Here is a 57,671-nt window from a genome sequence, read left to right on the forward strand (position 1 = left end):
CGGAAGTTAAGCCCTCCAGCGCCGATGGTACTGCAGGGGCCACCCTGTGGGAGAGTAGGACACCGCCGGACACCACACACAAGAAGAGGGCCACCCACCAGGGCGGCCCTCTTCTTGCGTCCTGAGGTATGTACGGTGTTCGGCAGTGTCGCAGGCTTGGAGGAACGAACGGAATGGGTGAGCGGTCGCGACGCGATGGCAGCGGCGATGATGGCCGTGACGATCGACAGCGCAAGCGGCCGGACCGGAAGCGCGGTAAACCGGAGGATCGCCGCTCTGCGAAGGGACGGCCGTCCAAGGACAGCCGGTCTTCCGACCGGGGGCACCCTAGGCGGCCGTCGGGCTCCGGGCGTACAGAGCGGACAGATAAGCCCGCTGAGGGCGGCGGGGCGGCTCCGCGGCGGGCCCGGGAAGGCTGGGGTCGGTCGAGGACTGGCGAACCTTCGGGTCGCTCATCCCGGTCCGGTGACGATCGCCGCGGGCAGGGTCGTTCGCAGGGAAGTCCGGGTCGTTCGCAGGGAGCGCCGGAGCGTTCCGGCGGCGGGACCATGCGGGGTTCTCGGGCGGGAAAGCCGGGCGGAGATCGCCGAGAGCAACGGTCGGGCAAGGCGGGCGGCCCCAGCAAACGGCCAGCAGAGCGGCGAACCGGGCGAACGGGGGGTGGCGCACCTGCACGGCCAGCTCCCGATCCTGGTCCGACGGTGCCGGATGGCATCACCGGTCTGGAGCTTGACTCCGCGGTACGCAGCGAGCTAGGCACCCTGACCCGACCAGCTGCGGAACGGGTCGCACGGCACCTCGTCGCCGCGGGCCAACTGCTTGATGACGACCCTGAAACCGCTCTGGCGCATGCGATGGCCGCTCGGCGGGAGGGCTACCGACTGGGCGTCGTTCGAGAGGCCTGTGGGTATGCCGCCTACGCGGCTGGACACTTCGAGCAAGCGCTGGCCGAGCTACGAGCGGCACGCCGGATGACGGGGAGCGAGCACTACGCGCCCGTCATGGCGGACAGCGAACGCGGACTGGGCCGGCCCGAACGCGCCTTGGAGCTTGCCGCAAGTGTCGAGCGGGCCTGCCTCGATCACGCGACGAGAGTCGAGCTTCTGATCGTGGAGGCAGGGGCGCGACGCGATCTCGGCCAGCCAGGTGCCGCCTTGGGTCTGCTCGACGTACCGGATCTGCACAGCCAGGCGATCGGCACCTCTGTAGCGAGGCTTCGTTATGCGTATGCGGATGTCCTGCAGGAACTGGACCGCCGCGAGGAGGCCGCCGAGTGGTTCGCGCGAGCTGCGGCCGCAGACGTCGACACCGAGACCGACGCTGACGAACGTCGAACGGCGCTCCAGTAGCGGGTGCACTCGTTGCGCTACCCGTGGGACGGAGTGCACTTTCTGTCCACAGCAACAGAATCGGCGAGGTTCTCCACAGGCGGCCTGAGAGTTCCGGGATCCTTGCCACGTAGGTACGAGAGTGGGATCACCTTGAATTCTTGACGGAGGTGAGCCCATTGACGCTGGAAGATCGGTCACTCACTGCGCACCGTAACGAGGTGCTCCTGGTGGGCAGGGTGTCCATGTGCGCCACCCGGCGTGAACTTCCCACTGGGGACATCGTGAGCGGCGTACGCATCGTTGTGGAGCGTGATCCGGAATCGCTGCACGGCCGCACTGCGAGGATCGACGCCATCGACTGTGTGGCGTGGTCCGAGCAGTGGCATGACGAGATGCGACGGTGGGAGCTCGGCGATGTCGTCGAGGTCGTCGGCGCGTTGCGGCGCCGGTTCCGGCGGACGGAGGCTGGGACCGTCAGTCGTTACGAGGTGGAGGTCCAGCGTGCACGGCTGATCTGCGCGACGGCCGACGGTGCGCGACCACCTGCCGAAAGCCGCAATGTCGATGGTCAGGACGGTGGTGCGCGCCAGGTCGTCTAACCCTCATCGAAACTCCGCATGACGAAGCCGGTCCGTGGCTTCGGCCCGAACGACGTCGACTTTCGCGGCATGCGCCCGCCGTGGCGGGCGACCTGCTGGACCCGGGTGAGATCCACGGGATTGAGCAAGACCGCCACCGTGTCCTCGTCAGCTCGGGCCGCCTGAATCGCGGAACCGGCGTCGTGCACGTATCTGATCCGGTCCTCCGGAATGCGCAGGAGGTGGCCGAGGATGAGTTCGTGCAGGATCTCGGTGTCGAGCGCCGGAGGGGTAGCTGACGTGGGCTCGCTGCGGAGGGGAACACGCAGGAGCATCCAGGCGCTCCCGTCGGTCAGCAGGAATCCGTGTGCCGCGGCCCGGCAGCCTGCGAGCGCCTCCCGAGCTGCCGAGCTGTCGCCGCCGTACGCGAGGACCTCAACCTGAGGTGCCACGCGGTCGGCCACCTCCTGCATAGTGAGTCCGGTGACCAGACGGTGGATGGCGCGAAGTTCGAGCGGATGCGTGCGGTGGTCGACCAGGAGTGCCAGGCCGTTGTCCCATGGCCCTTCACCTGCGCCGCCGGCGTGGCGTTCGGCCTGGAGACGTAGGTAGGCGGCGTACCTGTGATGGCCGTCGGCGATCAGCGCCTGCCGCGGAGCGAGGTCGGCCGCGATCGCGGCGAGGTGGGCGGGGTCGTCCAGCCGCCAGATCCGATGGCCGGTGCCATCCGGGGCCAGGGCATCGACCAACGGCTCTGCCGTCGTGGCGGCGTCGACGAGTGCCGACGCCTGACCGTCCCCGTCGTACGCGAGGAGGATTGGCTCGAAGTTCGCCGCACAGACGCGCATCAGAGCGAGCCGGTCGCCGACAGGTCCGGGGAGCACATCCTCGTGAGGAAGGATCACCTGCTCGTCATAGGCCCGCAGGGCAACGGCGCCGAGCAGGCCGCGCAGGACGACTCGTCGCTGCGTTCGGTCCGATGGGGAACGCCGGCGCGAAGTGGCCTCCTGCACATGGGCCGAGGGCTCCTGGAGAGGAACCGTGAGATCGAGATCCTGTTCGTAGACATACAGCGCCGGTGTGTCGTCAGGGACCACCACTCCCTCGCGGCGCCACTGGATGAAGAGGTCACGCGCATGGTCGTAGCGACCCTCGTCGGCCCGTACGTCCGGAAAGGCCTGGTTTCGGGGAGTCGCGGCGGGCCGCTGGGCGGCGCCGACATCGGTCGGCGCGCCGCTGTGCGCAGGGTGTTTGCTGGGGCGTGGAAGGATGATTCGGACGATGTTGTAGGGCTCTGCCGCCTCGAGGGCGGCGATCGCGTCGTCGTCGAGAGTGTCGTACGGCGGTGAGGTGACCGACGCGAGGTCCGACACAAGAGCAGGCGAGTATCGCAGGCCGCGGAAGGCTTTGAGCACGAGCGGGCGGCGTCCGGGGGCGGCATCAGTCACGCTGGGCATGGTAGGAGGCCGAGCCCTGTTCGCGTACCCGATGGGGATACGCGCGGAGCGGCCGTCGGCCGGCTGCCTTAGGTGCACGCGGCAGGAGAAGCCGTGGATGGGGAGGACATTGTGGATGACAGCGACACGACGTCGGGTCACGTCGAGAGTCCGGCGGGCCGGCCGACTGGTGGCGTCTACGACTGGTATCGCCGGGGCCTCGACCTGCTCGGATCCGGAGATGTGGCTGCCGCGGCACAGATTCTGTCCCATGCGCATGAGGCCGAACCCACCTCGAAGTCCATTCGCGAGGCTCTGGCACGGGCCCAGTTCAACTCCCGGCGCTACTCGGACTCGGCCGAGATGTTCGCCGCGCTCGTCGAGCAGGATCCTTCCGATGACTACGCACAGTTCGGGCTGGGACTCGCGCTCAGCCGACTCGGCGATCACCATGCGGCCGCGCCTCACCTCGCGATGGCCGCGGCGATGCAACCAAGTGCTCGGCACTACGCCCAGGCACTCCGCCAGGTGCGGGCGACGTTGCAGGCCCGTGGAGGTCAGGCGTGAGCAGGTCGGCATCGAGTTCCGCTCCGCCCCCGCTGTCCGCGGCAGGTGAGGCGCTGGTTCAGGGTCATGACGTAGGTCTGTTTGATCTCGACGGCGTCGTCTACGTCGGTGACGAGCCGGTGGCGGGGGCGCCGGAGGCACTGGGCAGGGTCCGTAAGCTCGGCATGAAGGTCAGATTCGTCACGAACAACGCATCCCGTACGCCTGATGCCGTGAGCGAACATCTCCAGCGGGTGGGGGTTCCCGCCACCGCGGCCGACGTCGTGACGTCAGCACAAGCCGCGGCTCACCTGGTCGCCGACCGGGTACCCGCCGGTTCGCGGGTCCTCGTCGTCGGTGGAGAGGGTCTGTCAGTCGCGTTGTCCGAGCGTGGCCTTGTTCCGGTGTTCTCCGCCACGGACGCTCCGGCCGCGGTCGTGCAGGGCTTCCACCCAGATGTCGGATGGCGCCAGCTCGCGGAAGGGGCCTACGCCCTCGCATCCGATCTGCCCTGGATCGCCTCGAACGTCGACCGCACGCTCCCGACCGACGATGGTCTCGCCCCCGGCAATGGGGCATTGGTCGAGGTGATCCGGATAGCGACCGGCAGGAGTCCCGTCGTCGCCGGCAAGCCGGAGCCGCCGCTGTTCCTCGAGGCGGTCGTGAGTTCCGGCGCTGACCGGCCGCTTGTCATCGGTGACCGGCTCGACACCGACATCGAAGGGGCGCATAAAGCCGGGCTGCCCAGCCTGCTGGTGCTCACCGGCGTGACCAGCTTGGTGGACTTGGAGACGGCACCGCCGCATCGGCGGCCGACCTACATCTCCCGGGATCTCGATGGCATGTTCGTCCCACACCCGTCTCCCGTGGTCGGACCTGATGGGACGACCTGCGGGGGCTGGCGGGTCGAACTCGTGCGTCAAGGTGCTGACACCCTCCACCCGCGGCTCACCGGCGACGGCGATCCCCTCGACGCCGCGCGCGCGGTCCTGGCGGCCGTGTGGGCCAGCGGCGATCCGGCGCGGGTCGACGCGGCCGAGGTCCTCGAAGGTCTGGAAAAGGACGCGAAGCGATGAGTTAGTGTCCGTGGCGTGGGCTCGCCGTCGATGCATGGTCGCCTGTGAGGGGCGCCACCCATCAGCCCGTCAGAGAGACGGGAGCCCCAGGGTGGGCACGCAGGTCAACACTCGTACGCAGATCGAAGGGGAGAAGCGGGCCAGGTGGAACACCAGGAGTTCGGCCAGGTAGGACCAGAGACCGATGCGGAAGTCGAGCGGTTTGGCGCACTCGCTGACCCGAGCGACGATTCGTTCAGCGTGGAGAGTGGTCGCGCGGTCGTGGAGTCGGTGGTCGACCATCCGGCGGAGAGCGAGGAACGCGCGGCTGAACACGGCGCTGAACCTGAACACGGCGCTGAACCTCAAGCCGCGGCGCACGGTGACGACGAGACCTTTCCTGGCTACATGCCGACCGGCAGGGACGACGTCGACGCCGTCCTCGACCGGCTCAGTGAACTCGACGGCCTGCCACCGGGCGAGCACGTCCACATCTACGAAGACGCGCACCGCAGGCTGCACGAGACCCTCGTGGCGGCCGGAGAAGGTCATGAGGATCCGGCCGGAACCTCCTGACCCACCCGCCGGCGACCCGCGCGACATCACCGTCGACGAGACAGTCGGATGCGGCACCGTCGTACGCACGAAGGGACCACGACCGTGAGCGGAGGCAACCCCCGCCGCGTGCTGCTCGTCGCTCACACCGGACGCCCGGAGGCGATCGAGGTTGCACGGGATGCCGCCGGCCGCCTGCGCCGGGCGGGGATCGAGGTGCGGGTCCTGGCGCCGGATGCCGCCGACCTCGGGATTCCGGACGCGGAGGTCACCGACGTCTCGGCCGATGCCGCCGAGGGTTGCGAGATCGTGATGGTGCTCGGCGGCGACGGAACGATCCTGCGCGGGGCCGAGGTCGCCCGGGCCTCCCGTACCCCTGTGTTGGGCGTCAACCTCGGCCACGTGGGGTTCCTGGCCGAGTCCGAGCGTGACGACCTCGACGTCACCATCGACCACGTGGTCCATCGAAGGTACGCCGTGGAAGAACGGATGACCCTGGACGTGACGGTGACCCAGGACGGCATCGTCATCGCCCAGGACTGGGCGCTCAACGACGCCAGCGTGGAGAAGTCGGCGCGAGAACGGATGCTCGAACTCGTCGTCGAGGTCGACGGGCGTCCGCTGTCGCGTTGGGGCGGCGACGGCATCGTCGCGGCGACGCCGACCGGTTCCACCGCCTATGCGTTCTCGGCGGGTGGGCCGATCGTGTGGCCTGAGGTGGAAGCGCTGCTGGTGGTCCCCCTGAGTGCGCATGCCCTGTTCGCGAGGCCGCTCGTGGTGTCGCCACGCTCGGTGATCGCGGTGGAGTTGCTCCCACGCAACACCGTGCCGGCGGTGCTGTGGTGTGACGGCAGGCGTACGGAGGAGATCCGCCCTGGTGCGCGGATCGAGGTACGCCGGGGTGAGCACTCCGTTCGACTGGCCAGGCTCCATCACGGCCCGTTCACCGACCGGTTGGTCGCGAAGTTCGACCTACCGGTGCACGGATGGCGAGGACGGAGCTGGCGAACCCATCCCGACGAGGAAGTGGCGAGAACCCGCACCGCGAAGCAGGACAGCCATGACGTCGGTCCCACGGCGTAGAGTGCCGACGATGCTGGAGGAGATCCGGATACAGGGACTCGGCGTCATCGAAGACGCCGAGCTCGAACTCGACGCCGGGTTCACCGTCGTCACCGGCGAGACCGGCGCCGGCAAGACGATGGTTGTCAGTGGCTTGTCCCTGCTGCTCGGCGGGCGGGCGGACGCCGGCCTGGTTCGCCCCGGTGGAAAGCGCGCCGTCGTCGAGGGACGAGTCCGATGTCCCGGCGGGTCCGCGGTGGCGCAACGTGCGACCGACGCCGGCGCCGAGCTCGACGACGACACTCTCATCATCATGCGGACCGTCTCCCGTGACGGCCGCTCCCGTGCCTATGCCGGCGGTGCCGGGGTCCCGGCCGGACTGCTGGCCGAACTCGCCGAAGATCTCGTGGCATTACATGGTCAGTCCGACCAGATGCGCCTGCTGCGGCCGGCCCGGCAGCGGGAGATCCTCGACCGCTACGCCGGTTCTGATGTCGAGAAGCCGCTTGCGGTCTATCGCGAGCGCTACCAACGCTTGGCAGCCGTGTCGGCCGAGCTCGACGACCTCGTGAAACGGGCGCGCGATCGGGCGCAGGAGGCCGACCGTCTGCGCTTCGGGCTCGAGGAGGTCGAGGCCGCCGATCCGCAGCCGGGCGAGGACGAGGCGTTGGCTGCCGAGGAGAGTCGGCTCGCGCACGCCGACGCGCTCCGCGGCGCGGCCGAGGAAGCCCACACCGCGCTGGTCGGTGGTGACGATCCGGCCGCCGAACCGGTCGACGCGTCATCGCAGATCGCACGAGCCCGCAAGGTGCTCGACGGCGCCGGCGTGCACGATCCCGACCTCGCTGCCGTGTCGACCCGACTCGCCGAGGCGGTCGCCCTCGTGGTCGACGCCGGGGCCGATCTCGCTTCGTACGCCACGAGCATCGACACCGACCCGGCCCGCCTCCAGGCAGTCAGCGAACGACGGGCGGCGCTGATCGCGCTGACCCGCAAGTACGGCGATACGGTCGATGACGTCCTCGACTGGGCCCGCACCGCCGCCGAACGACTCGCCGAGCTCGACGGGTCCGACGACCGGATCGACGCGCTCCGGCAGGAGCGGGACCAGCTGCTCGGAGAGTTGGCCGACCTGGCTGGGAGGATCAGCGCGGCGCGCATGGCAGCCGGCGAGCGCCTCGGCACTGCCGTGACGGCTGAGCTCAGCGCCTTGGCGATGCCACACGCCGTGGTCACCGCCGAGGTCACCCAGACCGAGATCGCCGAAGTCGACTCCAGCGAATCAGACCGGCCCGGTTCGGGGCGACCGGGTCTGGTGGTGGAAGGACGGCACGTCGCCTACGGCCCGCACGGTGTCGACGATGTGGAGCTCCGGCTGAGCCCTCACCCTGGTGCGCCAGCCCGTCCTGTCCAGCGTGGCGCGTCGGGCGGCGAGCTCTCGCGGGTGATGCTGGCCGTCGAGGTGGTGTTCGCCGGAGTCGGAGGCGTACCGACGTTCGTCTTCGACGAGGTGGACGCCGGCGTCGGCGGTCGGGCCGCAGTGGAGATCGGCCGCCGCCTGGCGATGCTCGCCCGCACCTCCCAGGTCATCGTGGTGACGCACCTTCCGCAGGTGGCAGCATTCGCGGACCGGCACTATGTCGTACGCAAAGCCAGCGACGGATCGGTCACCCGCAGCGGACTCACCGACCTCGACGCATCGGGTCGGGTCGAGGAGCTGGCCAGGATGTTGGCAGGCCTGGACGACTCCGCGAGCGCCCGCGCCCATGCCGAAGAACTTCTCGCCACGGCGGCGGCCGATCGGGCGGCGGCCGCCTCGAGCTGAGGCGGGTGTCCCGGTGTGTCCCGGAGCGAGGTGGAACTGCGGGTGGACCTGCCGGTGGTGGCTGCGGTGATGTAGTTCGGCGCCGAGCTGCCGACTCCCGGTTGGCCAACCGATACGGCTGGTTGGCCAACCGGCACGCGAGCGAGTCCACAGAAGATGAGACTTTGCGTAGTAATGCAGACACAAAGAGCGATCGGGTGGCAACATCTCGACGCCATGAGACTCCCCACTTTGCGTCGCACCCGACCTGTTCGACTCCCTGGTGTCAGTGGCCCAGCCAGGCTCGACAGTCGCGTCGACCAGCTCCTTAAACGGCTCAGGCCCGGCGACGTCGCCGTGCTCCGTCATGTCGACCTCGACCGGGTGGCCGCTGAGGCCATGGTCGCCGCTGGTGTAGCCGCGGTGGTCAACGCCGCCCCGTCGATCAGCGGTCGCTATCCCAATCTCGGCCCCGGTGTCCTCGTCGCGGCCGGGATTCCACTCGTCGACGGCGCCGGCATGGGCGTGTTCGGCCGGGTCTCCGACGGGGACATGGTGCGCCTGGACGGTCCGGCCCTGTTCCACGGCGACCTGCAGGTCGCGTTCGGCGTCGAGCAGACCGCCAGCTCGATCGAGAAGGCGACTGCCGCCGCACGGACCGGTCTGGTCGCCCAGCTCGAGGCGTTCACCGCGGACACGATCGAACACCTGCGGCGAAACCACGACCTGCTGCTCGAGAGCGTCGGGGTCCCCGACATCGACACCCGGCTGGCGGGCAGGCATGTCCTCATCGCCGTCCGTGGTGCTGAGATCAGCGAGGACCTCGCCAGACTGCGGGCGTACATCCGCGAGTACCGGCCAGTCCTCATCGGCGTGGACGGTGGCGCGGACTCGCTGCTGGCGGCAGGGCACACGCCAGACATCATCGTCGGCGACATGGAGTTGGTACCCGACGGTGCTCTGCGGTGCGGGGCTGAGCTCGTGGTGCAGGGCGACCGTGACGGCAGTACCGCTGGTACCGACCGGCTGGAACGCATCGGCCTGGACTCGCGCGTATTCGACGCCCCTGGAGCGAGCGAGGACCTCGCGGTGTTGCTGGCCGACGCCAAGGGCGCCCGCCTCATCGTCGTCGCTGGCACGAGTGCGTCACTGCTCGACCTGCTCGATCGCGGTCGTTCGGGTGCGCCCAGCACTTTGCTCACCAGACTTCGGGCCGGCGCGAAACTCGTCGACGCCAAGGCCGCCGGCGAGCTGTGTCAGAGCCGCGTCCAGACCTGGCACATCGTCCTTCTCGTGATCGCCGGATTGCTCGCCCTGCTGGTGGCGTTGGCGGCGACACCCATGGCCCAGGACTGGCTCGCTTCCGGCTGGGCATGGTCGACCGCAGGCTGGGAACGGATGCGCGGGTGATCGACTTCCGCTACTTCCTGGTGTCGATGACCGGGGTGTTTCTCGCCCTCGCGGTCGGCGTCGCCCTGGGTGCGGGACCGTTTCGGGGTGACCTTGACCAGGAGTTGCGTTCGGACCTGCGCCAGGTGGGCCGCGAGAAGGACGACCTCCGCGGGAGGATCAGCCAGCTCCAACAGGTCGACAGGTACCGCGACACCTTCGCCAAGGACCTGGCCCCGAACCTGGTGCGCGGGCAGCTCACCGGGCAGGACGTCGTGCTCGTCGCGTTGCCGGGCGCGGACACCGCGGTGGTGAAGGATGTCGAGGGCATCGTGGCCGCGGCCGGTGGCGGCGTGACCGGCACTGTGCAGGTGCGGCCGAAGTGGGCGGATCCGAGCGAGCGACAGTTCCTCGAGGACCTCGCGGGCCGCCTTGCCACCGGTCGGGTGGCGCCGGCGACCGCCGCCGGTTCGGCGTACGAACAGGCAGGCAGCGTGCTCGCACGGGCCCTGGTCACCGACGACGACGGAGCCCCCGGCCGCGGAGATGCCGCCACCGCGACGGTCGTAGGTGCGTTCGGGGAGGGTGGGCTCGTCGATGCCCCGGCGAGCCTGGCGCGGGCGAGCTTCGCCGTCGTCGTCGCCCCGCCAGCGACCGCCGGTGCCAGCCCTAGGGTGCGCGACGCCGTGGTGAACGAGGCGGCAATGGCCGATACGCCGGCGAATGCGGCTTGGGTCGCGCTGGCCCGCTCGCTCGACGACGCCGGTCAGGGGGTGGTGATGGCCGGTGAGACGTCGGCCGCCGAAGGCGAGCAGGGCGTGCTCGCCAGCCTTCGCGAGGACAGCCGCGCCAGTGCTGATGTGTCGTCGGTCGATGTGGCCGATCTCCCGAGCGGCCAGGTCGCGATCGTGTGGGCGCTGGTCGAGCAACGGCGGGGCGGTGCCGGCCACTACGGAGCGGTCGGAACGACCGACGGCGCGCTCCCGAAGGCGCCCGAGGGCTCTGGTGCCTGAGCTGGCCATGAGCGTCGTTACCCCAGCTCGTGGCCGGTAGGACGGTCGTTGTTGGCCTTCCGGAGGGCTCGCCCGTCTTCCGGCGTTCGCCGCAAACACCCACAATGTCGGTGTTCGGCGGCTGATCAGCTCCGTTGCTTCGTCGTGCTTCGGGAGAGGAACGGTCCGGGAGGCCCGCATGGATGTTCGCCGTTTCGCCCCGACCCGCCGGTCCCGTGCCCTCGCACGGCTGGGTCTCGGCATGGTGTCTACCTTCGTCCTGCTCGTCGCGTTCGCCGTCCCTGCCGGGGCGGTGCCGCAGGAGGTGCGCCTCGGGGTGCTCGCCAGTTGGACCCAACCGACGGCGGACAGCCGCCTGAGCTGGTCGGTGGCGAACGCCGATCAGGGTGCCTGGGTCGAGTACGCCTTCGACTGGTCGACCGACCTGTGCACGTTCAGCCCGGACAACCCGTTCGGTTTCGGCTTCGAGTCGTCGTGTGCTCGCCATGACTTCGGCTACCGCAACTTCAGGCTCGAGGGGATCTTCGCCGAGAACAAGGACCGGGTGGACGAGGCGTTCTATGCCGATATGTCTGCGGTCTGCGCGGGCGAGTCATGGTGGGCACAGCCTGCCTGTTACAGCCTGGCATGGACCTACTACCAGGCGGTACGGGAGTTCGGTTCCCTCGACGCGGTGAAGCAGAGTGACCTCGACCGGGCGCGGGCGATGCTCGCCAAGGGCCGGGCGATGGCGGCGGCCGCGGGGTAGCGCGGCGGGGAGGGGCCCATACGGTCGGACTGTGGGCTCGATGTGGTAGCCGCCCGGCGTGGTGTGTCGTCTCCTGGACGGTCGTTGATAGGCTGAAAGCCCGTGGAGCTAGTCGGATTCCGCCCGGGTCTCCGGCTCGATCAGACCACGGGGAGTTTGCTTTGGCAGCCTCATCGCCGACCAGGCACGTGTTCGTCACCGGAGGCGTCGCCTCCTCCCTCGGCAAGGGCCTCACCGCTTCGAGCCTGGGCAACCTGCTCAAGGCTCGCGGTCTGCGGGTGACGATGCAGAAGCTCGACCCCTACCTCAACGTCGACCCCGGAACGATGAACCCGTTCCAGCATGGGGAGGTCTTCGTCACCGGTGACGGTGCCGAGACCGATCTCGACATCGGCCACTACGAACGTTTCCTCGACGTCGACCTCGGTCGCAGCGCCAATGTCACGACCGGACAGGTCTACTCGAGCGTCATCGCGAAGGAACGCCGCGGCGACTACCTCGGCGACACCGTGCAGGTGATCCCGCACATCACCAACGAGATCAAGGCCCGGATCCGCGCGATGGCGGGCCCTGACGTCGACGTGGTGATCACCGAGATCGGGGGCACGGTCGGTGACATCGAGTCGTTGCCCTTCCTCGAAGCGGCTCGCCAGGTACGTCATGACGTCGGCCGCGACAACGTCTTCTTCCTGCACGTCTCTCTCGTTCCCTACCTCGGTCCGTCGGGCGAGTTGAAGACCAAACCCACCCAACACTCGGTCGCCGCACTGCGAAGCATCGGCATCCAGCCAGACGCGATCGTCTGCCGCTGCAATCGTGAGCTCCCGTCGAGCGTGAAGCGCAAGATCTCGCTGATGTGCGACGTCGACGAGGAAGCGGTCATCGAGAATCCGGATGTACCGAGCATCTACGACCTGCCCAAGGTGCTGCACGCCGAAGGCTTGGATGCCTACATGATCCGCCGGCTCAACCTGCCGTTCCGGGACGTGGACTGGACCCGCTGGGACCAGCTGCTGCGCCGGGTCCACCATCCCGCGGACGAGGTGACGGTGGCCCTGGTCGGCAAGTACATCGACCTGCCAGATGCGTACCTCTCCGTCACGGAGGCGCTGCGCGCCGGCGGTTTCCACCACGACACCCGGGTCGAGATCCGTTGGGTGCCCTCCGACGAGTGCACCTCGCAGGAGGGCGCGGCGAAGCATCTCGCGGACGTGGATGCGGTGTGCATTCCCGGTGGGTTCGGTGTGCGGGGCGTGGAGGGCAAGATCGGCGCCATCACCTACGCCAGGGAACACCACCTGCCGGTCCTCGGTCTCTGCCTGGGCCTGCAGTGCATGGTGGTGGAGTTCGCCCGCAACGTTGCCGGCCTCGACGACGCCAACTCCACCGAGTTCGACGCGAGCTGCTCCCATCCGGTCGTCGCGACCATGGAGGAGCAGCGCGAGATCGTGGCCGGCGCCGGCGATCTCGGCGGCACCATGCGCCTCGGGCTCTATCCGGCCAAGCTCACCGAAGGGACGCTGACCCGGCGGGCCTATTCCGAGCCGTACGTCGAGGAGCGCCACCGCCACCGTTACGAGGTCAACAACGCCTACCGCGGGCAGCTCGAGGACGCGGGCATGGTCATCTCGGGAACATCTCCGGACGGCCGGCTGGTGGAGTTCGTCGAGTTGCGTTCGGACCTGCATCCGTACTTCGTGGCGACCCAGGCCCATCCGGAGCTGCGGTCCCGCCCCACCCGCCCGCATCCCCTGTTCGCCGGTCTGATCGAGGCGGCGCTGGTCCGGCAGCGCGAGATGCAGCTCCCGGTCGGCGACGTGCAGGTCGCCTACGCCCCTGACGGCAGGCTGGGGAATCGGGTCGCCGAGGTGGATGGCCCAGGCGTGGAGGAGGCAGGCGTGGAGGGCGCAGGCGTGGACGGTGAACGCGACGCGCGCGAACGCGCCCGGGTCGCTGCGAGCGCCGGGTGGATCCAGGCCGGTGCCCGCCGGTGAGTGACGAGGCCGTTCCGGACGGGTTGCGGGACGTACCCGAGCAGTGGCAGGTCGCCTCGTCGACGTACTCCCTGCGTACGCATCGGGTGGTCGATGTACGCCGGGACGACGTCGTGGGTGCCGGACCCGCGGACACCAGCCAACACTTCACCCGCGACGTCGTGGTCCATCCGGGCGCGGTCGGCATCATCGCGCTGGACGACGAGGAGCGGGTGCTGCTCGTCCGGCAGTACCGCCACCCGGTCGGGCACCGCCTCTACGAACCTCCGGCCGGCCTGCTCGACGTCCGCGGTGAGGACTACCTTGCGGCAGCACAGCGGGAGCTGTACGAGGAGGGGCATGTCCGGGCCCGGGACTGGCGGGTGCTGGTCGACGTGTTCACCTCGCCCGGCATGACGACCGAGGCGCTGCGGATGTACCTCGCGCGCGGCCTGGACGATGTGCCGGCGGGGGACCGGTTCAACGGCGTCCATGAAGAAGCCGACATGCCGGTGTCCTGGGCTCCGTTGGCGGAGATCGTCGCCGGCATCATGGCAGGCGACCTGCAAAGCCCGACCCTCGTGATGGGAGCGCTCGCCGCTTGGGCGGCGCGGCAGGGAGCCGGCTACGACGCGCTGCGACCGGCCGGTGCCCCATGGCCGGCGCGTGACCAGCTCGCGGCGGCCATCCATCCGTCACTCTGAGGCGTGTCGCTCGCCGACTCCCCAGGGACGCCTCACACGTCGACGGTGCCGCCGATGCGCCAGTAGATGCCGTACTCCCGGGCGAGGAACCCTTCGTCGACGAGAGCCCTGCGCAGTTCGGCGTAGTCGTCGTAGACCTGGTGCAGGATCAGGTTGACGCGCGACTCGGGATACCGGACGCCGGGTTCGAACAGTTGGGCCACGTGGTCGAGGAGCTGCCGGCGACGGGCGTACTTCGCCGGCATCGCGTGGATCCGGCCGTCGTGCACGAACGCCCGGAACAGCTTCTGGGTGGGCTGGTCGGCGTCAGCTGGCGGCACCAGCGTGCGCTCGATGGCATCGACATCCACCGCTGTGCGCTCCCTTCACCTACTGCGACGCTGCCCCCGCGAAACAGCTGTCACGTCCCAGTTTGGCAGCGTTCAGTGCGTTCATGCTCGACTTTTCCGGCCGCCGCCCGACCACGTACCCGTCACGGGGTGGCGCCGCGCGGTGACCGTCCGGACCCTACTGCGGCCGGCGCAGGTCGACTAGCCTCCGGCCATGGCGGTCCGGTCGTTCGTCGAGCTGCTCTACGAGCAGGCTCCACCCGAGGCGTTCGAGGAGCAGCTGCGGTACGCCCAGACCGATGGCGCCGGTCCGGAGGAGATGCAGCGACTCCGGCAGGAGCTCGGAATCGCGCTGCGGGTGCGCGCGCAGATGGCTCGCCAGCGCCAGCGCGAGGCGGAGCTCTCCGCGTTGTACGAGACCGCCAACGACCTCACCTCGATCAGGGACGTCGACGCCGTGCTCACCGCCATCGTGCGGCGCGCCAGGCAACTGCTCGGGGCCGACCTCACCTACCTCAGTCTCAACGACCCCGACCGCGGCGACTCCTTCATCCGGATGACCGACGGGTCGGTGTCCGCGCGGTTCCAGCAACTGCGTCTGGACCTCGGCACGGGCCTGCTCGGGTTGGTCGCCCAGACCGGGGCGCCGTACTTCACCGACGACTACTTCGCCGACCAGCGGTTCCTCCATCGCGACTACATCGACAGCGCGGTGGCCGAGGAGGGGATCCACGCGATTCTCGGCGTACCCCTGCTGCTCGGCGGGAAGGTCGTCGGTGCGCTCCTCGCCGCCAACCGGAGCGCCCGGCCGTTTCCGCCCGGAGAGGTCGTCCTGCTCGGATCGTTCGCCGCGCACGCGGCAATCGCACTCGAGAACGCCCGACTCTTCGAGGAGATCCGGCAGGCCATCGCCGATCTGGACGCCGCGAACGCGACCGTACGCGCGCATTCGGAGGCGGTCGAGCTCGCCGCCAGCGCCCACGACCGGCTGGCCGACGTGGTGCTGCACGGGGGCGGAGTGGAGGCGGTGGCCTCGGTGCTGGCCGACGTCCTCGGGAGCATTGTCGTGGTCCGTGAGCCTGGCGGCCATCTGATCGCCTGCGCCGGGGACGGAGCGGCTGCTTCCGGCCTCACGGCCATGTCCAGCAGGGCCGCGCCGCCGGACGGCCCGAGCCGCCCTTCCGCCGCCCGGCAGTCGGACGGCCCGAGCGGAACCTCTACTGGCCACGCTCGCGACACGTTCGCCGCCTCGGTGACCGAAGCCTTGCGGAGCGGTCGCAGCGTCGAGATGCCTCTCCCGACGACGACGGGTGAGCGGGCCTGGCTGGCGGTCGCCGTCGCGGGCAACGACCACCTCGGCACGCTCGTCGTCGGGCGCACGCTCGATCTCGGCGAGGCCGACCGCCGGATCCTGGAACGCGGCGCCCTCGTCACGGCCCTCCTCCTGCTGTTCCAGCGTTCGATGGCGGAGGCCGAGGACCGGGTTCGTGGCGAGCTTCTGGATGACGTTCTCTCCGACCCACACCGCGACCCGGCGACCGTCCGCGAGCGGGCGCGGAGGCACCGCACGGATCTCGAGGCGCCACACGTCGTGCTGGTGGTGGCAGCCGACGCGGTCGAACGCCATCGGGTGGTCGCGGCGGCGTCCCGGCTCGCGGCGGGCAAGGGCGGCCTCGGCGGGGTGTACGACGGGGCAGTGGTCCTCGCACTCCCCGGCGAGCAACCGGCCGGCATGGCTCGAATCGTCCGGGACCGGCTGTCCGAGGTTCTCGAGACGACGGTGACCGTGGGCGCGGCTGGCCCAGGCAAGGGTCCGGAGGGGATTGCCCACTCTCACCGGGATGCTCACCGGTGTCTCGCCGCCCTCCTCGCGCTGGGCCGGCGAGGGGACGCGACGGATGTGGCGGGGCTGGGCTTCGCACGGCTGCTGTTCGGCGGCGGGCCGGCGGAGATCGAGGACTTCCTGACGGCGACGATCAAGCCACTGCTCGACTACGACGCCGACCGCGGAACCGAGCTCGCCGGGACTCTGGAGGCGTGGTTCGCCGCGGGTGGCAGCCCGGCGAGAGCTGCCGAGGCCCTGCACGTCCACACCAATACCGTCACCCAGCGGCTGGAGCGGGTCGCGGCACTGATCGGCCGGGACTGGCGTACGCCCGAACGCGCTCTCGACGTCCAGCTCGCCCTCAGGCTGTGGCGGTTGCGCTCGGTCACCTTCGGGAGATAGCGGACCACCACATGGGTGGGGCCATGATGTGTGGCCCGGACACATCGCCTCCGCAGGGTCGCCGCGCCTACCTTCTGCTCATTCATCACCGAACGAGAGTGAGGTCATGAATGAGCAGAGCACCTTGGGCATGGGCCGACGAAGGAGCCCCGTGATCGATCTGTCCGGCCGGACCGCAGCCGTGACCGGTGCCGCCAGCGGGATCGGCCGGGCCTGCGCGGTCCGGCTCGCCGCCGCGGGCGCCCGGATCGTCGTCATCGACCGGGACGCGGACGGAGCGGAAGCCGTGGCTGGGGAGCTCGGCGGAACCGCCCTCGCCCTGGACCTCGCCGAACCGGCAGCCTTCGACGACCTCACGCTGGAGGCGGACATCCTCGTCAACAGTGCCGGCCTGCAGCACATCGCGCCGGTCGAGGAGTTCCCGCCCGAGCGGTTCGTACTGCTCCTGCGGGTGCTGCTCGAGGCCCCGTTCCGGCTGGCACAGAACCTCCTTCCCGGCATGTACGCACGAGGCTGGGGGCGGCTCGTCCACATCTCCTCGGTCCACGGTCACCGGGCCTCGGCGTACAAGTCGGCCTACGTCGCGGCAAAACACGGGCTCGAAGGCCTGTCTAAGGTCCTCGCCCTCGAAGGCGCCGGACGCGGCGTCACCTCCAACACGGTGTGTCCCGGGTATGTGCGTACGCCGCTCGTCGAAGGGCAGCTGGCGGCACAGGCCGAGACGCACGGCATCACCGAGGCGGAGGTGGTCGACGACGTCCTGCTGGCCCGTACGCCGGTCAAGCGACTCATCGAACCCGCCGAAGTAGCTGGCACGGTCGCCTACCTGTGCGGCCCCGACACGGCATCGATCACGGGATCGTCCTTTCACCTCGACGGTGGCTGGACGGCCAGCTGAACCTGCATGTCCGCATCACCTCGTCCTGACCCGACTGCTGTCCAGGAAAGGAACCGTCGATGTCCACCCAGGCGAGCACTCCCGCGCCCCGCAGCAGCTTCGCCAAGGTCGTCATGGCGAGCCTCGTCGGCACGACCATCGAGTGGTACGACTTCTTCCTCTACGGCTCGGCCGCGGCCCTGGTCTTCAACACGCTGTTCTTCCCCGAACAAGACCCGACCGTCGGCACGATGCTGGCATTCGTCACCTACGCGCTCGGCTTCGTTGCCCGGCCGGTCGGTGGGATCGTCTTCGGCCACTTCGGTGACAAGCTGGGCCGGAAGAAGATGCTGGTCGTGAGCCTGCTCCTGATGGGCGGGGCGACCTTCGCCATCGGCCTGTTGCCGACGTACGCCACGATCGGCGTCGCCGCGCCGCTCCTGCTGTTGTTGTGCCGGTTGGTCCAGGGATTCGCGGTCGGCGGCGAGTGGGGCGGTGCGGTGCTCATGGTCGCCGAGCACGGATCGGCGGAGCGCCGCGGCTTCTGGTCGAGCTGGCCGCAGGCCGGGGTTCCGGCGGGAAACCTGCTCTCGGTTCTGGTGCTGTTCATCCTCGCCTCGACCACCTCCGACGAGGCGTTCACGACGTGGGGTTGGCGAGTGCCGTTCCTGCTGAGCGCGATCCTCGTCGTCGTCGGGTTGTGGATCCGGCTACGCCTCACCGAATCGCCACTGTTCACGCAGGCGCAGGCGGAGTTCGAGGCGCGCAAGGTGCAGCGGCGGGCACCGGCGCTCGACGTCGTACGGAAGTACCCGCGCGAGGTGCTCCAGGCGATGGGGGCGCGGTTCGCCGAGAACGTCTGCTACTACATCTTCACGGCGTTCGTTCTTGCCTATGTCACCGAGAGCGTGGGTCTCGACCGGCAGGTGGCCCTCAACGCCGTCCTGGTCGCGTCGGCGGTGCACTTCATCGTCATCCCGCTCTTCGGCGCGTTGTCGGACAGGGTTGGACGCAAGCCGCTCTACCTGGCCGGAGCCGCGGGTGTCGGCGTGTGGGGTTTCGCCTTCTTTCCGCTGATCGACACCAGGTCGCAGGCGGCGATCACCCTCGCGATCACGGTCGGTCTCGTCCTGCACGCCGCGATGTACGGACCGCAGGCGGCGTTCTTCTCCGAGCTCTTCGGCACCAGCGTCCGCTACAGCGGTGCGTCGATCGGTTACCAGCTGGCCTCGGTGGTGGCGGGTTCACTCGCGCCCATCATCGCGTTGGCGTTGCTCGCGAGGTTCGGCTCCAGCATTCCGGTCTCGTTGTACCTGCTGGGGGCGGGCGCCCTGACGGTGGTCGCCGTGCTGCTCACCAGGGAGACGCGGGGGACCGGTCTCGCCGAGGACCGGGTGCTCGCCGGCGTCACCGAGGCCCCGGCGGCGGACTCCGCACATGCGGACGGCCGCTGAGCCCTCCGGACACCGAGGGGCGCCGCGCGATATCCGTTCGTACGACGTGGGCGTGGGCGGGCATCCTGGTGCGATGTCGACGGATGTTCGCCTGCGACCGCTCTCCTACGACGACTGGCCGGCCGTCCACGCATGGGCGAGTCTGCCGGAGGCGTGCCGCTACCAGACGTGGGGACCGAGCACGGAGGAGGAGACCAAGGCGTTCGTCAAGGCCGCTGTCCAGGCGTGGGAGCAGAGTCCACAGGTGCGGTACGTCCACGCGGTCGAGGTGGACGGGGTGGTGGTCGGCAACGGTGAGCTCAAGATCCTCCACCGTACGCACCGACAGGGCGAGATCTCCTACATCGTGCACCCACGGATGTGGGGTCGCGGGGTGGGCACGGCGGCCGGGCGTGAGCTGTTGCGCATCGGCTTCGAGGAACTGGACCTTCACCGCATCGTCGGCACCTGCGATCCGCGCAACCTCGGCTCGGCGGCCGTGCTCCGCAAGCTGGGCATGACCTATGAGGGGCACCTTCGGCACACCCAGCTCATCCGCGACGGCTGGCGGGACTCCCTGGCGTTCAGCATCCTCGACGACGAATGGCGTCTCGCTCGCGACGGGGATTGATCACGCATACGTGATCATTCCCCCTGAGGCAGAGCGACTAGATGTCGCGGAACGTCTCGATCTGGGCGCCAAGCTGGTTCAGGCGTTCGGCCAGATCTTCGTAACCGCGGTTGATGACGTAGATGTTGCGCAGCACCGACGTCCCCTTCGCCGCCAGCATCGCGAGCAGGATGCAGACCGCGGGTCGCAACGCCGGTGGGCAGATCACCTCTGCCCCTGACCAGTGGGTCGGACCGTCGACGTAGATCCGGTGCGGGTCGGCCAGCCGGACCTTGCCGCCGAGCTTGTTCAGCTCGGTCAGGTGGATGGCCCGGTTCTCATAGACCCAGTCATGGATCAGCGTCGTCCCGTGGGCCGACGCCGCGATGACCGCGAAGAACGGCAGGTTGTCGATGTTCAGCCCCGGGAACGGCATCGGGTGGATCTTGTCGATCGGCGCGTGGAGCCGCGCCGGCGAGACGGTCAGGTCGACCAGCCGGGTGTGACCGTTGACGGCTGCGTACTCCTCGCTTCGCCGACACGCCAGCCCCATCTCCTCCAGCAGCGCCAGCTCGATCTCGAGGAACTCGATCGGCGCCCTACGGATCGTGATGGTCGACGACGTGACGATGGCGGCGGCGATAAGGCTCATCGCCTCGATCGGATCCTCCGAGGGGGCGTAGTCGACGTCGCGGTCGATGACGGGTACGCCGTGGACGGTGAGGGTCGTACTCCCGATCCCGTCGATGCGTACGCCCAACTCCGTCAGGAAGAAGCACAGGTCCTGCACCATGTAGTTCGGGCTCGCGTTACGGATGACGGTGACCCCATCGCGACGGCTGGCCGCCATCAGTGCGTTCTCGGTCGCCATGTCGCCCCGCTCGGTCAGGACGATCGGGCGGGTGGGTGCGACCGAGCGGTCCACCTCGGCGTGGTAGTAGCCGCCCGTCGCCTTGACCTCGAGGCCGAGTTGACGCAGCGCGACCATGTGCGGTTCGACGGTACGCGTGCCGAGGTCACACCCGCCCGCGTGCGGGATCTTGAACCGGTCCTCCAGGTGCATGAGCGGGCCGAGGAAGTTGAGCACCGTCCGGGTGCGGCGGGCGGCCTCGACGTCCATGCTGTCGAGGTCGAGCTTCGCGGGTGGCACGATCTCGAGGTCGTTCTGCGGGTTGAGCCACCGGGTGCGCACTCCGATGCTGGCCAGCACCTCGAGGATCCGGTTGACCTCCTCGATGCGCGCGACCTTGCGCAGGGTGGTCCGCCCCTTGTTGAGCAGCGACGCGCAGAGCAGCGCGATGCCGGCGTTCTTGCTGGTCTTGACATCGATACTGCCCGACAGTTCGCGCCCGCCGACGACCCGCAGGTGCATCGGCCCCGAGGTGCCGAGCGAGACGATCTCCGAGTCGAGAGCCTCACCGATGCGGGCGAGCATGTCGAGGCTGAGGTTCTGGTGGCCGTGCTCGATCCGGTTGATCGCGCTCTGACTGGTGCCGAGGGTGTCGGCCAGCCGGGCCTGGGTCCAGCCTCGGTGCTGGCGCGAGTCGCGGATCAGGCTGCCGATCCGGCGCAGGTAGTCTTCGCTCATGGCCGAGGACCATATCTCATATCTGAGGTACGACAGACGTCTAAGCTGCAGAATCTCCAGGGAGCTCGCGAGCGCCTTCTCCAGATATTGCATTTCATGATGTCGGCTGGGCCGCTCGGTCGAAGCGCGCGCTCATGTGCTGGTCCTACCCGACCATCGCCATGACCACTCGTTGTGGAGCGCGCTCAGGTCAGGGCGTCGAGTGCATGGTCCACGTCGGCGGTGGTGGAGTAGACGTGGCACGACACCCGGACCCGGCCGTCGCGAACTGCTGCCCTGATCCCCGCCCTGGCGAGCTTGTCCTCGGCACCGGGAATGTCCGCCGACACGATCGCGGAGTCTGCCGGCGCCAGGCCGAGCCCGGCTCGGAACCGGTTGGCGAGCGCGACATCGTGGGCGTTCACCTGCTCGATCCCGATCTGGAGCAGGAGCGCGAGGGCCGGAGCGGCGCCGACAAAGCTGAACCAGGCCGGCGACACGTCGAAACGCCGGGCGTCGGCCGCCAGTCGAAGTGGCGGGCCGTAGTACGAGTCATGCGGATCAGCGCCGGCGTACCACCCTGCCTGCAGGGGGGTGAAGCGGTCACGTACGGCGGGGGAGAAGTAGCCGAACGCCGCACCCCGAGGCGCCATCAGCCACTTGTACGCCGCGGCCACGACGACATCGGCACGCGACCAGCGCCATGGCAGCCAGCCGGCAGCCTGACTCGCGTCGACGACCACCAGCGCGCCGACCGAGCGGGCCGCCTCCACCACGGCCTCGAGGTCTGCGACCTCGCCCGTCGCCGACTGCACGGCGCTGACCGCCACGACCGTCGTACGCCCCGAACCGCCGCTGGTGCCAGCGGTCACGGCGTCGGCCAGGCGGGCGGTGGGCACCGTGACGACCTCGACGCCGCGCTCGGCCTGGACCAGCCACGGAAAGAGGTTGGAGGTGAACTCGATCTCGGGGACGACGACCCGTGCGTCGGCGGGCAGGCTCGCCGCGACGGGTGCGAGAAGCCCTGACGCCGTGCTGCCGACGGCGATGTCGGCCACGTCCGCCCCGGTCAGGCGCGCGAAGGCCGCCCGGGACGCCTGCGTGGACTCGTCCCAGTGCTCCCAACTCGTCCGGCCGTGCCGCCACTCGTCCAGTGCGGACTGGAGTGCGTTCCACGCCGGCCGTGGGGGCAGTCCGTAGCTCGCGGTGTTCAGCCAGCCGGGAGTGGCGTCCCACAGGGTCTGTGCCTCGGTCACGTCCATCGGCAGCAACCCTGCCAGACACGCCTGGCGATCATGAAGGTCCGCCGATGCGCTGAACCCGGGGAATCTTCCAGGATGGCCTGGCGCGGTGCGCGCATGTCGCCCGAAAGGTCGCGATATCCGGATTACACTCGCCCCGCCCAGACCTGAGGTCGCACGACCGAGCGACGATGGAAGGGTGGGTCGGCAACGACGCCGTCCCCAGCAGTGGTGAAGGCCTGCCCGCTACCGCGGGCCCTTCACCACACAGTCAGGAAGGCGCTGAACAACCGTGAAAATCGGGGTTCCCAAGGAAGTCAAGTGTCATGAGTACCGCGTCGCCCTCACCCCGGCGGGGGCGCACGAACTGACCCGGCACGGCCACGACGTGGTGGTCGAGCGTTCCGCTGGCGAAGGCTCGGTGATTCCCGACGCGGAGTTCGTCCGCGCCGGCGCGCGGATCGTGCCCACCGCCGACGACGTGTGGGCCGAGGGTGAGCTCCTGCTGAAGGTCAAGGAGCCCGTCGCCGAGGAGTACGACCGGCTGTCGAAGGGGCAGGTCCTCTTCACCTACCTTCACCTGGCCGCGTCGCGGGCCTGCACCGATGCGCTCCTCGACTCGGGCGTGACGGGCATCGCTTATGAAACGGTCCAGCTGGCCGACGGTTCACTCCCGCTACTCGCGCCGATGAGCGAGGTCGCGGGCCGGCTCGCCCCCCAGGTCGGTGCGTACCACCTGATGCGGCAGGGCGGCGGCAGGGGCATCCTCATGGGGGGTGTCTCCGGTGTCTACGCCGCGAAGGTGGTGGTCATCGGCGCCGGTGTCTCCGGCCTCAACGCCGCCGCGATCGCCCTCGGCATGCAGGCGGAGGTACTGCTGCTGGACAAGAACGTCGAACGGCTCCGCCAGGCCGACCGCATCTACCGGGGCCACCTGCAGACGGTCGCCTCCAATGCGTACGAAGTGGAGCGCGCGGTCCTCGACGCCGACCTCGTGATCGGCGCCGTCCTCGTGCCCGGTGCGAAGGCGCCGACGCTGGTGACCAACGACCAGGTGGCGCGGATGAAGCCCGGCAGCGTCCTTGTCGACATCTCGATCGACCAGGGCGGCTGTTTCGAGGACTCCCGGCCGACGACCCACGACGAGCCGACCTACCGCGTCCACGACTCGGTGTTCTACTGCGTCGCCAACATGCCGGGGGCGGTGCCGCACACGTCGACCTACGCGCTCACCAACGTCACGCTGCCGTACGTTCTCGAACTCGCCGACCACGGGTGGCGCGCCGCCTGCCGCGCCGACCACGCACTCGGGCTCGGCGTCAACACCCACGAGGGCCATCTGGTCAACGCCGCCGTCGCCGAGGCACACAGGCTGCCGCACGCCGCGCTCGACGAGGTGATGGCCTGAACGACACACACCTGAGCGACACACACTCGAGGAGGGCTCGGCAGGACGGCCGCCACCTGCGCCACAATCAGAGGGTGGCGCAGGTGGCGGAGTCGAGCGTGCTGGGCAGGTCGCTGAATGGCTACCTCGACCACCTCGCGGTCGAACGCGGGCTCGCGGAGAACACCCTGTCGTCCTACCGTCGCGACCTCCGCAGATACGCCGAGTTCCTGGCGGGGCGCGGCCTCGACCGGGCCGACCAGATCGGTGAAGCGGACGTGACCGCGTTCCTGGTCCGCCTTCGCGAGGGGGACGCCGAACATCCGCCGCTCGGGGCCAGCTCCGCGGCCCGGACCGTGGTCGCCGTCCGGGGCTACCACAGGTTCGCCCACCGGGAGGGCTGGACACCGTCGGACCCTGCCCGCGACGTACGTCCGCCCGCGCCACCACGACGGCTGCCAAAGGCGCTGCCGGTCTCCGACGTCGGTCGGCTCCTCGACGCCGCGGGCATCGGTGACACTCCGCTCGCGTTGCGCGACCGGGCCCTGCTCGAACTGCTCTACGGCACAGGCGCGCGCATCTCCGAGGCCGTCGGCCTCGACGTCGACGACCTCGACCTGGCCGTCGGAGAGGTCCTGTTGCGTGGCAAGGGAGGTAAGGAGCGCGTGGTGCCGGTCGGTTCGTACGCCAGTGAGGCGGTGTCCGCCTACCAGGTGCGCGCACGCCCGGCGCTCGCGACCGCGGGACGCGGGACCCCGGCGCTCTTCCTCAACGCCCGCGGCGGACGGCTGTCCCGCCAGAGTGCCTGGACCGTGCTCCGCCACGCGGCTGAACGCGCCAAGGTGACCGCGGAAGTCTCGCCGCACACGCTTCGCCATTCGTTCGCCACGCATCTGCTCGACGGTGGTGCGGACGTGCGTGTCGTGCAGGAACTCCTCGGGCACGCGTCGGTGACGACGACCCAGGTCTATACGCTCGTCACGGTGGACAAGCTGCGTGAGGTCTATGCCGCGACACACCCCCGTGCGCAGGCCTAAAGCCCGCCCTCCGGCACGATCAAGGGCTACCGTCTTAGAGAGCACGGCGTGTGTGCCGCACGGCTCGGACCATCGGGGCGGACGGCTCGCCTGCCTGGCTCACCACCGCGCCCTCGGGCATGAAGACGCGGAGTGCCCCGAGCGGGCACCCGCTAGAGTCACCGGACCGCGAGTGGCCACACCGGCGGTGCTGGCCAGATGGGGCAGGAGGTTACGCGAGCCGTGAACGACTCGATGAACGGTCCCGGAGCCGAGTCTGCCCAACTCTCTCGAGACGTGCAGAGCGACGGCCTGGAAGAAGCGCCCCGCCCTCGGATCAAGTTCCCCAAGCCGCCGCCGCTGGAGTCACACGGCCCGGCCAAGGTGATCGCGATCGTCAACCAGAAGGGCGGCGTCGGCAAGACCACCACAGCCATCAACCTCGGTGCGTCCCTCGCGGAGTTGGGCCGTCGGGTGCTCCTCGTCGACTTCGACCCTCAGGCGTCGCTCACGATCGGTCTCGGTGTCGACCCGCTCGGTCTCGACGCGTCGACCTACGACCTGGTCATCGACCACGAGATCAGTGCGCCGGACGTACGCCTGAAGACGAGCATCGACGGCATGGACCTGCTGCCGTCGGACATCTCCCTGTCCGGGGCGGAGATCCAGCTCGTCACCGAGGTCGCGCGGGAGACCACGCTGATGCGTGAGCTCGACCCGATGCGCCCGGAGTACGACTTCATCCTCATCGACTGCCAGCCGTCACTCGGGTTGTTGACGGTCAACGCGCTGACCGCCTCCGACGGCGTCATCATCCCGCTGGAGTGTGAGTACTTCGCCCTGCGCGGGCTGGGATTCCTTGTCGACAAGACCATTCGTACCGTCCAGCAGCGGATCAACCCGAAACTGAAGATCGAGGGCATCCTCGCGACGATGTTCGACATGCGTACGCTCCATGCGCGCGAGATCCTCGAGGAGGTCGTCGAACGGTTCGGCGAGACGGTCTTCCACACCATCATCTCCCGGACGGTGCGGTTCCCCGAGACCAACAAACTCGGCGAACCGATCACCACGTACGCACCGAGCAGCATGGCCGCGGAGGCCTACCGCCAGCTTGCGCGGGAACTCCTCACCCGGCTGTGACGGCGACGACTGAGGTGACCGACTCCGATACCGGAGGCGCGGCGGGGGATCCCGAGCTCGTCCGTGCCGAGCAACGCGCGCAGAGCTTCACCGTGCGCCTGGACAACTTCGAAGGTCCCTTCGACCTGCTGCTCGGCCTGATCTCCAAGCACAAGCTCGACGTCACCGAGATTGCGCTCTCCGTCGTGACCGACGAGTTCATCGGCTACATCCGGGCGATGGGGCCGCAGTGGGACCTCGACCAGACGACGGAGTTCCTGCTCGTCGCGTCGACACTGCTCGACCTCAAGGCCGCGCGCCTGCTGCCGCAGGGTGAGGTCGAGGACGAGGAGGACCTCGCGTTGCTGGAGGCGCGGGACCTGCTCTTCGCCCGGCTGCTGCAGTACCGGGCGTACAAACAGGTCGCGGGCATCATGGCGACCCGGATGGCAGCGGAGGCGCGGAGATTCCCACGGGCTGTGGGGTTGGAGGACCGTTTCGGTCAGCTGCTGCCCGAAGTGCTCATCGGGCTCGGCGTCGAGGAGTTCGCGAGACTCGCCGCCAACGCGCTACGTCCTCGGGCCGAACCGGTGCTCTCGCTCGCGCACATCCATGCGCCGCGGGTCAGTGTGCGGGAGCAGGCGACGGTGATGGTCGAGCGGTTACGCCGGACGCGGTCGACGACGTTCCGGGCGTTGACGGCGGACTCACCCAACCTCGTCACGACCATCGCGCGGTTCCTGGCTCTGCTGGAGCTCTTCCGCGAAGGTGCGGTGGCGTTCGAGCAGGCGGAGGCGCTGGCCGAGCTGACCGTACGGTGGTCGGGGAGCGATGAGGGTGACATCGCGGTCGGGGCCGAGTTCGACGAAGGCGACCAGGCCGGGCTCCAGCCCGTGCAGGACACGGGACAAGCTCCGGCCGAGTCAGCCGAGGAAGCGCCTGGCGACGAGGCGGTCGAAGCGGAACCTGCGCGGGAGCCGGTCGCGGAGGGAGCCGCCGAGGAGGGCCCTACCGAGCGGCAGCCGACCGGGGAGCATGCTGGTCAGGAGCAGGATGAGCGGGAGTCAGGGGAGTGACGGTGACGAGCGAGTACGAGGGGGACGTGTCAGAGGAAGCTCGCGATCCGGGACGAGATGACCCCCACTCGGTGGAGCACGAACCGTCGCCGACCGAACCAGACCCTGTGGGCGACCAGTCGGTCGGCAGGGAGCCGCTGGACCAGGAGCCGCCGGCCGTCGGCACAGGGTCCGTGGACCAGGAGCCCGTGGACCAGGAGCCCGTGGACCAGGAGCCCGTGGACCAGGAGCCCGTGGACCAGGAGCCCGGTGGACCCGCCGAGGAGACGCTGGATGTCAGTGTCCCTGGTGACCTGTACGGACCGATCGAGGCGATCCTGCTGATCGTCGACGAGCCGCTGCCGGCGGTCACGCTGGCGCAGGTGCTCGGCCGCCCTCGCCCCGAGATCGAGGAGGCACTGCGTGCCCTCTCCGACTCCTACACCAAGGAGGGACGCGGGTTCGACCTCCGCGAGGTGGCGGGTGGGTGGCGTCTCTACACCCGCGAGGAGTACGCCGATGTCGTCGAGCGCTTCGTCCTCGACGGCCAGCAGGCGCGACTCACCCAGGCCGCGCTGGAGACCCTGGCGGTGATCGCCTATCGGCAGCCGGTGAGCCGGAGTCGCGTGTCGGCGATCCGTGGCGTCAACTGTGACGGCGTCGTCCGTACCCTGCTGACCCGTGGTCTGATCGAGGAGGCCGGTGCCGACGGAGAAAGCGGTGCGACGCTGTACCGCACCACGTCGTACTTCCTCGAGCGACTCGGTCTCGGTTCGCTCGACGAGCTCCCGAGTCTGGCCCCGTATCTTCCCGACGTCGACGAGATGGATCCCGAGCAGGCGTCTTCCGCGATGGGAGAGTCGCCGACCTCTCCCGCCACCGGCGAATCGGCGCAGGCCGAGCCGGAACTTCCCCTGTCCGAGCAGCCGCAGGCGCCTGACGCCGCCGAGGCGACCGAGCTTCCCCACCAGGCGACCGAGCTTCCCCACCAGGCGACCGAGCTTCCCCACCGGACCGAGGATGACTGAGCCGACCGCGACCGAGCACGAGGGCGCTACCGAGCGCGAGGGTGTACGCCTGCAGAAGGTCCTCGCGCAGGCGGGTGTCGCCAGCCGCCGCGCGGCCGAAGACCTCATCACCGCGGGCCGGGTGAAGGTCAACGATGCCGTGGTGACCACGCTCGGCACCCGGGTCGACCCCGAGCACGACGTCCTGCGAGTGGATGGCGAGCGGGTCGTCGTCGATGTCGGCAAGGTCTATCTCGCACTCAACAAGCCGCGCGGCGTGGTGAGCACGATGAGCGATCCGGAAGGTCGCCGCTGCCTAGGTGACCTGGTTCGACACCAGAAGGAGCGGCTCTTCCACGTCGGCCGGCTCGACACCGACACCGAGGGCCTGTTGCTGCTGGTCAACGACGGGGAGTTCGCGCACCGGCTGGCTCACCCGTCGCACGGGGTGGAGAAGACCTATCTCGCGGAGGTGCCTGGACCTGTGGCGGCCAGGGTGGGTCGCCAGCTGCGCGAGGGCGTCGAGCTCGAGGACGGTGTCGCACGCGCGGACGCGTTCCGGATCGTCCAGCGCGTCGAGGGTCGGGCGATGGTCGAGCTGGTGCTCCACGAGGGGCGTAAGCACATCGTGCGGCGGATGCTCGCCGAGGTGGGGCATCCCGTCCGGCGCTTGGTGCGTACGTCGATCGGACCGGTCAAGCTCGGCGACCTGCGTGCGGGAAGCATGCGGCCCCTCACCTCGCAGGAACTCGCCGTCCTCCTCGACCTTGTGGAGCTGTAGCGCGAGTCAGGAGTCCCGCGTGAGGTCGGGATGCAGGGCGAAGAAGAGGGAGTACGCCCGAGCTGTGCGTCCGGGCTGGCGCGCCTTGAACTCCTCGAGCAGGGCGTTGAGGCGGGTGTCGAACTCGTCGCGTTCCTTCGCGGTCAGGCGCAGGCCGAGTCGGCTCGCCCTGATCTGGTCCGGACGTTCGGCCAGGGCTCCCTCGACCTCGCTCAGGAAGGCGTCGATCATGGCCTGCAGGCCGCGTGCGGGTCCTGGCAGCTCGCTGACGTCGAGCGTCCACGACTTGCCGGTGGCGAGATAGGGCACCTCGCGGGCGCCTCGGGTGCCGCGCCGGGCCTCCTGCGGGTCGAGGAAGCCGGTCGCGACGAGGGTGCGCACGTGGTGCAGCGTGGTCGCCGGGTTGGCTCCCAGTCGTTCGGCGATCTGTTTGTTGGTGAGTGCCCGGTCGAGGCAAAGGCGCAGGATCCGCAGCCGGATCGCCGAGGCCAGCGCGCGGGCTTCCGCTTCGGTCGCGGGACGTCGCCGGACGGTCATGGCGGTCAGGATAGGACGTAACTGATTGACGAATCCCAATCAGTCCGCCACGATCACGTCCATGTCACGAGATCGCTCCCGGCTCGGCCTGTTGCTCGACCGCGACTTCCGCCGGTTGTTCGCCGCGACGACGGTGAGCCAGTTCGGGTACCAGGTCAGCTTCCTGGCGCTCCCGCTCGTGGCCGTGGAGACGTTGGCGGTGAACGAGTTCGAGGTCGGCATCCTGACCGCGCTCACGACCGCGGCGTTCCTGCTCGTCGGACTACCCGCCGGCGCATGGGTCGACCGGATGCGGCGGCGGCGTGTCCTCATCGCCGGCGACGTGGGCCGCGCGATCCTGCTGGCGACGGTTCCCGCGGCGTGGTGGGCGGGCATGCTCACGCTCTGGCAGCTCTACGCCGTCGCGCTCCTGCACGGGATCCTCACCGTCTTCTTCGACGTGGCGTACCAGAGCTATCTGCCGCACCTCGTCGGTCGGGCCAACCTGGTGGAGGGGAACTCGCGGCTCGAGTCCGTCCGGGCTCTCTCCCATGTGGGCGGCCCGGGTGCGGCGGGATCCCTGATCCAGGTGGTCACGGCGCCGGTCGCGTTGCTCGCCGATGCGGTCGCCCTGGCGTTGTCGGCGGTGTTCGTCGTACGCATCACCAAGCGTGAGGAGCGACCACACCGGCCCGACACCCATCTGGTGCGCGACATCGGTGAAGGTCTGCGGTTCGTGCTGGGACACCGGCTGCTCCGGTCGATCGCGGCATGTACGAGTACGGCCAACCTGTGCAGTGCCGCGACCGGTGCGATGGTGATCTTCTTCCTCCGCCGGGACCTGGGCCTCGGGGCCGGCGTGATCGGTCTGGTCCTGAGTGTCGCTGGGATCGGAGGGGTGGTGGGTGCCCTCGTCGCGCGACGGTTCGCGGCGTGGGTCGGCCAGGGCCCGGCGATCTGGCTGTCGGTGTGCTGTACGGCGCCGTTCGCACTTCTCCTTCCGCTCGCCGAGCCGGGATGGCGGATCTGGCTCGCGGCGGCGGGTGGCGCCGTCTTCGCGGTGGGTGTCGTGGTCTACAACGTCACCCAGGTGAGCTTCCGCCAGGCCGTCACCCCGGATCATCTCCTCGGCCGGATGAACGCCACCATGCGCTTCCTCGTCTGGGGTACACAGCCGATCGGCGGGATCCTCGGCGGCGTACTCGGCAGCGCGGTGGGTGCGCGGACGACGCTGGTGATCGGTGCGGTGGGCGGCAGCCTCGCCTTCCTGCCGGTGCTGCTCTCGCCGCTGCGCACGATGCGGGAGCTACCCTCCGGGCCTGAAAACCACCTCGAGGACCTGCTCGAAGAGCAGGTCGTCGAGCGGATCGAACGGCGGCGATCCGAGCGGTCGTGACGAGGGTCTCGCCCGCGTCGAGCTGGTCGCCCGCCTCGACGAAGCCTCCTCGTGAGAGTTCGACCAGATGAACGCATGTGGTCATTCGTTCATGACTACCGGTCGCCGCTCCGCCGCGCGATCCAAGCGCCCGGCACGCCCGCTGCAATGCCGGCCCGAGGCCCACACGAGGCGTCCTGGCCGATTTCGGCCAGCGCACACACGTTCCGGAACCGCCCGACGTCGTATCGGGGACGTGACGGCGATCGCGATGCGCATGACCGCCTCCCGCGGCAGCGGCGGTCGGCTGTTGGCGGCCTGGGGGGTGCCCTGCGTACGCTGCTGCCTGCATCGCCGCGCACACCGTCGCGGTGCAGGAGAGCTCGGTGATGCGGGCCGACGCAGCAGGCCTGCTGGAGCGCCACAGGGCGGTAGGTTCCGGTGGCGGCGCCTGTGAGCAGCCGGTCATCAATGGTGCGACGGAGGATGTTGTGAACCTGGAGTCGGCGATGGTGGGCACGTCGGTCGGTCGCTACCGACTCGACGAACTGCTCAGCCGCGGGGGCATGGGGGAGGTGTGGCGCGCCTTCGACACGACCCTCGGCCGGCCGGTCGCCGTGAAGCTGCTCCGCGCCGGACTCACCGACGCGGCGGACAAGAAGCGCTTCGTCCGGGAGGCGCGCTCGGCCGCCCAGCTCAGCCACCCCAACGTCGTCGCCATCTTCGACGTCGGCGACTGGCTCGGCTCCTCCTACCTCGTCATGGAGCTGCTCGAAGGCAAGACCCTCGCCGAGGAGCTGGCCGACAACGGGCCCCTTCCGATCGCCGACGTCCGCGACCTCGGCGCGCAGGCCGCCGCTGGCCTGATGGCCGCCCATGCGGCGGGAGTCGTGCACCGCGACGTCAAACCGAGCAACCTGGTACGCACCCGGGAGGGCACACTCAAGGTCGTCGACTTCGGGATCGCCCGCGTGCTCAACGAGGCATCGACCAGGCTGACCCGGACCGGCACCATCGTGGGGACCGCAGCCTACATCGCACCGGAACAGGCGCGTGGGACCGACGCCGACGCCCGCACCGACCTCTACGCCCTGGGTTGCGTTCTCTACCAGCTACTCGCCGGTCGTACGCCGTTCGTCGGCGGACCGACCGAGGTGATGTACGCCCACCTCTACACCGAGCCCGAACCGGTTACCCGGCTCCGTCCCGACGTACCCGCCGACCTCGAGGCACTCATCCTCAGCCTGCTCGCCAAAGATCCGGCCAACCGGCCCGCCGACGCCGCGACCGTGCGGACTGCGCTGGCGGGCACGGCGCAGGCTGTGCGAGCAGGTACCCAGGTCGACGCGGAGGCTGCGGCCGCCGCACCCACGATGGTGACGCCCGCCCTGCTGATGCCCGATCCAGCGGCGACGTCCCAACCGCCGTCCACACCGCCGGAGGCGTCGTCCCCACCGGTGTCATCCAGCCAGGCAATGTCGCCGAGCCAGGGCGTGTCGCCGGGCCAGGGTGTGCCGCCGGGCCAGGCCGGACCCACAGTGGGTCAACGCGGCACGGTGGGGCCGGCACCGTCGACGTCCGCGTGGGGATCGGACGCCGCGAGCGCGGCCGCGAGCGGTTCCGGCACCGGATCGACGCGACAGTTCCGGATCGACGACCCTCAGCGCCCTCCCGAACGTGGTTCCGGTAGTGGCCCACGTCGGGGTCGGCGGAGACTGCGTACCGCTCTCCTGGTGCTGGCTGTCGCGCTCGCGGTGGCCGCCTTGGCCTGGTCCGTCCAGTACCTGCGTACTCAGGAGGACCCGGCCGCGAACGCGCCGGCTCCGAAGACCACGCCGAAGCAGACCGTGCCCTCCAACACGCCGTCGCCCGAGACGCGGGGTACCGCCGAGGACGTTCCCGCCAATCCGGAGTACGGATCGCCGCAGTGGCTCCAGCAGCTCGACTCGACCCTTGCGACGCTGGAAGCCGAGGACCTGATCGAGGAGGACGTCGCTGACGACCTGCGCGACAGCATCGACGACGCCCTCCAGGCATACGCCGAGGGTGACGACAGCGGGGTGGAGCGGGAGTTGTCCCACCTGAACAAGGATCTGACCAAGGGGTTCCAGGACGGCGACCTTCCGCTCGACGGTCCGCTCACCACGTTGTTCAATGAGGATTTCTCGGGCGACGGCGGCGGAGACGGCGATCGGAGGGGAGACAGCGGCGACGGGAACGACGGCGGCTCTGACGAGGGCGATGGCTCTGACGGCGACGGTTCCGGCTACTGAGCGAGCGTGAGTCTGTGAGGGGTGTGGGAACCATGAGCGTGCTGCGATGGGCGGAGCTGACCCGTGAGCGGCTCTCCGAGCTGCTCCCCGAGGCGCTGGTCGTCCTGCCGGTGGGCGCGACCGAGCAACATGGGCGCCATCTCGCCACCGGGACCGATGCGTTGTTGGCCACGAGCGCCGCCGAACGCGCGGTGTCACTCGCTGCGGAGTCCGCGCCGCGGAAGCTCGTTCTGGCACCCACACTTGCCTTCGGCGCATCGGACCACCACCTTCCATTCGGAGGCACGCTGTCGCTGCGTCCCGAGACGTTGCTCGCGATCCTGCTCGACCTCGCCCGCTCCGTCGCCGAATGTGGTGGGCGGCGGCTCGTCCTCGTCAACGGACACGGCGGCAACCGGGGGATCTGCTCGGCAGCGGCGGCGGCGGCATCCGTGCGTAACCCGGTCGCCGTGGCCTACACCGACTACTGGGACGCCGCCGTCGGTGCCGACCTCGCCGGAGTGGACGGTGGTGACACACCGCTCCCTGGGCACGCGGGTGGCTTCGAGACGTCCCTCGTCCTCGCCGTCGCGCCGGAGTTGGTGGTCGACCGGACTGAGCGGTCGGCGGTCCCGGAGATTCCCCAGGTCACCGGCCTGGAGATCCATCGGCAGGCATCGTGGCACGAGCAGGACGGCTACACCGACCAGCCGGCCCACGCCACCGCCGACCGTGGTGAGGTATGGCTCGACCACCTCGTGTCCGTGCTGGCCGACCGGTTGGTCGATCTGGCGAAGGCGCTCTAGGCGTCGGCCACGACCGTCGGCGGGGCGAGGCCCCGAACGTCGCCGGTGAAGATCTGGCACGGCATCTGCCCGGCTCGGCCCGGGGCTGTTGCGTTCATGGACTCCAGGACTCCGTGAGACGTGTCAGCCGGTCCTGGAGGTGCGCGCGCAGGTCCTGCTCAGGTGCGAACGCCCACCACAGGACTGCGCCCTGCCAATGTGTGAGGAGCAGGTCCGCGGCATCTGCTGCCGCGTCGGGAGCCTCGGTGAAGCAGGCACTGAGGACCTCCACCAGGATCTGTTTCCACCTGGCTCCGCGCTGACGCAGCTCGGGATCTCGCAGGTCCTCGCGCAACAGGAGGAGTCCCTCAGCGAACTCCTCGATATCGGTGTCGTAGCGGGCCGACAGTCCGACGAGAAGGTCCACCGCGCCTGCTGGTGTGTTCTCGATCTCCTTGCCCAGCGCGACAGTCCTGGCCTCGAGCTGGTCCCACGCATGGTGAAGCGTCCGACGGCGCAGGTTCACCACTGTTCCGAACCGTTGGACCAGGGTCGCGGCGGACAGTCCGCACGCGCTGGCCACGGCCGTGAACGTCAGTCGCTCGACACCGGTACGCCTGGTCACCGCGAGCGCAGAGTCGAGGATCTGCGCGTCGGTGAGGGTCTTGGGTCGTGGCACAATTCCAAGTATAAATGAACGTCCGTTTATTATACTTGGAAGGTGTGAACATGACCACGCAGACACTGGGGGGCAAGGTTGCTCTCGTCGCGGGCGGTACGCGCGGAGCCGGCCGCGGGATCGCCGTCGAGCTGGGAGCCGCCGGGGCGACCGTCTACGTGACCGGCCGGACGACGCGGGAGCACCAGTCGGAGTACGCGCGACCGGAGACCATCGAGGAGACCGCCGATCTCGTCTCCAGTGCCGGCGGGATCGGCATCGCCGTACGCGTCGACCACCTCGTACCCGAGCAGGTGCAGCACCTGGTCACGCGCATCCGCTCCGAGTTCGGCCGGCTCGACATCGTGGTCAACGACATCTGGGGCGGGGAACATCTCTTCGAGTGGAACACGCCGGTCTGGGAGCACGACCTCGAGAACGGCCTGAGGCTGCTGAGGCTCGGGGTCGACACGCACCTCATCACGGCACACTTCACCTTGCCGCTGCTCATCGAGCGCCCAGGCGGACTTCTCGTCGAGGTGACCGACGGGACCGCCGACTACAACGCGCGGAACTACCGCAACTCCCCGTTCTACGACCTCGCCAAGGTCTCTGTGCAGCGGATGGCGTGGGCGCATGCGAAGGACCTTGCGCCACACGACGCTACCGCGCTCGCTATCACGCCCGGCTGGCTGCGTTCGGAGAACATGCTCGACCACTTCGGGGTCACCGAGGCGACCTGGCGCGATGCTCTGGAACAGGTGCCGCACTTCGCGATCTCGGAGACCCCGCGTTTCGTCGGGCGCGCTGTCGCCGCAGTCGCCTCGGACCCGGAGCGTGCCCGATGGAGCGGACAGTCGGTCTCGTCCGGCGGCCTTGCGAAGGTCTACGGATTCACCGACACCGACGGCAGTTGCCCCGACGCCTGGCGCTACCTGGATGAGGTACAGGATGCAGGCAGGCCGGCCGACGTCACGGGCTACCGCTGACGAGACCCGTGCACGTCCACCGTCGGCGACGACGTGACGTGTCCGGCGTACGGACATCAAGGACTGCCATCAGGCGTGGGTAGTCCATGCACTGAAGCGGGCCTGGAGTCGGCCGGCCCTCTCACTGCGGTGCGGAGCCGGCCCAGGAGTCAGCGGCGCTGGTAGACGCGTACGTAGTCGACCTCGAAGGCGTTCGGGAAGACGGTGCTCGCGTCCGGTGGCCCGCCGCGGTCGTCGTTGACCCAGACCCCGCTGTTGAGGATGACGTACATCGGCTTGTCGGGAACGAACGAACCCTCGAACACGGCGGTCGGAGCGCCGTCGACGAAGAACACCGCGCGCCCGGGCTCCCACTGCAGGGCGTACGTGTGCCAACCGGTCGTCGGTGCCGGGCTGTAGGTCCACTGACTGTGCCAGTCGACGTCGGGCCACTGGCCGGTGGCGATGCCCTGGTGCAGCCCTTCGTTGCCGCCGAACCACTCCGCGATGTCGAACTCCGGCGGCCAGCTGCGGTCCTGCGGCACCAGCCAGAACGCCGGCCACAGGCCGCGGCCGGCGGGATACTTCGCGCAGATCTCCCAGTGGCCGTACGCCTGGAAGAACAAGTCATGGGAGGACATGAATCCCTCGGAGTAGGCGTACGTGCCGGGCGGGTCGTCGCCCACGACCGGTTCGTCGTTCGCGATCAGGTGGAGGCGACCGTTGCGCAGGACGATGTTCTCGTCGAGGGCGTAACTTCCGTACGAACTGTTGTGGTAGTGCCCGCCGGCCCGGCCCGGAAAGTCCATGACGGTGTTCCACTTGGAGCGGTCGAGCCGCGACGTGGCGAACTCGTCGTGCCACGTCAGCTTCCAGTCCCGCCCAGGGGAGTGCGAGCCCGGGCAGGTGCGCGACGACGCGGCGTCGGTCGCGGCGTCCGTCGCGGTTTCGGGTGGGGGTGGTGGGGCGGCTGAGGCGGCTGGCAGGTGAAGCGTCGCGACGAGCATGCAGAGACCCGCGACGACCGCAGGTCCCAACCGGGTAAGGCGACTCATGACGGCGACCTCCTGGTGGGCCGCCCTGAGTGAAACCCGTGCCCGGGTGGCGCGTCAACGCGGCCGTCCGAGGTTGCCCGACCAAGTGCGGCGAACCGCCGGTTCGGGACCGTTTCGTGGGCACGACAGCGGGGAACCTGAACCTGAATCGAGGGTGACCCCGACCGGGAGGTCCGTGTTGAGCGCTCGCACCGCCGAATCGCCAAACGTCCTTTCGCCGTCCGAGCGGGAACTCCTCGACGCCTACTGGCGTGCGGCGAACTACCTGTCGGTCGGTCAGATCTACCTGCTCGACAACCCGTTGCTGCGTGAACCGCTACGTCCGGAGCACGTCAAACCTCGGCTGCTCGGCCACTGGGGTACGACACCGGGCCTCAACCTGGTCTACGTCCACCTGAACCGGCTGATCCGGTCCCACGACGTGTCGGCGATGTACGTCACCGGACCAGGGCACGGCGGACCCGGATTGGTCGCGAACGCCTACCTCGAGGGGACCTACTCCGAGGTCTACCCGCACGTGTCACGCGATGTGGAGGGGCTGCGGCGACTCTTCCGGCAGTTCTCGTTTCCGGGCGGGATACCCAGCCATGTCGCACCGGAGACGCCCGGCTCCATCCACGAAGGTGGCGAGCTGGGGTACTCCCTGGTCCATGCGTACGGCGCGGCGTTCGACAATCCCGATCTGCTCGTCTGCTGCGTGATCGGTGACGGCGAGGCCGAGACCGGGCCGCTGGCGGCGAGTTGGGACAGCAACAAGTTTCTCGACCCGGCGCGCGACGGTGCCGTCCTGCCGGTCCTGCACCTCAACGGCTACAAGATCGCGAACCCGACGGTGCTCGCGCGGATCCCCGAGGCCGACCTGCTACACCGGCTGGAGGGCCATGGCTACCAGCCGTACGTCGTCGCGGGGGACGATCCCGCGCAGGTGCACGAGCAGCTCGCCGCGACGCTCGACCGGGCGTATGCCGAGATCGTCGCGATCCAGCGCCACGCCCGGACCGGGTGTGCGGCGCCTCGTGAGCTGCCACGGTGGCCGATGATCGTGCTGCGGACGCCCAAGGGCTGGACCGGTCCCCGCGAGGTCGATGGCGTCCAGGTCGAGGGGACGTTCCGCTCCCACCAGGTACCCGTGTCGGACGTACGCACGAACCCCGAGCACCTCGCAGAACTCGAGGCGTGGATGCGGCGGTACCGGCCGGAGGAGCTGTTCGACGCGGCCGGCGGCCTGCGCGCCGAGCTGGCCGCGCTCCCGCCGACAGGGGAGCGGCGGATGAGTGCCAACCCCCATGCCAACGGCGGCCTTCTGCTGCAGGGCCTCAGGTTGCCGGACTTTCGTGCGTACGGCGTGGACGTGCCCTCACCCGGTGCCGTGGACAACGCGCCCACCAAGGTGCTCGGCACCTGGCTGCGTGACGTGCTGCGGGACAACCCGTCGACGTTCCGGCTGTTCGGTCCGGACGAGACGGCGTCGAACCGGCTGTCGGCGGTGTTCGAGGCGAGCGACCGCACCTGGGAGGCCGCGGTCGTCGCCGGCGACGACCACCTGGCTCCGGACGGCCGGGTGATGGAGGTGCTGTCCGAGCACCTGTGCCAGGGCTGGCTGGAGGGCTATCTGCTGACCGGCCGACACGGGCTCTTCAACTGCTACGAGGCGTTCATCCACATCGTCGACTCGATGGTCAACCAGCACGCGAAATGGTTGAAGGTCACCCGGCAGATCCCGTGGCGGCGGCCGATCGCCTCGCTCAACTACCTGCTGTCGTCACACGTCTGGAGGCAGGACCACAACGGCTTCTCCCACCAGGACCCGGGCTTCCTCGACCACGTGGTCAACAAGAAGGCCGAGATCGTGCGCGTCTACCTTCCCCCGGACACCAACACCCTCCTCTCGACGGTCGACCACTGTCTACGCAGCCGGAACTACATCAACGTCGTCGTCGCCGGCAAGAATCCCGCACCCGACTGGCTGTCGATGAACGAAGCCGTGGAACACTGCACCCGGGGGATCGGGATCTGGGACTGGGCGAGCAACGACCGCGGCGGCATCCCCGACGTCGTGCTCGCCTGCGCCGGCGACGTACCCACCCTGGAAACGCTCGCTGCCGTGGATCTGCTGCGCCAACACCTTCCCTCGCTCGCCGTCCGCGTCGTCAACGTCGTCGACCTGATGCGCCTGCAGCCGGCGAGCGAGCATCCACACGGACTCCCCGACCGGGAGTTCGACGCGCTGTTCACGACAGATCGGTCGGTGATCTTCGCGTTCCACGGCTACCCGCTGCTGATCCACCGCCTCACCTACCGTCGGACGAACCACGACAACATCCACGTCCGCGGCTACAAGGAGGAGGGGACGACGACCACGCCGTTCGACATGGTGATGCTGAACGATCTCGACCGGTACCACCTGGTCATCGACGTGATCGATCGCGTACCAGGGTTGGCGATCCGGGCCGCGGAGCTGCGGCAGCAGATGATGGACGCCCGCCTCAGGGCGCGGGTCTACACCCGTGAGTACGGCGAGGACGCGCCCGCCATCCGCGACTGGCGCTGGCCGTCGGCGCGGGTGTGAGAGGCGCTGAAGCTCCGATGCGGGTGCTCGTCGTCAACGCCGGGTCGGCGACGCTCAAGCTCGCCCTCCTCGACGGCGACCGGGTACGTGCGAGTCATCAGGTCGACGTGTCGGGCGATGACTCGCAGTCGAGCGAGTTGGAGTCGGTCCTCGACAGGTGGGACATCCCCGACGCGGTCGGCCACCGGGTCGTGCACGGTGGTGGACTGTTCACCGGTCCCGTACGCATCGACGTCGGCGTACGCACCCAACTCGAGGCCCTGGTACCGCTGGCTCCGCTGCACCAGCCGGCCGCCCTTGCCGGTATCGACCTGATCGCGCGCCTGCTCCCCGACGTCCCGTCCGTCGCCTGCTTCGACACGGCCTTCCACTCCACCCTCCCACCCGCCGCCACGACCTATGCCCTCCCCGCCGCGTGGCGTAAGTGCGCCGGCTTCGACGTACGGCGGTACGGCTTCCACGGCCTGTCCCATGCGTACGCCTCGCGCCGGGTGGCGGATCTGGTCGGGCGCCCGGTCGAGGACCTGCGGACCGTCGTCTGTCACCTGGGGGCGGGCGCGTCGCTCTGTGCGGTCCGGGGAGGGAAGAGCGTCGACACGACGATGGGCTTCACTCCGCTGGAGGGGTTGGTGATGGCGAGCCGGTCCGGCGACGTCGACCCGGGACTGCTGGTGTGGCTCCTGCGGCAGGGCGAGGTCGATGTCGATGCGCTCGACGACGGGCTGGAGCACCGTTCCGGCCTGGCGGGGCTCGCTGGCACGCCGGACATGCGCCAGGTACTCGCGCGGGCGGGCGACGGCGATGGCGCCGCGCGTCTGGCGATCGAGGTCTATCTGCACCGGCTGCGGGCGGGGATCGCCGCCATGGCGGCGAGCCTGTCGGGTCTGGACGTCGTGGCGTTCACCGGCGGCGTGGGGGAGCACGCTCCGGCGGTCCGGGCGGGGGCGGCCGATGGGCTCGGCTTCCTCGGGATTGGCGTCGATGCGGTCCACAACCCTGCGGCCGAAGGGGATGCGGACATCAGCGCGCCAGGGTCGCCGGTGCACTGCCTGGTCGTCGCGGCGCGCGAGGACCTGCAGATCGCCCGAGAGGTCGCCCAACTCCTCAACTGACTCCCGCCGGCCATGCGGGCCAATTCCCCACGATGCACGGCGAATATGCCGCGCCATCGTGGAGAACGATCACGTGTGCGTGATCATTCCCGCACTTCTCGGCTGGCCCGCTGGTTGTCCGGTTGGTGGGGACAACGCCATCCGTCTCCGGACAGGGTTGGTGCACATGGCCGTCAAGCCGGTTGACTCGCCGCCGGCGTGATCTAGGGTTCGGGCGTCCCGCCATCAGGCCCTACTGAGTAAGCCCGAGGGAGATCCCCATGGTCAGCCGACGCGTGTTTCTCACCGGTGCTGTCGCGGCCGGTGTCGCGTCCTCTGCGACGTCGCCGGAAGCCGCACTTTTATTTGAGCCGATTGGTAAGACCTCTGACAATGTATCGGCGTCAACCGCCACCGACGCAGGTGGCATCAGCTGGCCCGAGGGCCAGGCGCTGCCGCACTTTCCCCGGGCTCGACACCTCCTGGTGGCCGATCTGGAGGAGGTTCCGCGCGACGAACAGGTGCTCTTCGCCTGTCTGCAGGGCATCGTCAACCGCACCTTGCCTCGCATCTACCTGCTCCAGCCGGGGGACCAGGGCAAGGAAACCTGGCTCACCGACGGCCTCGGAATCACGTACACCATGCTCGATTCGAGGTGGCGGCTGCTCGAGGAGTTCGCGGACGTACCGACGGGGATCGTGATCTACGACCCCGACGTGCTCGACACCATCAACGCGGCAACGGGCCTCGCGGGTCTGCGGGACGCGCTGGCCGTCAGCCCCGAACTCGCCGCGAAGCTCGCTGCAGACGGCTACGACTACCCCGTTCTCGAGGATCTACGGGGACGGTTCACCGGACGCCTGGACGTCTACCAGTGGACCTACGACATTCTCTGGCCCGAGGCCACCCACCGGATGCTCGTCGGGCTCAAGCCCGAGGGACAGCGGACCGGATCGGCGTACCTGCGGGACTATCCCGTCGCCAACCGCTCCCTGGTGATCTGGCTCGACTCCGCGATCCCTGCCGAACGCGCGCTCTACGCACGCTTTCTCGCCGACATGCCTCCGAACTCGCCGTACCTCGGCTGGTTCCCGCCGGGAGAGTTCAGCTCCACCCAGCTGTGTTCGGAGAACGCCGTCTACGTGGTGCCGGCGGACTGGTTCGCCAACATGAGCGTCTGGTCGGGTACGCGAGCGGAGCCGATCGCGCAACCGAAGGCCAAGACCCCAAGGCTGCGCAACAAGATCTATGTCACGTTCACGATGTCCGAAGGCGACAACCTGCAGTACAACCAGCGGGTCCTGCGCAGGATCTGGGGTGACCCGGCGCGGGGGAGCGTCCCGCTCAACTGGGGGATCAGCCCGCTGCTGCTCGACGCCGCCCCCGCGATGCTGCGCTACTACCAGTCGACCGCGACGCCGAACGACCACTTCATGGCGGGACCCTCGGGGGCTGGCTACATCAACCCGACGCCGTGGCCGGACGCCGACTTCCGTACCTACACCCGGCACTCGGGGAAGTACCTCGAGGAGGCAGGGCTCGAGACCGTCTACGTCCTCAACCGCGTCAACGGACCGAGCGTGTGGATGACAGAGCAGGAGGTGACGGCCTACTCCGAGGACATCGGTCCGGCGGGTGTGATGTTCGGCTGGGAACGCTGCACTCTCACGAAGATGCTGACCGACGACCTGCCGCAGTCGGTCGTCATGCTCAACAACAACGTCGCGGAGCTGAAGGCCTCCATCGCCGAGGCGTCCCGCGGCTGGGACGGCAACGCGCCGCTGTTCCTGTCGATGGGCGTGCTCGCGATGGCGATGACACCGACCGACGTGGCCGGTGTCGTCTCGGAACTCGGGCCGGAGTACGAGGTCGTGCGCGCCGACCAGTACTTCGACCTCATCCGGGTGGCGAACCGACTCGACCCGATCAACGACGACGACGTGCCGGAGTTCGCGCATGTCGTCCCGCAGGGACAGATGACGGCGACGGCGACGAGTTCGCTCGAAGGATCCGGTCCGCAGAACGCGATCGACGGCGACGACACGACCCTGTGGCACAGCGCGACGGGACCGGAGAACCCGCTGCCGCAAGCGATCACCCTCGACCTCGGCGGCGACCACGTGACCCGTGCACTCGTCTACACACCCCGCCAGGACGTGAGCTGCAACGGCACCATCATGGGATTCCGCATCGCCGTCAGTGCCGACGGCGCCGCCTTCACCGAGGTCGCGCAGGGAGAGTGGAGCTACTCGTACCACCGGAAGTACGCCGAGTGGCAGCCGGTCACTGCCCGCTTCGTACGCCTGGAGGCCGTCGAGGGCTACAAGGGTCTCGCGTCGGCCGCGGAGGTCAACGTCGCCTACGAACCGGAGGCCTGACCCGCGGGCTCCTGGGAGCGCCCGCGAAAGACGGGGGGCGCCCGCGCGGGGGAGAAGGGGATCAGCGGCGGTCGTAGAGGCCGCGAGGACCGGGGCATGGCAGCATCGTCCCCGCTGGCCAGCCGTGGTCGGCACACCAGTTTCGGTGGGGGCGCGGCTGGCGTTCTCCCGGGTGGATCTGGTTCGGTGGTCGGGCGGGTCGCTCGCGTGGGTCCTCGACGCCCTCGGTGCCGGCCCCCGCGAAGACAGGTCGAGGTTCTACGGAGGTGGCGGTCGTTGGGTACCGACGTCGATGCCGCAGCAGTCCTCACGCTGCTCGGATCTGGTCAGGAGCACGCGGACTGGGTGGCAGAACTCGCCCGGTTGTCACCGCCCGTGAAGGAGGTCCCACTCCCTGACCTCGCCGAGATCGACCCCCTCCTCCACCGTGTCGGCGTCCTCCCGGACGACGCCGCGGAGATCATCGCGACCCGCCCGTCCGCCACCGGCGACCCCGAGCTCTGGTGGCTCTTACAGCGTTGCCACCAGTTGCTCGAGACCAGCATGGGCGACCTGAACTGGGACTGGCTGCGGTGGCCGCACCTTCCGGCGAGCCTCGGTGCCAAGGGTCGGTTCTTCTATGTCCACGTCCTCCTCGCCGCCGTGCCCACCGTCCTGCGCTACCACGAGGAACGCGGCATCCCGGCCGACGTGAGCTGGGCGACCTTCGCCGACCTGGGCCGCCAGATCGCCATCTACCGGCGAATCCACGGTGTCGGCGGTCTCGACGTGCAGTTCTGGTTCTCTCTGCACTTTCGCGGCCTGATCTACGACATGGGCCGGCTGCAGTTCAACCGCGGGACCGTCAGCTTCGACGATGAGGCGATCGCCGCCACGGACGCTCCGTTCCGCAGGGGCGACACCGCACTGGGCGTCCACATCCCGGAGTCGGGTCCGATGACGCACGAGGCGTGCGAGGAGTCGTTCCGGCGGGCGCGGGAGTTCTACGACCGGTACTTCCCTGAGGAGGGCTACCGCTACGCCATCTGCTCGTCGTGGCTGCTCGATCCGCAGCTCGCGGAGTACCTCCCCGCCGACTCCAACATCGTCCGGTTCCAGCGCCGCTTCCAGCTTGTTCCCGGGGGACGGGTCGGCGACAACGACGTGTTCCAGTTCGTGTTCAGGAAGATCAACCCCACGGTCGACGAGCTTCCCAGGCGTACGACGCTGGAACGCGCGATCGTGACGCACCTGGAGGCCGGTAGGCACTGGGAGATCCGGGCCGGCTGGGTCGCCCTCTGACGCCGGGTGATACCGGGCGCGGATAGGGTGACCCCGACGACAGGCGTCGCCACAGGGACAAATGCCGCGTTACCGGCGCTGTTCGTCGTACGCCTCCTTCTGGCAGGCGTACGCCTTCAGATGACGCGGCGACTCACAGCGGACGGAAGGATTCACCGTGCCGGTCCGGGCAGTCCGGGGTGCGACCCAGCTCGAGATCGACGAGCGCGAGCACCTGCTCGATCGCGTGGCCGAACTCGTCAAGGAGGTCCTGCGCACCAACGACCTCGACAACGACGACCTGATCAGCATCGTCTTCACGGCGACGTCCGACGTGCACTCGGAGTTTCCGGCCTACGCCGCGCGCCTGATGGGTATGACCGACGTCCCCCTGCTCTGCGCACGTGAGCTCGAGATCGGTGGCGGGATGCCGCGGGTGATCCGGCTCATGGCCCATGTCGAGACCCCGCTCAGCCGGGACGAGATCACTCACGTCTACCTCCACGGCGCGGCCGCGCTGCGCCGGGACCTCTCCCATGTCTACGCCGTGCCGGACGACTCGCCCACGCCCCCTCCGGGGCAGCCATGAACCGACGTCCGACGGGTCGCATCCTCGTCATCGGTGCCGGATTGATGGGCACCTCGGTGGGGCTCGCGCTGAGTCGGGCGGGTCTCGAGGTCCTTCTCGAGGACCGCGATCCCGGACATGTGCGGGTCGCCGTGTCTCTCGGCGCGGGCGTACCGGCCAGCCGAGCGGATCTCGGCGGCCCGGACAGCCCGAGGGAGACGGACAGCCCGAGGGAGACGGATGGCGCGGCCGGGACGGATGGTGGGGAGCCGGATCTGGTCGTGGTCGGCGTACCACCCGCTGCCCTCGGGACCGTCATCGCCGACGCGCTGGAGCGGTTCCCGCGGGCGACGGTCACCGACCTTGGCAGCGTGAAGGCCGCCACGGTCGGTGCCGTCGCGGCCAGGGCGCCGGAGTTCCTCGACCGGTACGTCGGTGGGCACCCGATGGCCGGCAGCGAGCAGTCGGGACCGCTGGCCGCGCGGGCTGACCTGTTCGACGGGCGGGCGTGGGCGGTGACGCCGCATCCGGGAAGCCGGCCCGAGGCGGTCGAGGCGGTCGAGGGCCTCGCGGCGACCTGCGGAGCGTTCGCGGTGCCGATGACGCCGGCCGAGCACGACGAAGCGGTGGCGCTGATCTCCCACCTGCCCCAGGTCGCCTCCTCGGTGGTGGCCGGGCTGCTCACCACCGCGGCCGAGGACCACCTGGTGCTGGCCGGGCAGGGCCTGCGCGACGTGACCCGGATCGCGGCCGGTGACCCCGACCTGTGGAGCCAGATCCTCGCCGCCAACGCCGAGCCGGTGGCCAAGCTGCTCCACGAGACGGCCGAACGCATGCACCAGTTCGCTGTGACCCTGGAGAAGTCCGTCCCGCCTGCGGAGACCGAGCTGGCGGCGCCCGGGGCTCCCGACCTGAGGAACGTCCTCGAACGCGGTGCCACCGGCGTACGACGACTCCCCGGCAAGCACGGCATGCGCCCCGAGGCGTTCGCGTCGGTACCAGTGCAGCTGCGTGACCAGCCGGGTGAGCTGGCGCGGCTGTTCGCCGATGTCGGCGCGGCCGGTGTCAACATCGAGGACGTACGCATCGACCACAGTCCCGGCACCCCCGCCGGGTTGGTCCAGCTCGCGGTGCACGCTGATGCCGTACCCGCACTCTTGCAGGCCCTGGCGCAGCACGGATGGGACGTCCACGGTTAGCCTGCGCGGCGGACCGGGCGGATCGTGGGAGGAGACGACAAGGTGGAGCGAGCCGACGAGGCAGACCTGGCCGGCATCGTGGTGGCGATCGACGGACCGTCGGGTTCAGGGAAGTCCAGTGCCGCACGAGGGGTGGCGCGACGCCTCGGCCTGCGTTATCTCGACACCGGTGCGATGTACCGCGCCCTCACCTGGTGGATGCTGCGCGCAGGCGTACCCCTCGACGACGCCGAGAAGACCGCCGCGCGCTGTGGGGAGCCCCACCTCGAGGTGACGACCGACCCGAAGGCGCCGCGGATCGCGATCGACGGGGTGGACGTCTCCCGTCCGGTGAGGTCACGCGAGGTGACCAACGCGGTGAGCGCTGTGGCCGCCGTACCAGCGGTCCGGACGCGACTCATCGACCTGCAACGTGAGCTGATCGGTGACGGCGGCATCGTCGTCGAGGGCCGCGACATCGGCACCACCGTGGCTCCTGACGCGGGTGTCAAGGTCTACCTGACGGCGCGCGAGGATGTCCGTGCCCATCGCCGCGCGGCCGAAGGCCTGGCCGGCAGCAGGGTGGAGGTCGGGCTCACCCGCCGGGAGATCGCCCGCCGCGACCGGTTGGACTCCGACCAGTCCGGCCGAGCGTCCGACGCCGTGGTTCTCGACACGACTGAGCTCGACCTCGAGCAGGTCATCGACCGAATCGCGGCCCTCGCCGGCGAACGGGTGGGGGCGTGCGGTCCCCGATGAGCGGAGCGGCTGACCCGCCGCCCTCTCCGTTCACGGCACGGCCTTCGTCCCTTTCGGCGTACTGGCGAGGTACGCCGGGCCCGCCGGATCGGCCGATTCGGCTCACGCGGCGGCCCTCCTCTGGCGTACTGAAGCTGGCCTGGAGCATCCGCGTCCATGACCGGCACCACGTGCCGGGCGACGGCCCGGTGATCCTGGCGTCGAACCACCTCGCGATCCTCGACGGGCCGGTTCTCGCGGCGGCGATGGCCCGGCCGGTCCATGCGTTGGTCAAGAAGGAGATGTTCCGTGGCCTGCTGGGTAAGGCGTTGCGGCGTCTCGGCCAGATCCCGGTCGACCGTGGGACGGCCGACGTCGGTGCCCTCAAGGCCGCGCTGGCGGTGCTGGACCGGGGCGACGTCCTCGCCATCTACCCCGAGGGCAAACGCGGACCCGGCGACTTCACCGTGATCAAACCCGGCGTCGCGTATCTCGCCCTGTGCACGGGGGCGCCGGTCGTCCCGGTGGCCTGCCTGGGGACGCGCGCGCTCGGGAAGTCGACGGGGGCCGTACCCTCGATGAGGACGCGGATCGACGTGGTCTTCGGCCGGCCGCTCGTCCTCGAGGCGGTGCCGTGGCCACGCCGTCGCGAGGTTGTACGCCAACAAGCTTCCCGACTGCGCCAGGCCCTGATCGCCCATCTTCGCGAGGCGGTCGAGGTCAGCGGCCGGGCGGCGCCCGGCGCCGAGCAGGAGGCGGGGCCCCGCGAGGCTGCCGCGCCCACCCCGGGACGCATCGACGTAGAGGAAGTTTCGTGACTGACAGGGAATCCCGGCAGGCTGCCGAGCTCGCCGACGCCTTTGCCGACGAAGGTGATGACGGCTATGCCTTCGTCGACGAAGGGGGGGCCGACGACCTCGACGGCCCGGTGGCCGCGGACGCACCGGTCGTCGCGGTCGTCGGACGTCCCAATGTCGGCAAGTCCACGCTCGTCAACCGCATCCTGGGCCGGAGAGCAGCCGTCGTCGAGGACGTCCCCGGTGTCACCCGCGACCGGGTGACCTACGACGCCGACTGGCGCGGCCGCCGGTTCACCCTGGTCGACACCGGCGGATGGGACCCCGATGCCAAGGGCTTCATGGCCCGAGTCGCCGCGCAGGCCGAGATCGCCGTCACCGCCGCCGATGTCGTCCTGTTCGTCGTCGACGTCACCGTTGGCGCGACGGACGTCGACGAGGCCGTCGTACGCATCCTCAGGAGGGCCGGCAAGCCGGTGATCCTCACGGCCAACAAGGCCGACGACCTGCGCGGCGAAACCGAGGCGGCCGCCCTGTGGTCACTCGGACTCGGTGAGCCACGGCCGGTCTCGGCGATCCACGGTCGGGGGACCGGCGACCTGCTCGACGCGGTGCTGGAGGCGATGCCCGAGGCGCCAGCCGACCGCGGTCCAGGGGTCGGCGGCCCGCGGCGGATCGCTCTCGTCGGCAAGCCGAACGTCGGCAAGTCCAGCCTGCTCAACCGCCTCGCCGGCGAAGAGCGCGTCGTCGTCGACGAGGTGGCCGGCACGACCGTCGACCCGGTGGATGAGTTGGTCGAACTCGGCGCCAAGACCTGGCGGTTCATCGACACCGCGGGCATCCGGCGCCGGGTCCGCGACGCGGCCGGACACGAGTTCTATGCCAGCCTGCGTACGACCGCGGCGATCGAACGCGCGGAGGTCGCGATCGTCCTGCTCGACGCGGCCGAGCCGCTGTCGGAACAGGACCTGCGGATCATCTCGACCGTTGTCGAGTCGGGTCGCGGCCTGGTTCTTGCGTTCAACAAATGGGATCTTGTCGACGAGGACCGGCGGCTGCGGCTGGAGAAGGAGCTGGACCGGCAGGTGCGGGTGCGCTGGGCCCCTCGGGTCAACGTCAGCGCCCTCACAGGCTGGCACGTCGACCGGCTGGTCAGGGCGATGGAGACCTCGCTCGAAGGCTGGTCGACCAGGGTCCCGACCGGCACCCTGAACGCCTTCCTCGGTCGGCTGGTCGCGGCAAATCCGCACCCGCTGCGAGGCGGCAAGCAGCCACGGATCCTCTTCGGCACCCAGCCGCAGACGTCGCCGCCGAAGTTCCTGCTCTTCACGACGGGCTACCTGGAGCCTTCGTACCGGCGGTTCATCGAACGCCGGCTGCGGGAGGAGTTCGGGTTCGCCGGCTCACCGATCATGATCACCCTGCGGATCCGCGAGAAGCGCCAGCGCAAGGGGAAGTAGCGGGTGCGCCGGCCGGCGGCGGAGTTCGAGCGGCTCTGCGGTAATGTTCCATCCGCCCGACCGGGAGGTTTCGGGCGACGGGCTGTGGCGCAGTTTGGTAGCGCACTTGACTGGGGGTCAAGGGGTCGTGGGTTCAAATCCCGCCAGCCCGACACATAAAAGTGCAGGTCAGAGGCACTAGATGCGACAGGGCCTGGTGCCTCTCCCTCTCTGGATGCCCGATTCTGGGAGCGGAATGGGAGCGGATCTTGCTCAAGCCGCTGTTCCAGCTCCCCCGAAGTACGGTGCGTCAAGGACGCCAACGGACTGTGTGCATCGAGAGGACCGGGCCTGTTCTCAGCCGCTGCTGCGTTGTGAAGTGTGTTGGCACCGATCCGACAGACGGCTTAGGAATTCGTAGGCGAGTTGTCGTTGTGGTAGGTGGAACTCGTGGCCGCCGGGCACTACTTTGACGTGCACGTTGTCGGTGCCTCTGGAGTGGAGGCGGCTCTCGATCTGTTTGGCGCCTCGGCTCCATTTGTCGTCCTCGGCTGCGATGAGGAGGAACTCGCACTGGCTCGCGAGGGCGAGGACGTCCTCGACGTCATAGTCGGCGGCGAAGCCTGGGACTACGAACTCGGCCTGGAACCCCGCGTCGCGTGCGAATGAGTCGCGGTAGGGGATGCAACCGCAGTTCGAGACGCTGACTGTGATGCGGTCGTCCCACGCTGGTGCCCAGATGGCGGCGCGCGCGCCGTAGGAGTGGCCGATGAAGCCGACACGGCTGGAGTCGCCCTCGGGGAGGCTGGCCGCGTAGTCGATGGCCAGGGAGATCTCCTGGAGGCAGTCGGCCAGCAGGGTGCGTCCGAGCACGAGGCGGGATGTCAATTCGAACCAGGTGACGTTCTGGCCGTTGTCCCAGTTGCGGTCCTCGAATCCGATGGCGTCGGCGGCGATGGCGACGAAGCCGCGCTGGGCGAGCTCGGCCGCATATGCCTGATCCGGGTCACCGTGGAGCCCGCATACCTCGCTCTTGCCGAGGTCGAACTGGCGCGCGTGCTGATGGTGACAGAACACCACTGGCGCGGGTCCGGTGAGGCCGTCCGGGATACAGACGAAGGCGGATCCACGACCTGCGGGGACGGCATAGGAGACGCGGCGACGGACGTAGCCCTCGCACGCGACCTCCTCGTGCACCTTCGGGTCGAGTGGCCCAGGGACCGCAACAGTCCCAAGAACTTGCCGAAGCCGCTCACGGCTCAGAGCGGGCGGGGTCATTTGGGCATCGAAGCAGTGAATCGGCTCGCTTGCAAAGCGATTGCAGCCTCGAGCACGCCTCCCATAGCCTCACGCGATGGTGAGTCACAACGACATTCGGCTCCGGCGCGCCGAGAGCAGCGATCGGCAGTGGTTCTTCGATGCAAGGCGAGCGGCCTTTCAGGCCTACGTCGAAGAGATCTCAGGTTGGGACGACGCTGAGCAGCGCGCGACTGCCGACAAGGAATTCGACGAATTGCCCTTCGTGATGGTCGAGGAGGGTGGTCGACCTGTCGGTTATCTGTGTGTCATCCACAAGGATGATTGCGACTTCATCGAGGAGATCGCCATACGCCCTGAGGCGCAAGGTCGGGGCGTCGGCACCCAGCTCGTCCGAGGAATTATGCAGGCTGCTCAGCAGCGCGGCGTTCCGGTCCGACTCAGCGCCTTCGTGAACAATCCTGCTCAGGCTCTCTATGCACGCCTGGGGTTCGAAGTCACGCGGATTGAGCATCCGCGTGTAGCGATGACGTGGTGCCCAAGCAAAGCGTGAGGCCGATCAGCCCTCCGCCTGAGTCGGCGTACGGTTCAGGGTTTTGTCGTGCCAAAGGCATACAGGACTGCCGCTTTGTCGACCGATCCGCCGGAGTCGGTGGTCCGGCCTAGCGCGCGGACGTAGGCAGTCTCCAGGCGTGCCCGATCGACCTGCGGTAGCGTGTCGAGCTCGGCGGCGTACATCCGCGCATGGACCGACCAAGCCTGCTTCAAGTCCGCTGGGTGGAACGCGACAGTTTCGGGGACGATCGACCGGACCTTGAAGTTCTGCGCACTCAGCACTCGGCGGCATTCCTCGGCCGACCCGAGCCGGGCACTGGGATCGTCGAGGCGCAAGCCGTACGATGCCGCCAGCCGACGAAACAGTGCCGCCGAAGGCGGATTGTCCCGCTGCATCGTCGAGATTCCGACCAGGCCACCCGGGCGAAGGATCCGCCGCCACTCGGCTAACGCTGCATCCACCGGCATGTACAGCAGTGCCGCTGAGCAGATCACCGCGTCGACGGACCCGGATGGAAGAGGTAGCTGGGTGGCGTCCGCCCGCGCGAGGAGAACATTGGCGGGTCCAGCGCCACTGATCGCCGCGCGAGCTCGTGCAACCATCTCAGAGGAGATGTCCACACCGACAACGCGACCGGTGCGACCGACAGCCCGTCGAGCCGCGAACGCGGCGAATCCGGTGCCTGTCCCGGCGTCGACGACACGCCACCCTGGCCGAAGCCCAGTCAGCTCAACCAAGCGTTCGGCATAGCGGCGGTGCCAATCGCCTCGGGCGTACGTCCGTGCCCTGTCGTTAAATGCCGCAGCAATCTCGGTTTGGTCAACGCTCACCACGTCGTCCTCCCTCCGCATCCAAACGCAGTCTGCCTGTCGTCGCTACGATCATGCACCCAGATATGACGTGTAGTCAGCGTGCAACAGTGGTGCGGCTTCTCCACGAGCACTGAGCAATGCGTCAAGGACGCCGACCGCCGATCGTGGGGCCAGCCGGGCTCGTTCCTCCAGCGACTCCTCCCAGAACCCTTGCAGGCATTCACCAGGCCCTTCCGCATGCGATCGCTGATGTGGCTGTAGACGCCGCGCATGCGGGGCACCTCGTGGCCCATCCGTTCGGACTGCCGGACGTACGAGATGCCGGCATCGTCCATCCAGGTCTGATGTCCGTGGCGCAGCCGTGCGGTGTGAGCCCACGCAGGACGGGCAGCCACGTCGCGGGGAACACGTCCTTGGTGATGCGAGGCCTGCCACGGCTGTCGCCGTGGAAACAGGCGAGCGGCAGTCCAACTAGTTCGTTCCATCGCATTCCTGTGTAGGCGAGCGTCGATGTCACCACGAAATTGGTCTCGGACCCCCGACAGGACTCCCGCCCGCTCGGCTACGAGAAGCGCTTGGAGCGGCGACGGCACTTTGCGCTGGCTCTCGATTCGGGCGATGCGTGGTTGCCCCTTCCGAGCTTTCCACGGCGTCGTGCAGCGGGGTTCGTCGGGATGTAACGCGGTACTGCGTCGGCGAGAACCGTGGCAAGAGTGGTTCGTGCGCCCTGCGCCGTGGAACGGGATAATCCGGTCGCAACAAGGTTCAGCTCCCACCGCGCGAGGATGCGATCCGCTGGTTGCGCAGCCGTTCCGGCGACTTCCCAATCGCCCCTGAGCGAATCGGCATCATGGGCGATTCAGCAGGCCGTCATCTCGCCGCATTAGCGGCCCTCACCGGCGACAACCCCAACCTCGAGGGCGACCGCGGCTCGCCTGGCCACTCCAGCCAGGTCTAGGAGGTCGTCACGATCAGCGGCCCCTCTGACGCCTTGACCCTCGGCGACATCGAGTCCGATCGTCGGGCGCCACAGATGCCTGTCCGACTCGCGTGCAGCGATTTTCCTGTTCATGAACCGCGAACGAGGCAACGTCGATCTGGACCCCGATCTTCGCCTTACCCTGCCGGCGCATACCTCGAGTCCCACCTCAGCCGAGCCATGCGGTCCGGAGGGAGGCGGCGGGGGAGGGCCGGCGCTGCTGCCGAGGCTCACCCTTCGGCGTCTTCGGGACGTCGTGGCTCTTTGCGACAGGCCTTCACATCCGCCAGAGCCATGTAGATCCATGCCGCGGTCGCGAGTAGCGCGGAGAGCACCGCTCCGACAGTCAGCAGTATGTCCCGCCCACCCGGCTGGACCGCCGATATGGCAAAGGCAGTGGCCGCGGCGAAACCGCACATTCCAACCAGCCGGGATATCAGTAGTCGAAGGGCGTAGGGGCGGCCAACTCTCTTAGTCTCAGCTTCTGCGGGCCAGGCCCGGGACGCTTCCTGGGCGGCCCGGGCTCGACAGATGTCCGGAGTCTTCCGACACCACAACTCGGTGTGGAGCTCCTCGAGGCTGCCTGGCGGGTCGTTCATCACCGACGCGATTGCTTGATCAAGCCGGCGAGCTGCCAGGGCGGCGGCTGCGTCATAGGTATCGCTTTCCGCCTGGACGGCCACCTCGAGACTGCCGGATAGGAGGTCGGGGACGGCGGTGGCGTGACCCACGGACGGGTCCCTGGTCTCGGACGCCCGCAGCTCCCGCAGCAGGTGGTCACAGCACAGCACGAGCTGCGGCCGGCTGTAGCCGGGGGCACCGTAGACAGCGGTCATGTTGAGCTTCACGGCCCTCCCCTCGAGCAGGTGGACAGCCCTATATCGCCATGCTAGGACCCTCCTGAAGATCGTCGGGCCAGGGCATGAAGCGGCCGTCTAAGCCCCCCGTCTGGACTGACTCGCTGATGGGTCAATCGAAGTTCGAGAAGGGGGACGTGCTCCGACCGTTGGTACGGCTCGGAAGGGCTGGAGCCAGTCGCGGTGGGGGAGTGGGTGGGCGCCCGTGCACAACCGCCTTCGTTGAGAGCATGACCGACGTCGAGCACCTTGGGACCACTTTGGGACCACACGTCGGGCACGGACCTGAACCCACCGCCCATGGACGAGCGTCGTCAACGCCGTTCAAGAGCCCGTGGGCGGCGAAGATGCCAACAGTTTCGTTCTGGGGGTCAAGGGGTCGTGGGTTCAAGTCCCGCCTGCCCGACCATCGCCCCTTCGGGAGATACGGCCAGGTCAACGCCGGTTTCACCCTTGCGACCTCCCGCCTTCGATCAGTCCCGGGGTGCGGGTCGACGGACCAGATACGGACCACCAGTCCGAGAATGCGGCGCCCGCATCGAGTACGGCCTCCGTCGCGGGGGTCGACGAGGGTGGCGCCGGCTCAGCGAAGCACGGCGAGGGACGCGAGCCAGGCGGGGTGTCCGGCGAGCCTTGTCCTGACGAACGGGACGATGACCATCGGCGTGCGCGTTCCTACTGCCGAGCAGAGGAAACCGTCAACGCACACGAGCCACTCGAATCGGGCACCGGCGACGCGGTGACCGACGCATTCCGTTGGGAATGGGCGATCGACCAGCTCGACGGCCACGACGACGAGCAGTAGGAACCTAGGCCACCGGAGCGCAGCTCCTGTCCTGTGCCACCTGATCCGCGACACCCCTACGCCACCTCGTGCCCCGATAGACTTGCGCACTTGTGTCCGGAAGCGACTACCTGGTGCGCGCTGAGCAGCGCTTGGACGCCGCCCATCAGGTACTTGAGGACCTCGATCTCCTCGCCCGCTGGCGGCGTTACGGCGATCCGGTTACATGCGGCTCGGTCGCGTACGGACTGGTCGTAGAGCCCGACATCGACGTAGAGGTCTTCACTGACGTGCCGTCCATTGACGCCGCATTCGGGCTCCTCCACGAGGTCGCAAAGGTGCCGGGTGTCGTTCGCTGCGCCTTCACTCCGAACTGAACGGTCCGTTACCCGGGATCTACTGCCGCATCGTCTACGACCGCGAGCACGTACGCTGGAATCTGGACAACTGCAGTTGGCGCGGTTCTCAGGAGTGCCTTCGAACGGTTCGCGCTACATCAGGTGGTCGCGCAGATGGACGCACGCAACGTTGCATCAGCGCGGCTGTGTGAGCGCCTCGGGATACAGCGCGAAGCGCGTCTTCGAAAGAACCAGTGGGTTAAGGGGGAATGGGCCGACGTTCTGGTTTACGGCCTCCGGCTGGAACGACCTGCGGTTCGCTGCCCAAGGCCCGATCAACACGGCCGTGTTGCCAACTGTGGCTTGAGCTCGGTGGCGCTCGTGCCGTCACGTCACAGGATGCGGCGCAGTCTCGTCTTGATACGCGACGCTGGAGACAGGACGGGAGCGTGAAGGATGCGGGGTTTTCGTGGCGGGCGGCAGCGGGGTCATGGGTCGCTGTCTGGTGTGGAGACTCGTCGCCCGAGGGCATCAGGTGAGTGCAACGACTACGGATGCCACCAGACTGGCACTCTTGCAGAGGCTCGGCGCCGTGGAGTTCGTCATGGACTGACTCGACGCGCTGTCCGTCGGCCAGGTGGTCGCGGCAGCCCAGCCGGAGGTCATCGTCAACCAGATGACCGGGCTTTCAGAAACACATGCAGGCAAACCCAACCTGCGGAGGGTCGATCGCTACTTCGCCACCACGAACCGGCTCCGCACCGAGGGAATCGACCACCTACTGGCCGCCGCTCAAGCAGGGGGCGTCTCCCGGGTCGTAACCCAGAGTCACGCCAGCTTCCACGGGGAGCGCGAGGGCGGCTGGGTTGGACGATGCGCTACCCATCATGGCGACAGGGCTTCAGGGAAGAACTGACGATGCATCGAGAGGAGATGCCGTGAGCCGGACCGAGGAGTTCGAAGAGCTCAGGCCCCTGATGTTCTCCCTCGCCTACCGCCTGCTGGGCAGCGTGGCCGAGGTGGAGGACGTGATGCAAGAGGCGTGGTTGCGTTACCAATCGACCCCGACTCAGCCCCGGTCACCCAAGGCATTCCTGTCCGCTGTGGTCACCAGGATCTCGATCGATGTACTCCGCTCCGCTCGCGTCCGGCGGGAGCAGTACGTCGGGGTGTGGTTGCCCGAGCCCTTGCTCACCGACCCTTACGAGGATCCGGCCAGGTCCGCGGAGCTGGCGGACTCGGTGTCCATGGCGGCACTGTTGCTGCTCGAACGGCTGACACCTCTCGAACGCGCAGTGTTCGTGTTGCGGGACGTTTTCGCCTACGACTTCGCCGATGTGGCCGTGACGGTCGGTCGATCAGAGGCGGCCTGCCGCCAGCTACTGGTGAGAGCTCGCCGTCACATGGAGAGCGGACGACCACGGTTCGAGGCGGACCGGCGGGCGCGGGAGGAGCTGGCCGCCCGGTTCTTCGGTGCGTTCCGCAACGGTGACGTCGACGGACTGAGGGAAGTGCTCGCCGCAGACGTCCAACTGGTGGGCGACGCGGGAGGCAAAGCGCCCGCACTGGGTCGGGCAGTGGTCGGCGTGGACAAGGTCGCGCGCGTCCTCGCGTCGCTCTTCCCCAGGCTCGATCGGGTCGCCGCCACCCTGGAACAGTGCGAGGTGAATGGTCAGCCCGGCGCGATCCTCCGGGACCGCGAGGGCAAGGTGGCCTTCACGTTCGCGCTGGACGTGCTGGGAGGGCAGATCCAGACCATCCGATCGGTCGGCAACCCCGAAAAGCTTCAACATATAGGCCCCGTTGCGGACGCTTGGGCCCTTCAGCGCGAGTTCAGGCAGGCTCGCGACGACTGAGTCCCGAAAGCGACTGCGGCGCCAGGCCCCGACGACTTCGCCCACAACACTGATCTCAGGTTTGCTCGCTCACGTCCCAAGTCGTTGACTTGGCGTGAGAACGACCGCGTGCTCGACGCGGCGGAGGTGATCGACGCTGCAACGATCGGGGGACAGTTCGAGCGGGTGGCTGCCGTCGTTCACCACGGTGGCGCAGGCACAACGGTCACGGCGGCCCGCGCCTGCGCGCCGCAGGTGGTGGTGCCCCAAGGAGGCGACCAGATCTACTGGGCCGGACGTGCGACCGAACTCGGCATCGGCGCTGCTCACGACGGTCCGGCGCCGACCGTCCAGTCCCTCTCAGCCGTGCTCGAGACGGCCCTGAGCCCTCAGATCCGCGCACGAGCTACCGCGGTGGCCGCGGAGGTTCGTATCGACGGAGCGAAGAGGGCCGCGGAGCTACTGCTCGCCGGAGACGCAGTCGAACGACCGTGAGCCTGTGACCACGCCAGGTTGCGTCGCTGCGGCCTCGCGGTGAGCGACCGAGCTCTCGAGAGCCAACCCGCCGACCCAGGCGGTGTGGGAGCCCTTCGCACCCGACTGCCAACTGAGCCGTGCCTATGAAGGCCCCAGGGGAGCGTCTCCGACGACTCCGAGACGTGTGGACCTGGCAGCGGGGGCGCCGGTGTCTATGTCACAGAGGACCGACCTCCCTCGTCTTAGAGCACGAGTGTGAGACCTGCTGCCGCGGGCGAGCACTCACAGACTGCTCCGGTGACCCAAGCCGTCCACCCAGGCCCTGTTGCACCTGAGCCGAGTCGTGCCAGAAGCAGAAACTCTCGAGGAGAACTCTATGAACACCATTCTCTGGATCGCGGCCGGCCTCTTGGCGCTAGTCGCCCTTACCGGCGGCCTCGCTAAGACCTTCATTCCCAAGGAGAAGCTGGCACGCCAAGAAGGAGGGGCGTGGACTCGCAGTGCTAGTCCCGCCTTCGTGAAAACCCTCGGCGTGCTGGAACTGCTCGCCGCGGTCGGCCTCATTCTCCCGGCCCTGATGGACGTCGCGCCCGTGATGGTGCCGGTCACCGCGGTGTGTTGGATTGCCCTGATGATTGGGGCGATGATCACCCACGCACGTCTCGGCCAGTTCAAGCTGGTGATGCTGAATGTCGTCTACGTGGTGCTCGCTGTTTTCATCGCGGTTGGCCGGTTCGGACCCGAGGCCTTCACGGCCTGACGCCTACTTCCACCGAGCGTCGATTCGCGGGCATTCAGGTACCACATCCGCGGGTCGACGTGGTGCGTACGGCGTGCGGGCGGCAAACCTCTCGGTGCGCAGCCCAGCGGTGGACGACGTGGCCGGCGGGCGCCCGACAACCCGTCCGAAAGATGCCGCGGACCCTGCTCGCGCGAACAAGTCTGGGCCGTGAGCCGGGCCCTCGACCAAACCGACCTCGCGCCCGCGAGGTCGACGGATCCCGAAGGAGGAGCAGTGTCACAGATCGTGGTCGTCGGCGGGGGTTTCGCGGCCGTGTGGAGCGCGGCTGCCGCGGCCCGGCGTCGGGCCGAGGCCGGGCGCAGCGAGGGCGAGATCGCCATCACCGTCATCGCCCCGTCGCCGGAGATGGTCATTCGGCCCCGGCTCTATGAGGAGAACCCGTCATCGATGACAGTGTTGCTGGACGACGTGCTCAGTCCGATCGGCGTACGGCGGGTGCAGGGCACCGTCCGGGCCGTCGATCCCGACCGTCATCTGGTCGTCGTAGAGGTCGATGGCGAC

At 68.9% G+C, this 57,671-nt stretch carries 55 protein-coding genes, 1 tRNA gene and 1 rRNA gene (1 of these 57 running past the window's edge); 46 read left to right on the forward strand and 11 right to left on the reverse strand.

All coding sequences use genetic code 11. The features are described 5' to 3' along the window. The 3 genes from rrf to ABN034_RS14440 form a co-directional block, all read left to right on the forward strand. Positions 1-71: ribosomal RNA gene (rrf, locus tag ABN034_RS34410) — 5S ribosomal RNA — on the forward strand; the annotation flags it as partial. A 630-nt stretch (positions 72-701) separates the two neighbouring features. Then, entirely contained in the window at positions 702-1,349 is a 648-nt protein-coding gene (locus ABN034_RS14435; protein WP_349691518.1) for a hypothetical protein, read from the forward strand. Between the two features lie 200 nt (positions 1,350-1,549). Next, on the forward strand, positions 1,550-1,930 hold the full coding sequence (locus tag ABN034_RS14440; RefSeq protein ID WP_349691786.1) for a single-stranded DNA-binding protein: 381 nt from the start codon (positions 1,550-1,552) through the stop codon (positions 1,928-1,930). Here ABN034_RS14440 and ABN034_RS14445 read toward each other — a convergent pair. Then, positions 1,927-3,357 (reverse strand): DUF1015 family protein, encoded by a 1,431-nt coding sequence (locus ABN034_RS14445; RefSeq protein WP_349691519.1) that lies wholly within the window; start codon positions 3,355-3,357, stop codon positions 1,927-1,929. The two genes, ABN034_RS14440 and ABN034_RS14445, sit on opposite strands and share 4 nt — an antisense overlap. A 120-nt stretch (positions 3,358-3,477) precedes the next feature. Between ABN034_RS14445 and ABN034_RS14450 the strand changes: the two genes are divergently transcribed. Both ABN034_RS14450 and ABN034_RS14455 read left to right on the forward strand, forming a co-directional pair. Then, positions 3,478-3,912: a tetratricopeptide repeat protein gene (locus tag ABN034_RS14450; RefSeq protein WP_349691520.1), complete on the forward strand. Its 435-nt coding sequence runs from the start codon at positions 3,478-3,480 to the stop codon at positions 3,910-3,912. Continuing rightward, positions 3,909-4,967, forward strand: a complete 1,059-nt coding sequence (locus ABN034_RS14455) for an HAD-IIA family hydrolase (protein ID WP_349691521.1) — start codon at positions 3,909-3,911, stop codon at positions 4,965-4,967. Before ABN034_RS14450 ends, ABN034_RS14455 begins: the two co-directional genes overlap by 4 nt. 69 nt (positions 4,968-5,036) lie before the next feature. On the opposite strand, the gene ABN034_RS14460 is transcribed toward ABN034_RS14455, so the two are convergent. Continuing rightward, positions 5,037-5,300 (reverse strand): hypothetical protein, encoded by a 264-nt coding sequence (locus ABN034_RS14460; protein WP_349691522.1) that lies wholly within the window; start codon positions 5,298-5,300, stop codon positions 5,037-5,039. A 54-nt stretch (positions 5,301-5,354) separates the two neighbouring features. On the opposite strand from ABN034_RS14460, the gene ABN034_RS14465 reads away from it, so the two are divergent. The 8 genes from ABN034_RS14465 to ABN034_RS14500 all read left to right on the forward strand — a co-directional run bounded on the left by ABN034_RS14465 (position 5,355) and on the right by ABN034_RS14500 (position 14,194). Then, on the forward strand, positions 5,355-5,522 hold the full coding sequence (locus ABN034_RS14465) for a hypothetical protein (protein WP_349691523.1): 168 nt from the start codon (positions 5,355-5,357) through the stop codon (positions 5,520-5,522). Between the two features lie 48 nt (positions 5,523-5,570). Beyond that, entirely contained in the window at positions 5,571-6,584 is a 1,014-nt protein-coding gene (locus tag ABN034_RS14470; RefSeq protein ID WP_349691524.1) for an NAD kinase, read from the forward strand. Between the two features lie 10 nt (positions 6,585-6,594). Beyond that, positions 6,595-8,388, forward strand: coding sequence for a DNA repair protein RecN (recN, locus tag ABN034_RS14475; RefSeq protein WP_349691525.1), 1,794 nt, complete (start codon positions 6,595-6,597; stop codon positions 8,386-8,388). 216 nt (positions 8,389-8,604) lie between these two features. Next, entirely contained in the window at positions 8,605-9,777 is a 1,173-nt protein-coding gene (gene steA, locus ABN034_RS14480) for a putative cytokinetic ring protein SteA (protein WP_349691526.1), read from the forward strand. Then, positions 9,774-10,769 (forward strand): copper transporter, encoded by a 996-nt coding sequence (locus tag ABN034_RS14485; protein WP_349691527.1) that lies wholly within the window; start codon positions 9,774-9,776, stop codon positions 10,767-10,769. Before steA ends, ABN034_RS14485 begins: the two co-directional genes overlap by 4 nt. A gap of 178 nt (positions 10,770-10,947) precedes the next feature. Next, a complete protein-coding gene (locus ABN034_RS14490) occupies positions 10,948-11,517 on the forward strand; it encodes a phospholipase (protein WP_349691528.1) in 570 nt (189 codons plus the stop codon). A gap of 161 nt (positions 11,518-11,678) precedes the next feature. After that, the gene (gene pyrG, locus ABN034_RS14495) at positions 11,679-13,511 is read left to right on the forward strand and encodes a CTP synthase (protein WP_349691529.1); all 1,833 of its coding nucleotides are present in this window, start codon (positions 11,679-11,681) and stop codon (positions 13,509-13,511) included. Further along, positions 13,508-14,194, forward strand: a complete 687-nt coding sequence (locus ABN034_RS14500) for an NUDIX domain-containing protein (RefSeq protein ID WP_349691530.1) — start codon at positions 13,508-13,510, stop codon at positions 14,192-14,194. Before pyrG ends, ABN034_RS14500 begins: the two co-directional genes overlap by 4 nt. A gap of 32 nt (positions 14,195-14,226) precedes the next feature. Here ABN034_RS14500 and ABN034_RS14505 read toward each other — a convergent pair whose 3' ends face one another. Next, the gene (locus tag ABN034_RS14505; protein WP_349332078.1) at positions 14,227-14,544 is read right to left on the reverse strand and encodes a DUF2087 domain-containing protein; all 318 of its coding nucleotides are present in this window, start codon (positions 14,542-14,544) and stop codon (positions 14,227-14,229) included. A 193-nt stretch (positions 14,545-14,737) separates the two neighbouring features. On the opposite strand from ABN034_RS14505, the gene ABN034_RS14510 reads away from it, so the two are divergent. From ABN034_RS14510 to ABN034_RS14525, 4 genes are all read left to right on the forward strand, one after another. Beyond that, positions 14,738-16,750, forward strand: a complete 2,013-nt coding sequence (locus tag ABN034_RS14510) for a helix-turn-helix domain-containing protein (protein ID WP_349691531.1) — start codon at positions 14,738-14,740, stop codon at positions 16,748-16,750. A gap of 151 nt (positions 16,751-16,901) precedes the next feature. Further along, on the forward strand, positions 16,902-17,648 hold the full coding sequence (locus tag ABN034_RS14515) for a 3-hydroxybutyrate dehydrogenase (protein ID WP_349691532.1): 747 nt from the start codon (positions 16,902-16,904) through the stop codon (positions 17,646-17,648). Positions 17,649-17,707: 59 nt separating this feature from the next. Further along, a complete protein-coding gene (locus ABN034_RS14520; RefSeq protein ID WP_349691533.1) occupies positions 17,708-19,081 on the forward strand; it encodes an MFS transporter in 1,374 nt (457 codons plus the stop codon). Positions 19,082-19,154: 73 nt separating this feature from the next. Beyond that, a complete protein-coding gene (locus tag ABN034_RS14525; protein ID WP_349691534.1) occupies positions 19,155-19,691 on the forward strand; it encodes a GNAT family N-acetyltransferase in 537 nt (178 codons plus the stop codon). Between the two features lie 37 nt (positions 19,692-19,728). Here the strand turns inward: ABN034_RS14525 and ABN034_RS14530 are convergent, their stop codons facing one another. Together ABN034_RS14530 and ABN034_RS14535 are read right to left on the reverse strand one after the other, a co-directional pair. Beyond that, positions 19,729-21,258: a helix-turn-helix domain-containing protein gene (locus tag ABN034_RS14530; protein ID WP_349691535.1), complete on the reverse strand. Its 1,530-nt coding sequence runs from the start codon at positions 21,256-21,258 to the stop codon at positions 19,729-19,731. 185 nt (positions 21,259-21,443) lie between these two features. Further along, a complete protein-coding gene (locus ABN034_RS14535; RefSeq protein WP_349691536.1) occupies positions 21,444-22,499 on the reverse strand; it encodes an aminotransferase class V-fold PLP-dependent enzyme in 1,056 nt (351 codons plus the stop codon). A 271-nt stretch (positions 22,500-22,770) separates the two neighbouring features. Here ABN034_RS14535 and ald point away from each other — a divergent pair, with 271 nt between their 5' ends. The 6 genes from ald to ABN034_RS14565 all read left to right on the forward strand — a co-directional run bounded on the left by ald (position 22,771) and on the right by ABN034_RS14565 (position 28,846). After that, positions 22,771-23,886: an alanine dehydrogenase gene (ald, locus tag ABN034_RS14540; protein WP_349691537.1), complete on the forward strand. Its 1,116-nt coding sequence runs from the start codon at positions 22,771-22,773 to the stop codon at positions 23,884-23,886. A 74-nt stretch (positions 23,887-23,960) separates the two neighbouring features. Then, entirely contained in the window at positions 23,961-24,902 is a 942-nt protein-coding gene (gene xerD / locus ABN034_RS14545) for a site-specific tyrosine recombinase XerD (protein ID WP_502879045.1), read from the forward strand. A 234-nt stretch (positions 24,903-25,136) separates the two neighbouring features. Further along, the gene (locus tag ABN034_RS14550; protein WP_502877666.1) at positions 25,137-26,024 is read left to right on the forward strand and encodes a ParA family protein; all 888 of its coding nucleotides are present in this window, start codon (positions 25,137-25,139) and stop codon (positions 26,022-26,024) included. Between the two features lie 14 nt (positions 26,025-26,038). Continuing rightward, a complete protein-coding gene (locus ABN034_RS14555; protein ID WP_349691538.1) occupies positions 26,039-27,079 on the forward strand; it encodes a segregation/condensation protein A in 1,041 nt (346 codons plus the stop codon). Between the two features lie 2 nt (positions 27,080-27,081). Further along, positions 27,082-28,086 carry an SMC-Scp complex subunit ScpB gene (scpB, locus tag ABN034_RS14560; RefSeq protein WP_349691539.1) on the forward strand — a complete coding sequence of 335 codons (1,005 nt, stop codon included), beginning with the start codon at positions 27,082-27,084 and terminating at the stop codon, positions 28,084-28,086. Beyond that, a complete protein-coding gene (locus ABN034_RS14565) occupies positions 28,079-28,846 on the forward strand; it encodes a pseudouridine synthase (RefSeq protein WP_349691540.1) in 768 nt (255 codons plus the stop codon). Before scpB ends, ABN034_RS14565 begins: the two co-directional genes overlap by 8 nt. Positions 28,847-28,852: 6 nt before the next feature. Here ABN034_RS14565 and ABN034_RS14570 read toward each other — a convergent pair whose 3' ends face one another. Then, the gene (locus tag ABN034_RS14570) at positions 28,853-29,383 is read right to left on the reverse strand and encodes a helix-turn-helix domain-containing protein (RefSeq protein WP_349691541.1); all 531 of its coding nucleotides are present in this window, start codon (positions 29,381-29,383) and stop codon (positions 28,853-28,855) included. 61 nt (positions 29,384-29,444) lie between these two features. Here ABN034_RS14570 and ABN034_RS14575 point away from each other — a divergent pair, with 61 nt between their 5' ends. From ABN034_RS14575 to ABN034_RS14585, 3 genes are all read left to right on the forward strand, one after another. Then, a complete protein-coding gene (locus ABN034_RS14575; RefSeq protein ID WP_349691542.1) occupies positions 29,445-30,758 on the forward strand; it encodes an MFS transporter in 1,314 nt (437 codons plus the stop codon). Between the two features lie 470 nt (positions 30,759-31,228). After that, a complete protein-coding gene (locus tag ABN034_RS14580) occupies positions 31,229-33,010 on the forward strand; it encodes a serine/threonine-protein kinase (protein WP_349691543.1) in 1,782 nt (593 codons plus the stop codon). Positions 33,011-33,042: 32 nt separating this feature from the next. After that, entirely contained in the window at positions 33,043-33,795 is a 753-nt protein-coding gene (locus tag ABN034_RS14585) for a creatininase family protein (RefSeq protein WP_349691544.1), read from the forward strand. Between the two features lie 94 nt (positions 33,796-33,889). Here the strand turns inward: ABN034_RS14585 and ABN034_RS14590 are convergent, their stop codons facing one another. Beyond that, entirely contained in the window at positions 33,890-34,453 is a 564-nt protein-coding gene (locus ABN034_RS14590) for a TetR/AcrR family transcriptional regulator (protein WP_349691545.1), read from the reverse strand. Between the two features lie 50 nt (positions 34,454-34,503). On the opposite strand from ABN034_RS14590, the gene ABN034_RS14595 reads away from it, so the two are divergent. Continuing rightward, on the forward strand, positions 34,504-35,421 hold the full coding sequence (locus ABN034_RS14595; RefSeq protein ID WP_349691546.1) for an SDR family oxidoreductase: 918 nt from the start codon (positions 34,504-34,506) through the stop codon (positions 35,419-35,421). 149 nt (positions 35,422-35,570) lie between these two features. Here the strand turns inward: ABN034_RS14595 and ABN034_RS14600 are convergent, their stop codons facing one another. Next, positions 35,571-36,455, reverse strand: a complete 885-nt coding sequence (locus ABN034_RS14600) for a glycoside hydrolase family 16 protein (protein ID WP_349691547.1) — start codon at positions 36,453-36,455, stop codon at positions 35,571-35,573. Positions 36,456-36,633: 178 nt separating this feature from the next. On the opposite strand from ABN034_RS14600, the gene ABN034_RS14605 reads away from it, so the two are divergent. From ABN034_RS14605 to ABN034_RS14650, 10 genes are all read left to right on the forward strand, one after another. Beyond that, positions 36,634-39,024, forward strand: coding sequence for a phosphoketolase family protein (locus ABN034_RS14605; protein WP_349691548.1), 2,391 nt, complete (start codon positions 36,634-36,636; stop codon positions 39,022-39,024). A 17-nt stretch (positions 39,025-39,041) separates the two neighbouring features. Next, positions 39,042-40,136, forward strand: a complete 1,095-nt coding sequence (locus tag ABN034_RS14610; protein ID WP_349691549.1) for an acetate/propionate family kinase — start codon at positions 39,042-39,044, stop codon at positions 40,134-40,136. 260 nt (positions 40,137-40,396) lie between these two features. Further along, positions 40,397-42,493 carry a discoidin domain-containing protein gene (locus tag ABN034_RS14615; protein ID WP_349691550.1) on the forward strand — a complete coding sequence of 699 codons (2,097 nt, stop codon included), beginning with the start codon at positions 40,397-40,399 and terminating at the stop codon, positions 42,491-42,493. Positions 42,494-42,769: 276 nt separating this feature from the next. Further along, positions 42,770-43,774: an acyltransferase domain-containing protein gene (locus ABN034_RS14620; RefSeq protein WP_349691551.1), complete on the forward strand. Its 1,005-nt coding sequence runs from the start codon at positions 42,770-42,772 to the stop codon at positions 43,772-43,774. Between the two features lie 157 nt (positions 43,775-43,931). Continuing rightward, on the forward strand, positions 43,932-44,342 hold the full coding sequence (aroH, locus tag ABN034_RS14625) for a chorismate mutase (RefSeq protein ID WP_349332102.1): 411 nt from the start codon (positions 43,932-43,934) through the stop codon (positions 44,340-44,342). Then, positions 44,339-45,520: a prephenate dehydrogenase gene (locus tag ABN034_RS14630; protein WP_349691552.1), complete on the forward strand. Its 1,182-nt coding sequence runs from the start codon at positions 44,339-44,341 to the stop codon at positions 45,518-45,520. The genes aroH and ABN034_RS14630 overlap by 4 nt, the downstream gene beginning before the upstream one ends. Positions 45,521-45,562: 42 nt before the next feature. Beyond that, entirely contained in the window at positions 45,563-46,258 is a 696-nt protein-coding gene (gene cmk, locus ABN034_RS14635; protein WP_349691553.1) for a (d)CMP kinase, read from the forward strand. Further along, the gene (locus ABN034_RS14640) at positions 46,255-47,055 is read left to right on the forward strand and encodes a lysophospholipid acyltransferase family protein (RefSeq protein ID WP_349691554.1); all 801 of its coding nucleotides are present in this window, start codon (positions 46,255-46,257) and stop codon (positions 47,053-47,055) included. Before cmk ends, ABN034_RS14640 begins: the two co-directional genes overlap by 4 nt. Then, complete coding sequence (der, locus tag ABN034_RS14645; RefSeq protein ID WP_502879046.1) at positions 47,052-48,494, forward strand: ribosome biogenesis GTPase Der; 1,443 nt, start codon at positions 47,052-47,054, stop codon at positions 48,492-48,494. Before ABN034_RS14640 ends, der begins: the two co-directional genes overlap by 4 nt. A gap of 78 nt (positions 48,495-48,572) precedes the next feature. Next, positions 48,573-48,646 (forward strand) — tRNA-Pro (locus tag ABN034_RS14650). A gap of 184 nt (positions 48,647-48,830) precedes the next feature. Here the strand turns inward: ABN034_RS14650 and ABN034_RS14655 are convergent. Next, positions 48,831-49,670 (reverse strand): dienelactone hydrolase family protein, encoded by an 840-nt coding sequence (locus tag ABN034_RS14655; RefSeq protein ID WP_349691555.1) that lies wholly within the window; start codon positions 49,668-49,670, stop codon positions 48,831-48,833. A 157-nt stretch (positions 49,671-49,827) separates the two neighbouring features. Here ABN034_RS14655 and ABN034_RS14660 point away from each other — a divergent pair, with 157 nt between their 5' ends. Beyond that, complete coding sequence (locus tag ABN034_RS14660) at positions 49,828-50,283, forward strand: GNAT family N-acetyltransferase (protein WP_349691556.1); 456 nt, start codon at positions 49,828-49,830, stop codon at positions 50,281-50,283. Between the two features lie 35 nt (positions 50,284-50,318). Here the strand turns inward: ABN034_RS14660 and ABN034_RS14665 are convergent, their stop codons facing one another. Further along, entirely contained in the window at positions 50,319-51,119 is an 801-nt protein-coding gene (locus ABN034_RS14665; RefSeq protein ID WP_349691557.1) for a class I SAM-dependent methyltransferase, read from the reverse strand. A 769-nt stretch (positions 51,120-51,888) separates the two neighbouring features. Here ABN034_RS14665 and ABN034_RS14670 point away from each other — a divergent pair. Beyond that, the gene (locus tag ABN034_RS14670) at positions 51,889-52,056 is read left to right on the forward strand and encodes a hypothetical protein (RefSeq protein ID WP_349691789.1); all 168 of its coding nucleotides are present in this window, start codon (positions 51,889-51,891) and stop codon (positions 52,054-52,056) included. A 251-nt stretch (positions 52,057-52,307) separates the two neighbouring features. Here the strand turns inward: ABN034_RS14670 and ABN034_RS14675 are convergent, their stop codons facing one another. Then, entirely contained in the window at positions 52,308-52,925 is a 618-nt protein-coding gene (locus ABN034_RS14675; protein WP_349691558.1) for a hypothetical protein, read from the reverse strand. 493 nt (positions 52,926-53,418) lie between these two features. Between ABN034_RS14675 and ABN034_RS14680 the strand changes: the two genes are divergently transcribed. The 7 genes from ABN034_RS14680 to ABN034_RS14705 all read left to right on the forward strand — a co-directional run. Next, positions 53,419-53,739, forward strand: a complete 321-nt coding sequence (locus ABN034_RS14680; RefSeq protein ID WP_349691559.1) for a hypothetical protein — start codon at positions 53,419-53,421, stop codon at positions 53,737-53,739. 92 nt (positions 53,740-53,831) lie between these two features. Next, entirely contained in the window at positions 53,832-54,095 is a 264-nt protein-coding gene (locus ABN034_RS14685; protein WP_349691560.1) for a hypothetical protein, read from the forward strand. 60 nt (positions 54,096-54,155) lie between these two features. Beyond that, positions 54,156-54,509, forward strand: coding sequence for a GNAT family N-acetyltransferase (locus ABN034_RS34415; RefSeq protein WP_502879051.1), 354 nt, complete (start codon positions 54,156-54,158; stop codon positions 54,507-54,509). 485 nt (positions 54,510-54,994) lie between these two features. Beyond that, positions 54,995-55,912: an RNA polymerase sigma-70 factor gene (locus ABN034_RS14690; protein WP_349691561.1), complete on the forward strand. Its 918-nt coding sequence runs from the start codon at positions 54,995-54,997 to the stop codon at positions 55,910-55,912. Positions 55,913-56,020: 108 nt separating this feature from the next. Then, entirely contained in the window at positions 56,021-56,386 is a 366-nt protein-coding gene (locus ABN034_RS14695) for a glycosyltransferase (RefSeq protein ID WP_349691562.1), read from the forward strand. 358 nt (positions 56,387-56,744) lie between these two features. Then, positions 56,745-57,128 (forward strand): DoxX family protein, encoded by a 384-nt coding sequence (locus tag ABN034_RS14700; protein WP_349691563.1) that lies wholly within the window; start codon positions 56,745-56,747, stop codon positions 57,126-57,128. A 255-nt stretch (positions 57,129-57,383) separates the two neighbouring features. Further along, positions 57,384-57,671: the beginning of an NAD(P)/FAD-dependent oxidoreductase gene (locus ABN034_RS14705; protein ID WP_349691564.1), read on the forward strand. Its footprint extends 948 nt past the window's final position; 288 of the gene's 1,236 nt are visible here — the first part of the coding sequence; it begins with the start codon at positions 57,384-57,386; the stop codon falls past the right edge of the window.

The organism is Actinopolymorpha sp. B11F2 (genome assembly GCF_040195635.1).
Taxonomy (GTDB): Bacteria; Actinomycetota; Actinomycetes; order Propionibacteriales; family Actinopolymorphaceae; genus Thermasporomyces.

Bases quoted from the DNA above. Each gene is read 5' to 3' on its own strand.
- ABN034_RS14465 (WP_349691523.1), top strand. From the start codon at position 5,355: ATGCCGACCGGCAGGGACGACGTCGACGCCGTCCTCGACCGGCTCAGT.
- ABN034_RS14470 (WP_349691524.1), top strand. From the start codon at position 5,571: ATGCGGCACCGTCGTACGCACGAAGGGACCACGACCGTGAGCGGAGGC.
- recN (WP_349691525.1), top strand. From the start codon at position 6,595: ATGCTGGAGGAGATCCGGATACAGGGACTCGGCGTCATCGAAGACGCC.
- steA (WP_349691526.1), top strand. From the start codon at position 8,605: ATGAGACTCCCCACTTTGCGTCGCACCCGACCTGTTCGACTCCCTGGT.
- ABN034_RS14490 (WP_349691528.1), top strand. From the start codon at position 10,948: ATGGATGTTCGCCGTTTCGCCCCGACCCGCCGGTCCCGTGCCCTCGCA.
- ABN034_RS14510 (WP_349691531.1), top strand. From the start codon at position 14,738: ATGGCGGTCCGGTCGTTCGTCGAGCTGCTCTACGAGCAGGCTCCACCC.
- ABN034_RS14520 (WP_349691533.1), top strand. From the start codon at position 17,708: ATGTCCACCCAGGCGAGCACTCCCGCGCCCCGCAGCAGCTTCGCCAAG.
- ABN034_RS14525 (WP_349691534.1), top strand. From the start codon at position 19,155: ATGTCGACGGATGTTCGCCTGCGACCGCTCTCCTACGACGACTGGCCG.
- ABN034_RS14530 (WP_349691535.1), bottom strand. From the start codon at position 21,258: ATGAGCGAAGACTACCTGCGCCGGATCGGCAGCCTGATCCGCGACTCG.
- ABN034_RS14535 (WP_349691536.1), bottom strand. From the start codon at position 22,499: ATGGACGTGACCGAGGCACAGACCCTGTGGGACGCCACTCCCGGCTGG.
- ABN034_RS14550 (WP_502877666.1), top strand. From the start codon at position 25,137: ATGAACGGTCCCGGAGCCGAGTCTGCCCAACTCTCTCGAGACGTGCAG.
- ABN034_RS14565 (WP_349691540.1), top strand. From the start codon at position 28,079: ATGACTGAGCCGACCGCGACCGAGCACGAGGGCGCTACCGAGCGCGAG.
- ABN034_RS14570 (WP_349691541.1), bottom strand. From the start codon at position 29,383: ATGACCGTCCGGCGACGTCCCGCGACCGAAGCGGAAGCCCGCGCGCTG.
- ABN034_RS14575 (WP_349691542.1), top strand. From the start codon at position 29,445: ATGTCACGAGATCGCTCCCGGCTCGGCCTGTTGCTCGACCGCGACTTC.
- ABN034_RS14585 (WP_349691544.1), top strand. From the start codon at position 33,043: ATGAGCGTGCTGCGATGGGCGGAGCTGACCCGTGAGCGGCTCTCCGAG.
- ABN034_RS14595 (WP_349691546.1), top strand. From the start codon at position 34,504: ATGACCACGCAGACACTGGGGGGCAAGGTTGCTCTCGTCGCGGGCGGT.
- ABN034_RS14600 (WP_349691547.1), bottom strand. From the start codon at position 36,455: ATGAGTCGCCTTACCCGGTTGGGACCTGCGGTCGTCGCGGGTCTCTGC.
- ABN034_RS14610 (WP_349691549.1), top strand. From the start codon at position 39,042: ATGCGGGTGCTCGTCGTCAACGCCGGGTCGGCGACGCTCAAGCTCGCC.
- ABN034_RS14615 (WP_349691550.1), top strand. From the start codon at position 40,397: ATGGTCAGCCGACGCGTGTTTCTCACCGGTGCTGTCGCGGCCGGTGTC.
- ABN034_RS14630 (WP_349691552.1), top strand. From the start codon at position 44,339: ATGAACCGACGTCCGACGGGTCGCATCCTCGTCATCGGTGCCGGATTG.
- ABN034_RS14640 (WP_349691554.1), top strand. From the start codon at position 46,255: ATGAGCGGAGCGGCTGACCCGCCGCCCTCTCCGTTCACGGCACGGCCT.
- ABN034_RS14660 (WP_349691556.1), top strand. From the start codon at position 49,828: ATGGTGAGTCACAACGACATTCGGCTCCGGCGCGCCGAGAGCAGCGAT.
- ABN034_RS14700 (WP_349691563.1), top strand. From the start codon at position 56,745: ATGAACACCATTCTCTGGATCGCGGCCGGCCTCTTGGCGCTAGTCGCC.